The following is a 50,538-nucleotide window of genomic DNA, read 5'->3' as shown; positions in this document are numbered from 1 at the left end:
GGTACCTGCCGCCTGCATTTTTTTCGCAGGCGGGCCATGGGTGAGGCCTTCACCCGGCATTCCCTGCGCCCTCTGCACTCTCGAGGGCCACGCGGATCGCAGCACTCGGGCATCCCATGCCGCGAGACTGCGCCGTCATGTCCCGGACCTCTCTTCGGCTGTTTGAATCGTAAATGAGTTCTCCCCTCCGCCGTCGTCCTAGGCAAGCTGCGCCGCGCCCATCCATCGTGAGGAGGCGATGCCGCCTCACCCCATCGCCAGCACCGCGACCGACAGCAGCGCCAGCATCACGGTCGAGCCCAGGAGCTGCAGCGATGCCTCGGGCTGCGTGCGCCAGCGCAGCACCTTGTCGGCGAGGCCCAGCGTCGCGTCGTAGAAATCAGCCGCGTAGGCCTGCTTGAGCACGCGCTGAAAGCGCGGCCCCGCAGCGGAAGTCATCAGCACGTGGATGATGGTCGCGCTCGCGACGAAGCCGATGATGCCGGCCCGCAGCGCCGTGCTGTGCGCCAGCTTGAGGATCAGCGCGGCGCCGGCATAGGTTGGAATGGCCTGGAACAGCGCGGTCAGCGCCATGCCTTCGAAGAGGTTGAGCAGCGGCGCCTTCGGCGCGGAGGTGCTGGGAGAGGCGACGGTGAGCATGGCCCGGACATCCGGTTGCGGCGGTCCTCGGCGAGGACCAGACCGCTCCCGTCTAACCGGCACGCCGGAGGAGGACCGTGAGCCCCGTCACGCGAGGCCATCGCCGCCGGCTGGGATGAGGGCACGCCGAGCACGGTCGACGCGCGGCATCGACTAGGTCCGGCCCTGCCCGTTCACCTGGCCCTGCTGCTGCTGACGCTCCTGCTCCTTGGCGCGGTGACGGCCATAGAGGCAGCCGGCGGCGGCGCCGAGCACGCCGTGATGACCGGCATAGTGGCCGGCCACGCCGCCGACGATGGCGCCCTTGATGCACCCCTTGGCCTCGGCGGCCTGCGTCGACAGCAGCGCCAGCGCTGCGACGGAGGCGGCCAGCATGGTCTTCGTGATCGACATCGTCATGATCGAGCTCCGCAAGAATGGTGCGAGGTAACGGCGACGCGGCGGGGCGGTTCCCGCCTCGCAACCGGCATGACGCATTGCGCGAACCTTATCGCGCGCGGTGATGACCCAAGAGCTGAGAAATGAGCTGAGAGATGAGCCGAGAGTGGGCTGAGACATGATCGTGACGCGATCACTCGCCAAGCTTCCGTTCACCGTACCGGCGCATTGAGCCGGCCGACGGTCACACAGGTGGTTGACGGCCGTCCGCCGGCATCTCCAGAACGAGATCGCCGACGCGGACATTCCCGTCAGTGGAGACAGGATGATCGAGCACATCAACAAGCAGCGCGTGCGCAAGCTGCTCGAGGCCCATGCCGCCGGCGATTTCGACAGCGTGCTGGCGCATTGCACCGACGACCTGGAGCACTTCGCCTCGGCGCCGATCGACATCTTCCCCCATCTCGGCGGCCGCCGGGGCAAGGCCGAGGTGCGGCAGATGTGGGAGACGGCGCGCAGCCGCTATGCCGAGGTCCGGCACGAGATCAAGACCATGATCTGCGAAGGCGACCAGGTCGCCGTGGATCTGCGCATCTTCCTGCGCAAGCGCGACAACGACCGCATCGTGCAATACGACCTCGCCGCCTTCTACACCCTGCGCGACGGCCGCATCGCCCGCATCCGCGAGATCATGGACACCTACGACCTGGTGCAGCAGGTGCTGGAATGCGATCTCAGCCGGCTGCTGATCGCGGGCGCCGCCCGGCCCTGAGGCCGGCACGGCCGTGGCGGACCAGGGCCTGGACCAGCCGATCACGCAAACGTCACCACCGGCGGCCTCGTCGCCTTGAACCTGTGGCCCGGGCTCCGCACCCCATGAGCGGTGGTATACGGGGCATCGGTGACATGAGAATAGCATTCCTGGCGATGGCCGGACTGGTGATGGGCGTCGTCGGCGGCGCGACGATCGGAGTAGGGCTTGGACTGGCCTGGATCGAGCTGTTCAACACCAGCGAATTCGAAGGCTATGCGGGCATGCTGGTGTTCTTCACCTTCATGCCGCTCGGCGCCCTGATCGGCGGCCTCGCCGGCGCCACCCTGTTCGGCATGGCCGCCTTCCGCGACCACGAGGTCGCGATCGCGCAGCAGCGCATGCAGCATGAAGGGCGTTAGGGCGCGGCGACCGGCGGTCGCGCGCATTTGTGCAATGCAAAAACAGCCGTTGCGCGCGCAGGTGGTTGATTTATGTGAGGCTCAAGAGAGATAGATTCGGCGCCCCGGCGCGACGTCCGTTGCGACGTCGCCTTGAGGCCGGCGCGCCCCCTTGCAAGCCAGTTCAGGATCCCGAGCCGATGACGGAGCACAGCCTCTGGCGTCTGTCGCGCGCATTGCATGGCGCGATCAACGACCGCCGTTTCGACGATTTCGCCGAGCTTCTCGATGACGACATCGACTGGGCCATCTACGGCCCGATCGACATGTTTCCCTTCCTCGGCGCGCGGCACGGCCGCGCCGCCGTGCTCGACGCCGTCAGGCAGATCGCGGACAATGTGAGCATCCGCCGGCTGGAGCGCGAGACCTTGATGCTGGACGAGACCAGCGCGGCGACCATGGTCCGCTGCGCGATGACGGCGCAGGATTCCGACAAGCCGATCACGGCGCGGCTCGCGCAATTCATGCAATTCCGCGCCGGCAAGCTCGCGCGGCTGCGGATCCTGATCGATACGTTCGATCTGGTCGAGCAGACGCTCGGCCGCCCCATCGACCTGCCGCGCATCGGCAGCTTCGCCTGAGCCCGCCGGCGTGTTGGATTGTGGTCACACTCACCGGCAACCCAACAGCTCGTGACTGGCGCAGCCATAATTTTGCGCCAAGATTCCACCATATTCCGGCACACAGGTTCGGGCGGCGGGGGTTGCTCTCATGACATCGTATGGTTGCGCGCTGGCGGTTTTCACGGCCGGCTTCGGCCTTCTTGCGTCCGCCGCGCCGGCCCAGACGCTGATGCAGGCGCCGCAGCCGCTGCAGATCACACCCTGGCAGCAGATCGCGCCGGAGCCGGAGGACGAGGACAAGTCCGAGGACCAGGCAGCGGCCGACCCGATGAAGGACATCGACGTCGAGAAGCTCGACTGGAGCCAGCTCGCGATCGACGACACCACCTTCCTCGACCGTCCCGAAGCCGCCGCGGCGGCGAAGCGCAAGGCCGCCGCAGAGAAGGCGGCCGCGCTCGACTGGTCGAACCAGAACAAGGGCAGCCTCGCCTCGGGCGTGTCGGTCAAGCAGTCGGTATCGCCGTTCTGGGACGCCCGCGTCGGCGCCGACATGACGGTCGCGCGGCAGCCGACCACGATGTCGGAATTGCTGGCGGAGAAGGCCGAGAACGGCGGCAATGCTCCGGAATCCGGCGGCTCGGCCTGGGCGGCCGTCACCGCGCCGGGGGCCGGCTCGATCTGGGACAAGACCGCCATCGAGGCCCGCGTCGATCCCGGATCCGATCACAGCCGGCTCGGCACCACCATCACCAAGGCGGTGCCGATCGATCACTACAATCTGACCCTGCAGAACGGCTACAACGTCACCCAGCAGGGCATGGTGCCGATTCCCGGCGCGGCGCCGAAGACCAGCCGCAGCTTCGACACCGAGCAGTCCGCCAAGCTCTCGATCGGCGACACCGGCACCAGCGTCACCGCCGGCCAGACCCTGTCGTCGAGCGACGACAAATGGCTGCGCAAGGTCGGCGCGGAGCAGAAGCTGTCGGATGGTCTCAGCATCTCCGGCTCAGTCAGCGAGACCGCGCAGGGCGGCACCAGCAAGAGCATCTCGGCCGGCTTCAAGCGGAGCTGGTGACGTTCACCATTGCGGCAGCCCGCCACGAATGATCGAACGTTCGCCGCAGCTTCGCCGCGGTGCGGCCCAATTTGGCCGCACTGATAGGCTTTGAGAAGTTCGTCGTGCGGGGACACCGCGCTCGCTTGAACGCGAAATGAGGAATTAGCCGATGAATGTCATTCGTCCGGACAAGATCGATGGAACTGAAGCCGAGCTGGATACGGATCTGGCCGCGGTCTCCGAAGTCGAGGCCGGCATTCGTGATTTCGTCCGTAACGATATCGCCTATCTGCGCCGCCCCAATGCGGCCGCCACGGCCGAGGCCTCGATCGATGCCGATGCAGCAGTGAACAGCGTCACCACGCTGATCCAGCGCGTCGCCGGCACCTCGCTGTCGGAGATCGAGAACCTGATCGGAGAGCTCGAGAGCCTGCGCGAACTGCTGCATGCCGAGGGCCAGCGGGTGCAGCGCGAGATCGCGAGCTATGCACAGCTCAGCCAGGCGGCGATGAAGTCGACCCGGGCGATCGCCGAGAACGTCACGCAGTGGAAGCGCGCCGCCGACGGCCTGCGCAGCAGCTGAACATTCTTTCCGGATCTTGAAGAGGGCCGCCGTGCGAGGCATCGCGCGGCGGTTTTCGTCTTTGCAGCGCCGCGTCCTTGAACGCGCTCCGGCCCTCCCGCGACCAACTTCCGCCGCTCTCGTGGCGGGCAGGTTGCGTCAGGGGGATGTCGCTCTCATGGAAACGATCCGGCCGCACAACACCGATCCGATTCCTCTGCGGCCCAAGCCTCAGCGGATCGGGACCATCATGGTCCGTTTCGTCGGTTTGCTGGTGGTGGCGATGGCGATCATGGTGCTCATCTGGAGCCGCTAGATCGCCTCTACGAACAGGACCGCGTGGTCCGTTCTGGTTAACGAGTAGTTAAACCGTCACTCGTTGATCGTCGCTGACGTCTCGAGCGAATACGATCCGTCCGCGTAGCCCTTCACGACCATTCCCGTCGCGAGCATCACCGCGAGCGTCACGCTGGCAAAGATAAAGCCGAGGAGTTTCAGACCACCGCGATCTGCCATACTCATCCCCCACATCCTGATCCCTGATTGGCTGTCTTATAGAGTCGGAGTTCAGAATGCGTTAGCGCGAAGTTCGTTCCGCGCCGACAATCCTACGAAGCGTGACCTTTTCGCCTCAACCGTTGTTCCGTCGAGGGACGAAGGCCGACGCAAGCACAGAGAACACCAGCTCGTCGCGCTGATTGATGCCGGTATTGCGCGCCTGCAGGATGCCCCACTCCGGGCGCGAGGCCGACTCGCGAAGCGAATCAATCTCGTTCGAGAAGCTGATCGTATCTCCTGCAAGCACCGGCTTGTGCCAGCGCAGATCACGGAAGCCGGGAGAAGGACCTCCGAGAGCGATCGGCTCGCCACGCGTGCGCGCGATCTCCAGCAGTCGCTGATTATCCGCGACGATCAGCTTCATGCAGACCGAGCCGATGTGCCATCCCGATGCCGCGAGCCCGCCGAACAGCGACCGGCGGCCCTCTTCCTCGTCGAGATGAAAGCGCTGCGGATCGAATTGAATGGCAAAGCGCTTAATCTCTTCGGCAGTGAACGTGTAGGAGCCGAGCTCGCGGCGCTGGCCGACCTGAAGATCCTCGAAAAAGCGCATCAGCCCACCTGCCCGCGGCTCTCACGGCGCTCGACGATGATGGGAGAAACCATCTCGCAAAGTCTCATGCCAGCCTTGTTGCGCACGCTGCATTTGAAGGTGACGATCCCGGTCGACGGACGGCTCCGCGACACCCGCGCTTCCAGAACCTCCACATCGAGCATCAGCTCATCGTCAGGACGCAGCGGCGACAGCCACCGGACCTCGTTGACGCCCGGCGAGCCGAGCGAAGCGGTGCGGCCGATGAAGCCGTCGAACATCATGCGCATCATCAGCGAGCAGAGGTGCCAACCCGAGCCGGACAGACCCTTGAGCATCGACTGCGAGGCAGCCAGTTCGTCCAGATGCATCGGCTGCGGATCAAACTCAGACGCGAAGGCGATGATCTCGTCGCGGGTGACGTGTCGCGGGCCGAAGCTGCCGAACGGGCCTTGCGGAAAATCTTCGAAGGTGAGGGTCATGAGGCTGGGAATGGCTGAAAGAAGCCCGATTGTGGCCGCACTTTGCAGCAATCACAACCGGGCCGCTCGCATGGCTGACGCCCGGTCCAGTCGCAAGAGAGTGCCAGAAGGCGCCATATACCGGAACGAATTCGGCTGCCGCCGATGCCGTCTGGCGCGCAATTCGAGCACGACTTAAAGACGGATTTGACGACCGATTCGGACGTGGCCGGGGGATCAGGATGTTGGAATTTCGCGATTTGTTCCAGTGGGACCGCTTCATCACGCCCACCATCATCAAGACGTTCTATTGGCTCGTGATTGCGCTGATCATCCTGTCGGGAATTCGCGGCATTTTCACGGGCCTCTCCGAAATGGCGATCAGCCCGTTCGGCGGTTTCCTGATGCTGTTGTCGTCGCTCGCCGGCATCATCGTCGGCATGGTGTTCTCGCGCATCATCGCCGAGTTCGTGCTGATCGTCTTCCGCATCAACGAGCATCTCGGCGCGATCCGCGAGCAGGGGCGGATGTAGCCGCCCCGCACGGCCTTAGTTGTTGAAGCGGAAGTGCATGACGTCGCCGTCGGCGACGACATACTCCTTACCTTCGAGGCGCAGCTTGCCACCCTCGCGGGCGCCCGCCTCGCCGCCGAGCGCGACATAGTCGGCATAGGCGATGGTTTCGGCGCGGATGAAGCCCTTCTCGAAATCGGTGTGAATGACGCCGGCCGCCGCCGGCGCCTTGGTGCCGCGGTGGATGGTCCAGGCGCGCGCTTCCTTCGGACCGACCGTAAAGTAGGTGATCAGGTCGAGCAGCTGATAGCCGGCGCGGATGAGCCGATCGAGACCTGCCTCTTCGAGCCCGAGCGTCTCCAGGAAATCCACTCGCTCCTCGCGCGACAGCGTCGCAATCTCGGACTCGATCTTGGCCGAGATCACGACGGCGACCGCGCCCTCCTCCTTGGCGCGCGCAAACACCGCCTTTGAGAAGCTGTTGCCGTCCTTGGCCGAGCCTTCCTCGACATTGCAGACGTAGAGCACGGGCTTGGAGGTGAGCAGTCCGAGCATGCCGAAGGCGCGCTCCTCCTCCGGCTTGCGCTCCAGCAGCCGCGCGGGCTTGCCGTCGCGCAGCAGCACCAGAGCACGGGTGACCAGCTCGTACTGCTCCTTGGCATCCTTGTCGCCGCCCTTGGCCTTCTTGGCGAGGTTGTCGACCCGCTTCTCGAGGCTGTCGAGATCGGACAACATCAGCTCCGTCTCGATGGTCTCGATGTCGGCGAGCGGGGCAATCTTGCCCTCGACATGGGTGATGTCGGAATCCTCGAAGCAGCGCACCACATGCGCGATCGCGTCGACCTCACGGATGTTGGCGAGAAACTGGTTGCCGAGGCCTTCACCCTTGGAGGCGCCGCGCACCAGTCCGGCGATGTCGACGAAGGTCAGCCGCGTCGGAATGATCTGGCCCGACTTGGCGATCGCCGCGAGCTTTTCCAGCCGCGGATCGGGAACGGCGACCTCGCCGACATTCGGCTCGATGGTGCAGAACGGATAGTTCGCGGCCTGCGCCGCCGCCGTCTCCGTCAGCGCGTTGAACAGCGTCGACTTGCCGACGTTGGGCAAGCCGACGATCCCGCATTTGAATCCCATGATCCGTCTCGCATCCTCTTGAGGCGAGGGCCCGGGGCGCCTTACGCGGCGCCGGCATCGCCCTTGTCCAGAAAACCTTTGGCCTGCAGCGCCAGATGCACCTTGTTGGCGAAGGTGGAGTCGCGCCGGCCCGTCAACAAACCCGCATTGTCGGCCACCGCCTCGCACAGCGCCTCGACCCAGGGCATCTCGGACTTGGCGAAGTCCGACAGCACATGGCCGTGCACCAATTCCTTGACGCCGGGATGACCGATGCCGAGCCGGACGCGGCGATAGTCGTTGCCGAGATGCGCCGAGATCGAGCGCAACCCGTTATGGCCGGCAATGCCGCCGCCGACCTTCACGCGCAGCTTGCCCGGCGACAATTCCAGCTCATCCTGAAACACCGTGACGTCGCCGACGCCGAGCTTGAAGAAGCTGGCCGCTTCCTGCACGGCGCGGCCGGATTCGTTCATATAGGTCGTGGGCTTGAGCAGGATGACGCGCTCGGAGTCGAGCGTGCCTTCCGAGGTCTCGCCCTGAAACCTGCGTCGCCACGGCGAAAAGCGGTGACGCCGCGCGATCTCGTCAACGGCCATGAAGCCGATATTGTGCCGGTTGCGCGCATATTTCGCGCCAGGATTGCCGAGGCCGACAAACAGCAGCATGACGCGGCATCCGCCCCCGCCGTCGCTTCGAGAAGCACGGGACCCGCCCGTGCTTCCCAGAAGCGGAACGGCTTACTTCTTCTTGTCGCCGCCAGCCGGCGCCTTGGCAGCGGCCGCGGGAGCCTTCGCAGCGGCAGCCGGAGCAGCAGCAGCGGGCGCCGCTGCGGCGCCAGCAGCCGCCTTCTGCTCCTCGCCATAGCCCGACGGCGGCACGATGGTGACGAGCGTCGCGTCGTCGCGCGAGAGCGTCTTCACACCGGTCGGCAGCTTGACATCGGAGATGTGCAGCGAGTGGTTGATCTCGAGCGCGCTGACATCGGCCTCGATGTACTGCGGAATGTTCTCCGCGAGGCACTCGAGCTCGAGCGTGTGGGTCACGATGTTGACCGTGCCGCCGCGCTTGACGCCCGGCGCGCCTTCCGAGCCCACCACATGCAGCGGCACGCTGACGCGAATGGTCGCGCCCTGGCCGAGCCGCATGAAGTCGACGTGGATCGGGAAGTCCTTGACCGGATCGAGGTGGAAGTCGCGCGGGATCACCCGGTGCTTCTTGCCGTCGAGGGTGACGTCGAAGATCGTGGTCAGAAACCGGCCTGCGAGGATGCGCTGGCGCAGCTCGCGGTCTTCCACCGAGATCGGCAGCGGGGGCTGGTTGTCTCCATAAATCACTCCGGGCACTCTCCCGGCGCGACGCTCTGCCCGTGCGGCCCCCTTGCCGACTGACGGACGGGCGGTCGCCTTCAGTTCTCTGACGGTCGCCATCGTGTTAAGTCCTTGTTTTAAAAAGTTAAAGGCCGCAATGCGGCCCGTTGCTGGACGTCCTTCGGCAAGCCTCCAGGGGTGCGGGGGCCGCGGACGTGGCGGCGTTCTAGCGGCAAACCCGGGAAATGACAAGGAAATGAAGGGGCCGCCTGCCCCTCCCGTCCCAGGGCAACCCGGCCGCGGCGTCAGCCATCCGCGCTGCCGGCGCCCGGCGGCGTGCCGGCCGCACCACCCAGCTTGGCTTCCAGCGCCGCGATCCGCGCCTTCAGCGCCTCGTTCTCCTCGCGGGCGAGCCGGGCCATGTCCTTGACCGCCTCGAACTCCTCGCGCTTCACGATGTCCAGGTCGTTCAGGATCTTTTCCGCCTGGTTGCGGATGACGGAATCGACCTCCCGCTTCATGCCCTGGGCGGCACCTGCGGCATCGTTCATCAGGCGGCCGAGTTCGTCGAAAAACCGGTTGTTGGTCTGGGTCATGTGAGAAACTCCGCGTCCCGCGACGAGCACGATGATGGAAGACAGAATGGCGATCCCTGTCGCCGCCCGCAAGATGGGCCGTCTTGTCATGCCTTGGTTTCCTTGTCATCGTACTTGTTGCGCCGGCCCGCGGCGCTGGTATGAGCAGCCCTGAGATCACATCGCGCCGCGCCCGCTCATGTGGCGGGGCTCGTTCGAAGCCCGCATCGCCCGGGGGCTTCCGGAAGCGGGACGCCGTGTCCACGAAAGCCAGTGAATGACGCCTCTCCTCATCGATTTCCCCGTGTTCGATCCGGTTGCGATCGCCATCGGCCCGTTCGCGATCCGCTGGTACGCGCTGGCCTATATCTGCGGCATCGTGATCGGCTGGCTCTACGCTCGCTCGCTGCTCAAGAAGGAGCGGCTGTGGGGCGGCCCGGCGCCGGTGTCGCTGGTCCAGCTCGACGACTTCATCCTGTGGGTCACGGTCGGCATCATCCTCGGCGGCCGCACCGGCTACGTGCTGTTCTACAACCTGCCGTTCTTCATCGATCATCCGCTCGAGATCTTCGAGCTGTGGAACGGCGGCATGTCGTTCCATGGCGGCTTCATGGGCTGCGTGCTCGCCGTGATCTGGTTCGCCCGCCGCAACGGCCTGCCGATCCTCTCGCTCGGCGACGTCACCACCGCGGTCGCGCCCATCGGCCTGCTGCTCGGCCGCATCGCCAATTTCATCAATGGTGAGCTGTGGGGCCGTGCCGCCGATGCAAGCGTGCCCTGGGCGATGATCTTCCCGCGCGATCCGACCCATCTCCCGCGCCATCCGAGCCAGCTCTACGAGGCCGGCCTCGAAGGCATCGTGCTGTTCATCGTGCTGGCGATCATGATCCGGTTCGGCGCGCTGAAACGGCCCGGCCTGATCCTCGGCAGCTTCATCACCCTCTATGGCGTGGCGCGCATCACCAGCGAGCTGTTCCGCGAGCCCGACAAGCAATTGGGCTTTCTCTGGGGTGGCCTGACCATGGGCATGGTGCTGTCGGTGCCGATGCTGATCATCGGCGCCATCCTGGTGGCGCGGGCGCTGCGCAAGCCCGGGACACATCAAGCCACTCCCCCGCTGCAGGCCAATCCGTGATCGAAACCTCTCCGCTCCACACCGAGATCAAGCGGCTGATCAAGGCGTCCGGCCCGATGCCGGTCTGGCGCTACATGGAGCTGTGTCTGATGCATCCGGAGCACGGCTACTACATCTCGCGCGATCCGCTCGGACGCGAGGGCGACTTCACCACCGCCCCCGAAGTGAGCCAGATGTTCGGCGAGTTGCTCGGGCTGTGGGCGGCCTCGATCTGGAAGGCGACAGGATCGCCGCAGCAATTCCGGCTGATCGAGCTGGGACCCGGCCGCGGCACCATGATGTCGGATGCGCTGCGGGCGCTGCGCGTGCTGCCGCCGCTGTACCAGACGATCTCGGTCCACCTGGTCGAGGTCAATCCTGTCCTGCGCGAAAAGCAGAAGGCGACGCTGACCGGCCTGCGCAACGTCAACTGGCACGAGAGCTTCGACGAGGTGCCGGAGGGCCCCAGCGTCATCTTCGCCAACGAGTATTTCGACGTGCTGCCGATCCACCAGATGATCAGGCGCGAGACCGGCTGGCACGAGCGCGTCGTCGAGCTCGACGAGGAGGAGAACTTCGTCTACGGCGCGGCCGCCGATCCGACGCCCGGCTTCGAGCTGCTGCTGCCGCCGCTGGTGCGCGCCGCGCCGGCCGGCGCGATCTTCGAATGGCGGCCGAACATGGAGATGATGGCCATCGCCAAGCGCATCCGCGACCAGCGCGGCGCCGCCGTCATCATCGATTACGGCCATGTGCGCAGCGACGTCGGCGACACCTTCCAGGCCATCGCCCGTCATAGCTTCGCTGATCCCCTCAAGACACCGGGGCTTGCCGACATCACCGCCCATGTCGATTTCGACGCGCTGGCGCGGGCCGCGGAAGCCGTCGGCGCGCGCGTTCACGGCCCGGTCACGCAGGGCGAGTTCCTGCAGCGGCTCGGCATCGAAACCCGCGCGCTGACCCTGATGCAGAAGGCGTCGCCGGAAGTCTCGCAGGACATCGCGAGCGGGCTGAAGCGCCTGACCGGCGGCGGCCGCGGCGGAATGGGGTCGCTGTTCAAGGTGCTCGGCATCTCCGATCCGGCCATTCCGGTGCTGGCGGGCATCAGCGACGAACACACCAACGAGAACACGGGAGGCGCATGATGCTGGTATCATCGGATGTGATGTCCGCGATCCCTGGCCTGCGCCACGCCTTCTTCACCCGCGAGGGCGGCGTTTCCGACGGCATCTATGCCGGCCTCAATGGCGGGCTCGGATCGAATGACGTGCCGGAGAACGTCCGGGAAAACCGCCGCCGCATGGCCGCCCATCTCGGCGTCGCGCCCGACCAGTTCCTCAGCCTGCACCAGATTCATTCGCCCGACGTCGTGGTTGCGACCGGGCCCTGGGACGGCCCCGTCAGGCCGAAGGCCGATGCGCTGGTGACCGCAACGCCGAATCTCGCGATCGGCGTCACCACGGCCGATTGCGGGCCGATCCTGTTCGCCGACCCCGAGAGGCGCGTCATCGGCGCCGCCCATGCCGGCTGGAAAGGCGCGCTCACCGGCGTGCTCGAAGCCACGCTGCAGGCGATGGAGGAGCTTGGCGCCGAGCGCGGGCAGGTCATCGCCGCCGTCGGACCCCTGATCCGCCAGCCGAGCTATGAAGTCGGCGCCGAGTTCGTCACGCGCTTCCTCGACGACGACGCCGAGCACGCGCGCTTCTTCCTGCCCTCGACGCGCGACGGCCACGCAATGTTCGACCTCGCCGGCTTCATCCGGATGCGGCTGGAAAACGCCGGCGTGCTGCTGATCGACGACCTCGGCCTCGACACCTATGCCGATGAGCGCTTCTTCAGTTACCGCCGCTCTGTGCATCGCAGGGAGCCGGACTATGGCCGGCACGTCCATGCCATCATGCTCGAAGGCTGAAGCGGGGCGCCATTGTGGCCGCATGTGGATTGCTTAACCCTTTCTGTACAACTGAGTGCACTCTGTCCCAATCTGTGGCAACCGCGACCTAGACGTTAATCGATTTTAACGATATCGCTCCCGACGATGAGGGGAGCGCCGACACCACTTCGACGGATCAGCCGCGCTGCGCAGCACGCCTGCGTTGCCGTTTTGCTGATGACGTCCGCTGCAACGCTCGGCGGCTGCGCGACCAGCAGCGGTGGCCCGTCCAACGCCTTTGCGATGGCGCCTGCATCGGATAGCGCCACGATCGCCTTCGAGCAGATCGACGGCCCGCCGCCGCAGATCTTCGACCGCATGGTCAGCGTGCTCGACAGCGAGTCCAAGCTGCGTAGCCTCGCCATCGTGTCGCGCGAGGCTCCGGCGGCCTATCGTGTCCGCACCTATCTCTCCGCCCAGGTCGTCAGCGGCAAGAGCGTGATCGCCTGGGTGTTCGACGTCTACGATCGCAATCAGCAGCGCGCGCTGCGGCTGTCGGGCGAAGAGCCGGTCGGACGCGGCGGCCGCGATCCGTGGAACAATGTCGACGACATGGTGCTTCGGAAAATCGCGCAGGCCGGCTTCAGCGGACTTTCGAACATGCTGAACGGCACCGCGCCCGCCGACGGCGCGCCACCGGCGGCGCCGGCCACCCGCGGCCCCGCGGTCGCCGTGGCCGAGCCCGCGTCGCCGGCGTCCGGCGGCACCAGCGTCGCGGCCCTCGGCTACACCGACCATTAGGCAAAGAGGCGCATTTTGCGCCGTTTTTGGCCGGGAAAAACACCCGCGGCGGGTTGCCATGCGCGCGGTGTCCTTGATATCACCTCGCCCGTGCAAAACTGCCGGTTCCATGGATAGCCCGATATGCTGAACAAGGTCTCCAGCGAGACGCGAGGAGAATTCACGATGTCGGCCAAGAACGGCTCCATCAAACTCGTCGCCGGCAACTCCAATCCGGCTCTCGCCGCCGGCATCGCCGCTGAACTTGGGCTGCCGCTGACGAAAGCGGTGGTCCGGCGCTTCGCCGACATGGAGATCTTCGTCGAGATCCAGGAGAACGTCCGCGGCTCCGACGTCTTCATCATTCAATCGACGTCCTATCCGGCGAACGACCTGCTGATGGAGCTCCTGATCATCACCGATGCGCTGCGCCGCGCCTCCGCGCGCCGCATCACCGCCGTGGTGCCCTATTTCGGCTATGCGCGGCAGGATCGCAAATCGAACTCGCGCACGCCGATCTCGGCCAAGCTCGTCGCGAACCTGATCACCCATGCGGGCGTCGACCGCGTCATGACGCTGGATCTGCACGCCGGCCAGATCCAGGGCTTCTTCGACATCCCGACCGATAACCTTTTTGCCTCGCCGCTGATGGTGCGCGACATCAAGGATCGCTTCGATCTCTCCAACCTCATGGTCGTCTCGCCGGACGTCGGCGGCGTGGCGCGCGCCCGAGGCCTGGCCAAGCGCATCAACACGCCGCTCGCCATCGTCGACAAGCGCCGCGAGCGTCCCGGCGAGTCCGAGGTCATGAACGTGATCGGCGACGTCTCCGGCCACACCTGCATCCTGATCGACGACATCGTCGATTCCGGCGGCACCCTGGTGAACGCGGCGGATGCGCTGCTCAAATACGGCGCCAAGGACGTCTACGCCTACATCACGCATGGCGTGCTCTCCGGCGGTGCCGCGTCCCGCATCACCTCGTCGCGGCTGAAGGAGCTCGTCATCACCGACTCCATCATGCCGACCGAAGCGGTCCGCAACGCCCCCAACATCCGCACGCTGGCGATCGCCCCGCTGATCGCCGAGGCGATCGGGCGGACGGCGGCGGAAGAATCGGTGTCGAGCCTGTTCGACTGACCTCGGTTGTCTGCGAACGTCGCCTCATCCTTCTCGCGCTAGAACTCGATTTGGCCCACCCTCCCCTGGAGGGGGAGGGTCGATCGCACGCGAAGCGGGCGAGCGGGGTGGGGTGATCTCTCCGCAGGCTCTGGTGCAAGTGGAGAGATCACCCCACCTCGCCTCACGTCTCGCTTCGCTCGTCGTGAGGCGACCCTCCCCCTCCAGGGGAGGGTGGGCAGCTTGCCCCATACGCCGTCATTGCGAGAAGCGCAGCGACGAAGCAATCCAGGGTGCCTCAACGGAGAGATCCTGGATTGCTTCCGCCGACGCTCTCCGAGTTCCGGCGGACAAGTCGCTGCGCTCGCAACGACGCCCGCGGTGTCTTTCATGGCAACATTGTCTGCCGACATCTGGCGATGCAGCTCCGCGATCTCGCGACGCATTTTGCGTCCGAGCTTTGCTCATCGTGCCGCCCTCACGAGATGAAGGGCGCAGGGAAGGCCGGGCGCTGGCCGCGCCCGTGGCCCGCCTGCTGAAAAAAATGCAGGCGGCAGGTACCACAGGTCTGGCCGAACACACCCGGCCCTCCCTGCGCGACGGTTTTGACGGCTGCTTCGCGTTCTCCCCGGTGCGCCGGCTTGTTGGCCACCGTGCGCGCAACGCGCTTGCGCGCGTTACGCGGGACACCAGCTTCGGGGTGCCAGGACCGCGCGACTTGACCGTGCGGGCCGCATCGTTCGTCGACGCGAACTGAATCACGCTGCGACCCGACCCGCCCATCGCATTCCGCTGCCGACGTCCATGACGACCGCGATACGTCCCCTCCGACGCAACGGAACGAGCGGGACCATAATGCTGATTTTACGAAATCGTCAAGCGATTTATTTTTATCCGAAGGGGTGGACAGGATTTTGCGAGGACAAGACGATTTGCCCGGCGGGCAGTCTGAGCCTGTCAGAATTTGCTGATGAGCTCGAGCTACGCCGGTCCCGCCTCATCCTCGAGCCGCTCTACAGAACCGAACTCCAGGCGCAGCAGCATCTCCAGCGCCGCCCCCATGTTCGGAACGATGGTGCCATAGTCTAAGCGGCTGGTCGACGCGATCACCCCACGCAGATGGTCGCCGAGGTGATACACCGCGCGGACGTTCGGGCCGAGCCGATCGAGCGTTGCCTTGATCGGATCCAAAGGCGTCTTGGTCTCCAACATGAAGACAGCCGACACGAACGAGGACAGGACGTTCTCGACGATCGCGCCCTCGCGCAGGATCAGCTCGATGGCATCGGAGCGATAGGTCGGGATCGTCTCGGCCGTATCGTCGCGAACCTGAAGCAGCACGTGGCACACTCTCGTGCGCTGGAGTGGAGGGATGGATAGGTCGCGCTGACCGAGCGCCTCCAAGGTCTCTTCAGACACAAAGTCTCCAAAGACGGCACGGAGACGTTTTCTCATGAACCAGCTCATGGCCAAAGATAGCCCGGATGAGTCCCAAGCCGTCAATCGAAACCGTTGCCGCCGCGCAGAGCCAGCCGCATGGGCGATGGGCGGGCGCCTTGCACACCTGATGCGGTTGGTTCACAACATCCCACGAGACGCCAAGGACAACAACAAGAACACAGCCGAGCCCTGCCCCGTCATGTTCAGCGCCATCGAACGCCCGGCCGGACCGCCGCCCAGCCTCGGCCAGATCTCCAGTGACTTCGGTCCGCTCTACGCCTCGCACGGCTTCATCGGCTGGCTGTTCGCGATCACCGGACCGGTCGCGATCATTCTCTCGGTCGGTGCCAATGGCGGGCTGTCGCAAGGGGAAATCGCGTCGTGGATCTTCGGCGTGTTCTTCATCAACGGCCTGATCACGCTGGCGCTGTCGTGGCGCTATCGCGAGCCACTGGTGCTGTTCTGGACGATTCCGGGCACCGTCCTGGTCGGCCAGTCGCTGACGCATCTCAGCTTCCCGCAGGTGGTCGGCGCGTTCTACGGTACGGCGCTGTTGATGCTGGTGCTCGGGCTCACCGGCTGGGTCAAGCGCGCGATGCAGCTGGTGCCGATGCCGATCGTGATGGGCATGGTCGCCGGCGTATTCCTGCGCTTCGGCCTCGATCTCGTCCGCGCCGTGTTCGCCGACTTTGCCATCGCCGGGCCGATGGTCGTGCTCTGGCTGCTGCTGACCGCGCTCCCTGCGCTCGGCCGGCGCTGCCCGCCGATCATCGGCGCGCTCGTCATCGGCACGCTCGCGGCTCTCCTGTTCGGCAAGTATGATCAGAATGCGTCGGTGCAGATCGCGCTGATCCATCCGGTGATCCCCACGCCATCCTGGTCGCTCGCGGCCATGATCGAGCTGATCGTGCCGCTCGCGGTCACCGTGCTGGTGGTGCAGAACGGCCAGGGCTTTGCGGTGCTGACCGCCGCCGGGCACAAGCCGCCGGTCAATGTGGTGACCGTCGCCTGCGGCATCGGCTCGGCGCTCGCGGCTGTCGTGGGCGGCGTGTCGACCTGCCTGACCGGACCGACCAACGCGATCGTCGTCTCCGGCGGCGAGCGCAAGCGCCACTATACCGCGGCGATGGTCGTGGGCGTGCTGGCGCTCGGCTTCGGCCTGCTGGCGCCGACCTTCACCACGCTGCTGCTGATCGCGCCGAAATCATTGATCACCGCGCTGGCGGGCCTCGCCATGCTGCGCGTGCTGCAAACGGCGTTCGTGACCGCGTTCAGAACGAACTTCTCGCTCGGCGCCCTGATCGCCTTCCTCGTCACCGTCGCCGACGTGCCCCTGCTCAACATCGGCGCCGCGTTCTGGGGGCTCGTCGCCGGCTTTGCACTGTCGTGGCTGCTGGAGCGGACGGATTTCACAGCCGCATCGGGCGCATAACGGATTGCCGCATCGCACCACGCGCTGTCGTCGCATCCCCAGTCGAACGGGCACCATGCTGTTGCAGCGCCGCTGGATCGCGCTACACTTCACGACCAAACAAGAAGTCTTCTGGGAGGATATGATGACCGCGATCACGCGCCGCAACATGCTTGCGGGTACGGCAGCAGCAGGCGCGCTTGCGCTCACCGGCCAGCCCGCCTGGTCGGAGCCGCAGTGGAAGAAATATGCCGGCACCAAGCTCGAGGTGATCCTGGCCAAGGGCCCGCGCGGCGACAATCTGCAGAAGAACATCAAGGAATTCACCGCGCTGACCGGCATCGAGGTGGAATCCGAGCAGATCCCGGAGCAGCAGCAGCGGCAGAAGGTCGTGATCGAGCTGTCGTCGGGCAAGCCGAGCTTCGACGTCGTCCATCTCAGCTATCACGTGCAGAAGCGGCAGTTCGAGAAGGCCGGCTGGCTCGCCGACATCACCGACTTCATGAAGGATCCTAACCTCACGGCGCCGGACCTCGTGCAGAGCGATTTCTCCGCCGCCGGCCTGACTTACGCCAGCAACGACAAGGGCCGGATGTTCTCGCTGCCATGGTCGGTCGACTACTTCATCCTCTACTACAACAAGGAGCTGTTCGCGAAGAAGGGCGTCGAAGTGCCGAAGACGCTCGACGAGATGGTCACGGCTGCGCAGAAGCTGACCGATGCCAAGGACGGCACGTTCGGATTTGTCGGACGCGGCCTGCGCAACGCCAACATGACCCTGTGGACGAACTTCTTCCTCAACTATGGCGGCGAGTTCCTGGACGCCAAGGGCAACATCCTGACCGACGGCCCCGAGGCAATCGAGGCCACCAAGCTGTATCAGAAGCTGCTGACGACCTGCGCGCCTCCGGGCGTGGCCGGCTTCAACTGGATGGAGTCGATGGCCTCGTTCACGCAAGGCCGCTCGGCGATGTGGATCGACGGCGTCGGCTGGGCGCCGCCGCTGGAGGATCCCAACGCCTCGCGCGTGGTCGGCAAGGTCGGCTACACCGTGGTGCCCGCAGGACCGAGGGGGCAGTACTCGGCGACCTATGGCGACGGCATCGGCATTGCGGCCGCGAGCAAGAACAAGGAAGCCGCTTGGCTGCTGTGCCAGTGGCTGGTGTCGAAGCCGCAGGGCGCCCGCCTGGTGCAGGCCGGCGGCGGCGTGCCGTTCCGCAACTCGGTGCTCAACGACCCCGGGGTCCAGGGCGGCGTGAAGATGCCGAAGGAGTGGCTGCAGTCGGCGATCGACTCCGGCAAGATCTCCAAGCTCGGCCTGCCCGTGATCATCCCGGTCGCCGAATTCCGCGATCTCGTCGGTGCGGCGCTGACCGCGACGCTGTCGGGCGCCGATCCCGCCACCGAGCTGAAGAAGGCGCACGAACAGTTCCGCCCCATCCTGGAGCGCAGCGAGAAAGCGTGAGCACGATCGTCGAACAGGCCGGCGCGGCAGCGGAGGCGGCTGCGCCGGAACGTGCGCTGCGGCCGCCGTCGTACTGGCCGTTCGTCATCCCGGCGCTGGTCACCGTGCTGGCGGTGATCATCTTCCCCTGGCTGTTCACGATCTGGATGAGCTTCCAGGAGTGGAAGGTCGGTTCGCCAACGACTTTCGTCGGGCTGTCGAACTATCTGCGGCTGCCGGCCGATCCCCGCTTCGTCGAGTCGGTCGGGCACACGCTGTCCTATACGGCTCTATCGGTGCTGCTGCCGCTGGTGCTCGGCACCTTCGCGGCGGTGATCTTCCATGCCCGCTTCCCCGGCCGGGGACTGCTGCGGGCGCTGTTCATCATGCCGATGATGGCGACGCCGGTGGCGATCGCCCTGGTGTGGACGATGATGTTCCATCCGCAGCTCGGCATCCTCAACTACCTGCTGTCGCTGGTCGGCCTGCCGCCGCAGCTCTGGGTCTTCCATCCGGGCACGGTGATCCCCTCGCTGGTGCTGGTCGAGACCTGGCAGTGGACGCCGCTGGTGATGCTGATCGTGCTCGGCGGCATCGCCTCGCTGCCGACGGAGCCGTACGAGAGCGCACAGATCGACGGCGCCAGCACCTGGCAGATGTTCCGCTACATCACCCTGCCCTTGATCATGCCGTTCCTGTTCATCGCCGCGATGATCCGCGCCATCGACGCGATCAAGAGCTTCGACATCATCTTCGCGATCACCCAAGGCGGGCCCGGCTCGGCGTCGGAGACCATCAACCTCTATCTCTACAGCGTCGCCTTCGTCTATTACGACCTCGGCTATGCGTCGGCGATCGCGGTGGTGTTCTTCGCGCTGATCATCGCGCTGACTGCGCTCTTGCTGGTGCTGCGCCGCCGCGCGCAGTGGAATGCGCTGGGGAGCGACACATGAGCGCGCAGACCATCCTCGGCCGGCTCGGGCTCGCGCTCGGCGTCTTCCTCATCGTCTCGCCGGCGATCCTGTTCTTCCTCTGGATGATCTCGCTGTCGGTGAAGTACGAGGTCGACAACGCCGCGTATCCGCCGGTGTTCTGGCCGGAGCATTTCGCCTGGAAGAACTATGCCGACGTGCTGTCGTCCAACCGCTTCTTCACCTATTTCAAGAACAGCCTGGTGGTGACCGGCGGCGCGACGGCGCTCGCGATGCTGGTCGGCGTGCCCGCCGGCTACGGCATCGCCCGCATGGCCGCGCACAAGTCCGCGATCGTGATCCTGATCGCGCGCATCACGCCGGGCCTGTCCTATCTGATCCCGCTGTTCCTCTTGTTTCAGTGGCTCGGCCTGCTCGGCACGCTGTGGCCGCAGATCATCATCCATCTCGTCGTCACCGTGCCGATCGTGATCTGGATCATGATCGGCTATTTCGAGACCACGCCGATCGAGCTCGAAGAAGCCGCGCGTATCGATGGCGCGACGCGCTGGCAGGTTTTCCGTCACGTGGCATTGCCGGTGGCGAAGCCCGGCCTCGCCGTCGCCTTCATCCTCGCGGTGATCTTCTCCTGGAATAATTTCGTGTTCGGCATCGTGCTGGCCGGACGCGAGACCCGCACCTTGCCGGTCGCGGTCTACAACATGATCTCGTTCGATCAGCTCTCGTGGGGGCCGCTCGCGGCGGCCGCGCTGATCGTGACCCTGCCGGTGCTGCTGCTGACCGTGTTCGCGCAGCGGCAGATCGTGGCCGGCCTGACGGCGGGTGCGGTCAAGGGGGGCTGACGGGTATAATGCATACCAAAGAGAACCTGCGGCGGAATGCCAAACTTGCCTTGGTCAGGCCATAGTCTGCCACTTGGTTACCTGCGTGGAACCGGGATTCGCCCCGCCCCTGAGGCGCGGCGATGGCCGCGTTGATGGCTTCATCTCGTCTCTGCGCCGGCTTCGTTCCAGCCGAATACCACTGCGCCGCACGATCGACCGGCTCCGGATTTGCGCTCCGTCCGGTCCGTCTTGCAACCTGTCACTGGCTGAACGCCCGACCGACGAAAGCTGCATGACGTCCGATCGCGACGCCTCCGCGCCAGACCGATTGACTGCCCTGTTGCAGACCGAGCTGCTCGACTCGCCGCCGGAGCCGGGCTTCGATCGCGTCACCCGCTTGACCTCGCGGCTGCTGCAGGCTCCGGCGGCGATCATCGCGCTGGTCGATCGCGACCGGCAGTTCTTCAAGAGCTCGGTCGGCCTGTGCGAGCCGTGGGCGTCGCTGCGCGAGACGCCGCTCAGCCACTCCTTCTGCCAGCACGTCGTGACCTCGGCGCAGCCGCTGGTGATCAGCGACGCCAACGAGCATCCGCTGGTGAAGGACAATCTCGCGGTGCCGGTTTTCGGCGTGATCGCCTATCTCGGCGTCCCCCTGCGGCTGCCGAGCGGCGAGGTGATCGGCGCGCTCTGCGCCATCGATCACGAGCCGCGGCCGTGGAGCGACGACGACATCGCCCAGCTCACCGAGCTCAGCGAGATCGTGATGGACGAGATCGCGCTGCGCACCGAGAATGCACGGCGGCGCACGATCGAGCAGCACCATCGCGTGCTCGTCCATGAGCTCAATCACCGTGTCAAGAACACGCTGGCGCTGGTCGACAGCGTGATCGCGCTCAGCATCCGCGCCGATTCGGCGCTGGCCGCGTTCGGCGAGGTGCTGCGCGGCCGCATTGCCGCGCTGACCCGCAGCCACGCGCTGGCGCTGGACCGCGGCCGCGAGGCGATCGCGCTCGATGAGCTGGTCTGCGCCGAACTGGCGCCGCTGCAAGGCGACCGTGTCACGGTCGACGGTCCTGCCGTGCCGCTTCCGCCGGGCGTCGCGCTGTATCTGTCGATGGGGCTGCACGAGCTCGTCACCAACGCGGTGAAATACGGCGCGCTGTCGAACGATGCAGGACGGGTGACGCTGAGCTGGACCCATGCCGACGGACGGCTCAAGCTGTCCTGGGAGGAGAACGGCGGCCCGCAGGTCTCCCCACCTGCGAGCAACGGCTTCGGCTCGCTGCTGTTCGAGCGCATTCTCGGCGCGGCGCTGAAGGGCGAGGTCACGCGCGACTTCGCGCCGGATGGGCTCAGGGTTTCGTTCGACCTGCCGCTCGCGCCATGACGGAATTCAGCCGCGCTGGCCGCGCCGGCGCGTCAGCGTGATCTCGGCCAGAATCGACATCGCGATCTCCTCCGGCGTGATGGCGCCGAGATCGAGGCCAGCCGGTGCCTTGACCTTGTCGAGCAGCGCGGCGTCGATGCCGGCCCTGATCAGCTTGTCGCGCAGGCTGTCCATCTTGCGGCGACTGCCGACGAAGGCATGGTAGGCCGCATCGCAGGCGAGCGCGGCGCGCAAGGCCGCCTCGTCGCCCTTGCCTTGCGTCGACACCACGACGAAGCGGCTGCTCCCGGCCGGTTGATCCAGCGCGAAGCCATCGATCAGCACATCGGCCTCCGGTGTCGTGACGAGATCGGACGCCGGCGCCGCCAGCGTCACGTGATAGCCGAGCGGCCGCGCCTGCGCCGCGAGCGCGATCGCGACCGGGCTCGCGCCGAGGATGACCAGCGCGGGATGCGGCAGCACCGGCTCGACGAAGATGTCCATGGTGCCCTTGCTCGGGCACATGTTGGCGGCGAAGCGCACGCCCTCCCTGGTTTCGCCCGGCTTGACGCCGAGCTCGGCGAGCAGGTTCTCAGGCTGCACCGAGACCATGCGCGGGATGCCGTCGGCGAGCGCCTCGCGCGCCGCCTTCAGCACCGCGCCGCGGGCGCAGCCGCCGCCGATCCAGCCCGCGACGATGCTGCCGTCGGGGCGGATGATCGCCTTGGCGCCGGCCTTCGCGGCGGTCACCGACACCGTACGGACGACGGTGGCGAGCACGAAGCTCTCGTCGTTGGCTTTCAGTTGCGCGGCGAGATCGAGCAGTTCGGGAGCAGCGGTCATGACTGCCTCCTCTGCGGACTGTCGGAAGCACACTGCTTCGACAGAGAAGGTATGTTCCCTCCCCCCTTGTGGGGGAGGGCTAGGGAGGGGGGCGTCTTGCACCGATGTCGGGGTACCCCCCTCCCCAGCCCTCCCCCACAAGGGGGGAGGGAGCGCACCACCGATGCTGCGACAGCGCGCCTTGAGCTCACAACGATGCCGCGCATCCGCATCCTCACAACCTCGCCAAATAAGGCTCCAGCGCCGCGAGCGAGCTCAACGTATGCGCGGGCGCGTAGAGATCGACGAAGGGCAGCGCGGCCTTGATGCCGCGCGCTTCCGGCGCATAGCCGTCCCAGCCGAGCATCGGATTGAGCCAGACGATGCGGCGGCAGCGGCGCGACAGCTGCGCCATCTCGCGGCCGAGCAAGGCTGGGTCACCGGTGTCGTAGCCGTCGGAGACGATCATCACGCAGGTCCGCGAATGAATGACGCGCGGCGCGTGCCAGCGATTGAAGGTCTGCAGGCTCTCGCCGATCCGCGTCCCGCCGCCGGCGCCCTGCGCCATCATCGAGAGACGGTCGAGCGCCCGCGCGGCATCCTTCTCCTTCATCGCATCCGAGACATAGGCAAGCCGGGTGTGAAACAGGAACGCTTCGGCCTCATGAAAGGCGTCGAGCACACCGTGGATGAAGCGCAGGAACACCGCGGTGTAGGGGCTCATCGAGCCGGAGGCGTCGAGCAGCACCACCAGCCGCAGCGGCTTGTGCTTGCGTCGCCGGTGCACCAGCGCAATCGGCACGCCGCCATGGCTGATGTTGCGGTGGATGGTGCGGCGCAGGTCGAGCCGCTCGCCCTTGCGCCGCAACTGATCGCGGCGCGTCAGCCGTGTCCGCATCGCCCGGGCGAGCCGCGCCGCGGCCTCGTGCGCCAGCGCGACCTGGTCGGGATCTGCGAGCTTGCGGAAGTCGGTATCGCTGATGGACTCCACGCGCGATGCCCCTTCGCGCAGGCCCTCGCCGCCCGCGTCGCGTGGGGTTTCGTCAGAGGGAATCTGATCGGTCGCGCCGTGAGGCTCCGGCTGACCGGCATTCGCATCCCGCAGACTCTTCAGCGACGGGCTGTTCGCTCTCGCCGTCGCGCCGGCGACCAGCGAGCGCGAGCGCACGCGCTTGCCGAGCCAGAACGCGTCGAACAGGCCGTCGAAGCGATCCCACTCGCTCTTGCGCGCCGAAAGCAGGTGCTTGAAGGCGGAGCGCAACAGGCCGGGCTTATCGGCATAGCCCGCACTCATCACGGCCGCCGCGTCCTGCCCCTCCGACAGGCCGACCGCAAAGCCGTTGTCGCGCAACGTCTTGAGAAATGCACCGAGGCGTCCCGCGACCAGCCGCGCGACCGCGTTCATGTCCTCGTGGTCGGGTGTGGTGCCACAGCAGCTCATGCGACCTTCCCCAGCAGCCGCGCCGTGACCTCGCGCGTGATCCGCGCGCGGTCCTCATGGGTCTTGAGCAGGCACATCAAGGTGTCATGCACCATCTCCGGCTGGTCCTTGAGATCGCGCACGTCGAGCCCGACCAGTGCCGCCGCCCAGTCCAGCGTCTCGGCGACGCCGGGCACCTTGCGCAGTTCCTCCTTGCGCAAGGAGTCGATGAGGCGCGCGATCTGCAGGGCCAGTTGCGCCGAGGCGCCGTCGATCCGCGCCAGAATGATGCGGGCCTCGCGATCGACGTCGGGATAGTCGACGTAGTGATAGAGGCAGCGCCGGCGCAGCGCGTCGGACAATTCGCGGGTGCCGTTGGAGGTCAGCACCACGTGCGGGATGCTGATTGCTTTGATGGTGCCGAGCTCGGGAATCGAGACCTGGAAGTCCGACAGGAGCTCCAGCAGGAACGCCTCGAATTCGTCGTCGGCGCGGTCGATCTCATCGATCAGCAGCACCGGCGGCGTGGCGCGGCGGATCGCCGCAAGCAGCGGCCGCTCCAGCAGATATTTCTCGGAGAAGATTTGGTCCTCGATGGTGTCCGGCTGGCCGCGATGCGCCTCGATCGCGAGCAGCTGGCGCTGGTAGTTCCACTCGTAGAGCGCGGAGCTCTGATCGAGGCCTTCATAGCATTGCAGACGGATCAGCTCGGTGCCATGCACGCAGGCGAGCGCCTTGGCGACCTCGGTCTTGCCGACCCCGGCCTCGCCTTCCAGCAGCAGCGGCCGCCTGAGGAGCTGCATCAGCGCGATCGCGGTCGCCAGTTCGCCGTCGGCGATATAGCCGCAAGCGGAGAGCGATTGTGCGATGTCGTCGCGGGCTTTCATCAGCGTTTGATTCTCGATCTCACCGCGAAGCCAGTGCGTTCCCTCCCCCCTTGTGGGGGAGGGCTAGGGAGGGGGGTAGCATCAGGCGACACCGCCGCCGGAGACCCCCACCCCCAACCCCTCCCCGCAAGGGGGAGGGGAGCGCACTGCCGATGCCGTTATAGCTCCACTCTCTCCGCGTGATTGCGAACGAAGCGACGTGTCCGCCGAAGCCCGCAGGGCGTAGGCGGAAGCAATCCAGGGTGATGGGCGGGACTCTGGATTGCTTCCGCCGTCGCCCTTCGGGCTATGGCGGACAAGTCGTCGCTTCGCTCCTCGCAATGACGAAGGTGCACTTGGATATAGCCTACGCCACCACGCCCAGGTTCTTCGCCGCCTGCCAGTTGCGCCAGAAGTCGTGGGGCATCTGGATGTGCGTCGCGCCCAGGAACGAGAACGCGTCATTGACCGCATTGGAGAACGCCGGCACGCCGCCGACATTGGGGCTTTCGCCGACGCCCTTGGCGCCGATCGGATGGTGCGGCGAAGGCGTCACCGTGAAGTCGGTCTCCCAATGCGGCGTCTCCACCGCGGTCGGCATGAAGAAGTCCATGAACGAGCCGGTGACGACATTGCCCTCGGCGTCGTAGCGGATCTCCTGGCCCATCGCGATGGCGAAGGCTTCGGTGAGGCCGCCATGGATCTGGCCCTCGATGATCATCGGGTTGATGCGGGTGCCGCAATCATCCAGCGCATAGAAGCGTCGGACCTTGTACACGCCCGTATCCACATCGATGTCCATCACGCAGAGATAGGCGCCGAATGGATAGGTCATGTTGGGCGGATCGTAATAGCTCACCGCCTCCAGCCCCGGCTCCATGCCGGGCGGCACCGAGTTGTAGGCCGCCCAGCAGATATCCTTCATCGACATCACCTTCTCGGGCAGGCCCTTGACCCGGAAGCCGTCGATGTCCCATTCGAGATCGTCTTCATGGACCTCGAGCTTGTAGGCCGCGATCATCTGCGCCTTGGCCTTGATCTTGCGCGCGGCCATCGCGATGGCCGCGCCGGCCACCGGCGTCGAGCGCGAGCCGTAGGTGCCCAAGCCATAAGGCGCGGTGTCGGTGTTGCCCTCCTCGACCATGATGTTGTCGGCGGGAATGCCGATCTCGCTGGCGATGATCTGCGCCCAGGTGGTCTCGTGCCCCTGGCCCTGGCTCTTGGTGCCCATCCGCGCGATGCCGGCGCCGGTCGGGTGCAGCCGGATCTCGCAGGAATCGAACATCGCGATGCCCAGGATGTCGCAGTTCTTCGACGGACCGGCGCCGACGATCTCGGTGAAGAAGGAGACGCCGATGCCCATGATCTCGCGGGTCTCGCCGCGCTTGAACGCCGCGCGCTTCTCGGCCTGCTCCTTGCGCAGGCCTGCGTAGTCCACCGCTTCCATCATCTTGCGCATGGCGGTGTGGTAGTCGCCGGAATCGTACTCCCAGCCGAGCGCCGAGTGATAGGGAAACTGCTCCGGCTTGACGAAATTCTTCAGGCGCAGCTCCGCCGGGTCCATGCCGAGCTTCTGCGCGAGAATGTCCATGCCGCGCTCGATGCAATAGGCCGCCTCGGTGACGCGGAACGAGCAGCGATAGGCGACGCCGCCCGGCGCCTTGTTGGTGTAGACGCCGTCGACGGAGAGATGCGCGACCGGGAAGTCATAGGAGCCGGTGACGATGTTGAAGAAGCCGGCGGGCCATTTCGACGGGTCGGCGCAGGCGTCGAAGCCGCCGTGGTCGGCGAGCACGTGGACGCGCAGGCCGGTGACCTTGCCGTCCTTGGTCGCCGCGATCTCCGTGGTCATGTGGTAGTCGCGGGCGAAGGCAGTCGCGGTCAGGTTCTCGATGCGGTCCTCGACCCATTTCACCGGCTTGCCGGTGACGATCGAGGCCACCGCCGCGCAGATATAGCCGGGATAGGCGCCGACCTTGTTGCCGAAGCCGCCGCCGATGTCCGGCGCGATGACGTGGATCTTCTGCTCCGGGATCTTGGCGATCAGCGACACCACGGTGCGGATGACATGCGGCGCCTGGAAGGTACCCCAGATCGTCAGCTCGCCCTTGATCTTGTCGAACGCGCAGACGCACTGGCAGGTCTCGAGCGGCGACGGATGGGTGCGGTGATACGAGATCATCTCCTTGATGGTGACGTCGGCCTTCTTGAACGCGGCGTCGGTGAGCTCCTTGTCGCCGACACTCCATTCGAAAATGTGGTTGTGATGCTTGCGTGGGCCGTGTGCGCCGGAGGTCTTGCCGGCAAGGTCCTCGCGCAGCACCGGCGCGTCCGGGTCCATCGCCTTGAACGGATCGACCAGCACCGGCAGCGGCTCGTATTCGACGACCACCTTGGAGACGCCGTCATCGGCGGCATAGCGGTCGGTCGCGACGACGAAGGCGACCTCCTGGTTCTGGAACAGCACCTTGCCGTCGGCGAGCACCATCTGCACGTCGCCTGCCAAGGTCGGCATCCAGGCGAGGTTGACGGTCTTCAGCGTCTCGGCGGTGATCACCGCGAGCACGCCGGGCACTTTCAGCGCCTCCTCGGTGTGGATCGCCTTCACCCGCGCATGCGCATGCGGCGAGCGCACGAAGTCGCCATGCAGCATGCCCGGCAGCTTGACGTCGTCGACGTAGTTGCCCTTGCCCTGGGTAAAGCGAATGTCCTCGACGCGCTTGCGCCGGCAGCCCATGCCTTCGAGCGCGGCTTCGCGTTGTTCCCGCGTGGGAGTCAGGTCGTTCATTCCGCGGCCTCCTGGAATTCCACGCCGTTGATCTTGGCGGCGGCGTATTGGATCGCCTTGACGATGTTCTGGTAGCCGGTGCAGCGGCAGATGTTGCCGGAGATGCCGGCGCGGATATCCGCCTCCGTCGGCGACGGATTCTCCTGCAGCAGCCGATGCGCGCGGATGATCATGCCGGGCGTGCAGAAGCCGCATTGCAGGCCGTGCATCATGCGGAAGCCTTCCTGCAGCGGCGACAGCGTGCCGTCGGCGTTGGCCATGCCCTCGATCGTGGTGATCTCGCAGCCGTTGGCCTGCACCGCGAGCATGGTGCAGCTCTTCACGCTCATGCCGTCGATGTCGATGGTGCAGGCCCCGCAATGGCTTGTCTCGCAGCCGATATGGGTGCCGGTGAGCTGCGCCTGCTCGCGCAGGAAATGAACCAGCAAGGTGCGCGGCTCGGCGAGGCCTTCGACCTCGCTGCCGTTCACCTTCATCGTGATATGGGTTTTGGGCATTTGGTTGCTCCCTCGTGGGATTGTGGGATTGGCCTCACTAAGGCCACAGCATCGGTGTGCTCCCCTCCCCCTTGCGGGGAGGGGTCGGGGGTGGGGGTCCACGGCGGCAGTCTCGCTTGGGGCTACCCCCCTCCCCGCCCCTCCCCCACAAAGGGGGGGAGATGAGAGGACGTGCCGGGGGCGAGAAGGCACCGCATGCGGGCCCGCGGTGTCAGCACACCCTGCTACTTCGCCCTCGCCGCCGCGCGCTGCAGGGCGCGCATGACCATGATGCCGCCGACATGGATGCGGTACTCGGCCGGCCCGCGCGCATCGGAGGCCGGCTGCATGATCGCGCGCGCCGCCGTCGCGGCGGCCTTCAGCGCGGCATCGTCCAGCGCCGTGCCGATCACGGCGTTGGCCGCGTCGGTCGCGAGCAGCGGCGTCTCGTGCAGATTGGTGAGCGCGATCACACAGCTCGCCACCTTGCCGCCGGCCATGGTCAGCACGACAGCCGCCGCGGCGGTCGCGTAGTCGCCGACCTTGCGCTTCAGCTTCTCATAGGCGTAGCCGTGTCCCGCAGGCGGAACGGGAATGCTCATCCCGGTGAGGATCTCGCCCGGCTCCAGCGCGGTGAAATAGGCGCCCTGGTAGAATTCCCGCGCCGCGACCTCACGGGCGCCGTTCGGCCCCTCCAGACGGTAGCTTGCATCGAGCGCCAGCATCAGCGCCGGCATGTCGTTGCCGGGATCGCCATTGGCGACGTTGCCGCCGAGCGTGCCGCGGTAGCGCACCTGCGGATCGGCGATCAAAAGCGCCGTTTCGTGCAGGATCGGCAGGCTGGCTCCGATCTCGGTCGAGGCCAGCAGCTCGGCCTGCGTGGTCATCGCGCCGATGAAGATGCGGTCGCCACCGCGGCGGATGCCCTTGAGCCCGGCGATGCCGTGCAGATCGATCAGATGCGCCGGGGTCGCCAGTCGCAGCTTCATCATCGGCAGCAGGCTGTGGCCGCCGGCGAGCGGTCGCGCGTCATCGCCGAGGTCGGCGAGCAGCTTGATCGCATCGCTGACGCTCGCCGGCCGGTGATAGTCGAACGGGCCAGGAATCATGACATTTCCTCTCCTGTGCTGGCCTGCCTTATCGGCAAGGCCGTCGCGTTGTTGCGGCGGGCGTTCGTGCTGCGAGAGCGAAGTGCGAACGCGGACGCATCGCGGATTGGCGCGGAGCGTCGATCGGGATCGCTGGCCGCGCAACGAAGCCGGCACGGAGAGCGACGAAATCGCACGAATTGCGGCTGGTCGCGCACGAATTGCGTCAGCGAGGGCGACCCAATCGCGCGAGTGACGGCGTGAGCGGCCGCGCAAGACGCGCGCGCGGTGTTGCATGCGTTGGGGAGAATGGCGGCGCTCTGTTGCAGCAGCGAAACGAACGCTGAACTCAGGCCGGCCGCCGCAGCCCGAGCCGCGCCTTGACCTCGGCGACCTTGGCGCGGCTCACCGGCACGCGCGGCTTCGAGGGGCCATCGAGCTCGATGATCGCGCCCTCGCCTTCCCGACCGACGTAGATCACGTGCTCGATCGCGACGATGTGGCTGCGGTGCACGCGGATGAAGCGGCCGGGATCGAGCTGCGCCTCAGCCTCGGAGATCGACCATGGGCACATCCGCTCGCGGGTGCCGTCGTGGATCCGCGTGTAGTGCGCATCGGCGCGCACGCTGCGCACGTCCCCGGCATCGATGAAATGGGTGCCGTTGGCGCCCTCCAGCGGCAATCGCGCCGCGGTCGCGCGCGGCGGCTGGCCGATGCCCCCCAGCGGCGCCGCCGTCGACCGGCTCATGGCGGCGACCTCAACCACCGGCTCGGCCGCCGTCGCGGCCGGCTCCGGCGCCAATTGCGGCGCAGCCTCGGCAACGGCTGGCATCGGCGGCGATTGACGGCGCGGGTCCGGCACCAGCGACAGCAAAAATCCGGCGGCGATGACGAAGCACAGCACGGCGACGACGATCGCGAGCGCTTGCGGCGATGCAGCAAGTCCCGGTGCGGCGTGATGGTGTCCCTCGCCCATCGGCACGACATGCATTCCCAGCATCGCCGTGTAATGCATGCCGGACACGGCGATGCCGAACGCAACCGCGCTGATGGCGAGCCGCAGCCCGTCCTGCCGCGCCAGGAAGATGCGCAGGCCGCCATAGGCGGCGCCGATCGCAATCGCCACCGACAGCGCCACCAGCGCCGGATCATGCGTCAACCCGAATGAGCCGGACAGGCCGTGCATGCCGACATAATGCATGCTGGCGATGCCGGCGCCGAGCAGCAGCGCGGAAGGGACGACGCGCCGGGGGGAGGGATCGCCGATGCTGACGAAGAACAGCGAGATGCCGATCACGAGCGCGCAGATCAGGAACGAGATGATGGTCGGCAGCACCAGATAGACGGCATCAGGCGGCAGTGGCGCCGCCATCATGCCCACGAAATGCATGGTCCAGATGCCCACAGCCAGAATGCCGGCGGCGCCGGACAGCAGCACGCGCGCATTCTCTCCCGGCCCGCTGCGGATGCGCGCGGTGAGACTGAAACCGGTATAGCCACCCAGGCTCGCGATCACGACCGAGAGCGCGACGAGATAAGGATCGTATCCTTCGATCATCCTTGTCGGCCGCCCGTCGCCACGGGCCAGCCTCCTCCCAAGGGAGATTTTACAGGGGTGGCGAGGAAATTGACAACACAAGGCGGGGAGCGTGAGGGGGCGTGTTGTCGCTGGGGGACAAGCGAGGGCGGCAAGCTTGATTGGCGTGGCGCCAGACGTTGGATTCGATCTGGAGCGGCGAACGCGGTGAGTTCCCCTCCCCCTTGCGGGGAGGGGAGCAGGCCGCCGTCGCGGTGAGACCTCGGCTCCCGACACTGAAGCATGTGTGGCCGGCCGTGACCGGCCACACACCGTCCGCCTCAGATAATCCCCGCCGCGACCTGGCTGCGCAGCCGCTCCAGGCTCAGCAGCGTCTCGGCGCAGGCAGTCGCCACCTCGATGCCCTTGATCGCAAAATGTTTGCGGAAGAACTCGAAATGCGCCTGCGTCTCGTGGAATTGCTGCGGCGTCAGCACCGCGGAGAACACCGGCACCTCGGTGCGCAATTGCACGTCCATCAGCGCCTTGATGACGGTGTCGGCGACGAACTCGTGGCGGTAGATGCCGCCGTCGACGACGAGCCCGGCCGCGACGATGGCGGTGTAGCGCCGCGTCTTGGCCAGGAGCTGCGCATGCAGCGGGATCTCGAACGAGCCTGGCACCTCGAAGATGTCGACCCGATCGCGCGGGATGTGGCGCGCCTCGATCTCGTCGATGAAGGCGAGACGGCATTCGGCGACGACGTCGCGATGCCAGGCCGATTGCACGAAGGCGACGCGCTGCGGCTTGCTGAAGCGCGGATGCGACGGCGCCGGTGGCGACTCGTCGGGCGGTGACGCGACCGGCGTATCCGCCGGCGGCGACGTTCCTGCGGTGATGGTGTCGGTGGGCGTATCAGTAGGCGCGTCTTGCAACATCTGATTCATGGTTGTCCTCGTCAGAGACCAGAATCAGGGCACACGGAACGACGACGCCCCCACGCTGGATTGCGCGGGGTGCCGGGACCCGTTCTCTTTCATCCGGACTGTGACCGTCGGCTTCGGAATCGCACCGAATCTGCTGACCCTTCTCTGCGCGACACGTTCCGGAGAACAGAATTCTCCAGACCGTGCCTTGCCGAGAAGGCGCTCGCGGGCTCGCGCTCGACCGAGAACGCTTACCGCCGGTGGGGAATTTCGCCCCGCCCTGAGAACATCGGCCGCCCGGATGGACGGCCTGAATGAACTATGCAGGCGGTCGGCGGCTGCGGCAAGGCCTCACGCCCGCGGTCCGCGACGGGCGGCCATGCAGACGCTCACGGCCGTTCCTGCGGCCAAATCACCTCAGACCGAGCGGCTGCGGCGTGTCCGATTCCGTTTTGTTCTCGTTCGCCGATGATTCCACAGGCCGGACAGGAGTTGTGGACGAAGCGGTGTTTGGCTGTGGACGGACTCGCCCCCCCGTTGCGCAGATTCCGCAAATCACATCAGTTTGTCCTCGCACGCCTCGGGGTACCTCCGGGACTGCAAGCCGGGTCGCGAAGCGCCAAGAGGGCGTGGGCCGGGTCGCCGCGTATGTACCAACGAGATCAAGAAGACGAGGTCGAGACGGCATGTCCCTGCTCGAAAGCACTATCGATTCCGCAGATCATCCGCTGAGCGTGGTCGAGACAATTGCGGCCGACAATAATTGGATGTTCGAGCGCTCCGGCGAGGACGAGATCACGATCGCCTCCAAGGGCCAGTGGACCGACTATCAGCTTTCCTTCACCTGGATGGCGGAGATCGAGGCGCTGCATCTGGCCTGTGCCTTCGACATGAAGATTCCCGAGGCGCGCCGCGCCGAGGTGCAGCGGCTGATCGCCGCGATCAACGAGCAGCTCTGGCTCGGCCATTTCGACATCTGGACCCACACCGGCATGGTGATGCACCGCCAGGCCCTGGTGCTGCCCGGCGGGATCACCGCGTCGGGACTGCAATGCGAGAGCATGCTGGCGGGCGCCATCCACGCCTGCGAGCGCTATTTCCCGGCCTTCCAGTTCGTGGTCTGGGCCGGCAAGTCGACCCAGGAGGCCATGGCGGCGGCGCTGTTCGATACAGAGGGCGAGGCGTAAGCCGCCGCCGCTCCATCACACGCGGTGTCGTCCCTGCGCACGCAGGGACCCATACCGCGTGATGTCCGTGTGGCGCACGACGCTTGTCGCTCTGCCCCTGCTCCACTAGAACCGCCGGTGGTTATGGGTCCCTGCTTTCGCAGGGACGACAGCGGAGTGCGTCGTGACATCAGCGGACAACAACCTGCTTCATCAGCTCACCGGCACCATCGTGCTGGCCGGCGCCGGCAAGATGGGCGGGGCGATGCTGACCGGGTGGCTGGCCGGCGGCCTTGATCCCGCGCGCGTGGTCGTGATCGAGCCGATGCCGTCGGCCGAGATCACGGCGCTAAAGGCCCAAGGCGTCCGCCTCAATCCGACGGCGACTGCGCCGGCCGAGGTCGTCATCGTTGCCGTCAAGCCGCAGATGTTCCCCGACGCCGGCCCCGCCTTGAAGCCGTGGGTCGGCGACGCGACGCTGGTGCTGTCGATCATGGCGGGGACGACGATCGCCGGCTTGCAGCAAACGATCGGCGGCGCGGTCGTGCGCGCGATGCCGAATACGCCCGCCGCGATCGGCCGCGGCATCACCGTGGCCGTGCCGGCCGGCAACGTCAGCGCCGCGCAGCGCGGGCTGACGGACGCGCTGCTGCGTGCCACCGGCGCAGTGGAATGGGTCGACGAGGAGGCGCTGATGGACGCGGTGACTGCCGTGTCCGGCTCGGGGCCCGCCTATGTGTTCCTGCTCGCCGAGGAGCTCGCCCGCGCCGGCGTCGCCGCCGGCCTGCCCGAGTCCCTGGCGACGAAGCTCGCGCGCCACACCGTGTCGGGCGCCGGCGAGCTGCTGCGCCAATCGGACCTGCCGTCCGCCACCCTGCGCCAGAACGTCACCTCGCCGGGCGGCACCACCGCCGCGGCGCTGTCGGTGCTGATGGGAGCCGACGGCTTCCAGCCGCTGCTGACCAAGGCGGTCGCCGCGGCCACGGCGCGTTCGAAAGAGCTCGCGAAGTAGACAACCGCGAGCTGACAGCTCAGCGCGACGGCGTCGGCGGCCCGCCATGCTGCTGGCGCCATTGCAGGAACTGGCGGAACAGGGCGCTGCGCTCAGCCGGATCGTTCGACAGCTGTCCCCCGCTCTGGCGCACGAAGCTCTCGAACTGGGTCTGGCGCACGTCGGCGACCTGCGGCCGCGGCACCATGTTGTGCGCCAGCAGCCACTCTTCCGCGGCCTTGAACCGCTTCCAGTTCGGGATGGCGGCGACGATGCTCGACTCCCGCCATTTCGGATGCCGCGGCGGCTTCATGAACTCGTCGTAGTTGGCGAAGAACGCCTCGACGAAGCGCGCCACCTTTCGGTAGCGCTCGGTATTCTCCGGCCAATTGTAGCTGACGAGCAGCATGCCGATCGCCACCGTCTCGATCGTCTCGCCGGGGTTGAGCAGGTTCGGATATTCCTCGGAGGACAATGTCGTCGGCAGATAGAGGTCCTGCAGCCGGCGGTCGTAGGGGATCGTCACCAGGTGCAGCGCGCGGTTGTCGTTCCTGATGTTGCGGGCGAGCTGGAACACCTTGCCGGTGGAGACGATGTAGGCGTCCGCGTCGCCATCGATCAGCTTCTGGATCGATTTGGCGTCATCGGTCGCGTAGTCGAATGACGCCGTCAGGCCCAGCCGGTTGAAGATCACGCGCGCGGAATAGAAGCCGACATCGGTCGGCGCGATGACGCGCTTGCCGTTGAGATCGAAGATCGAGCGGATCGAGGAGCGCGCGATGACATGGATCTCGTTGTGATAGAGCCGCGCGATGTAGCGGAGTTGCGAGGTGATGTCGGGAATGCCGTATTGCAGGCGGTAGAATTCGGGCACGTCGGCGGCGACCGCGCCCATGTCGATGCTCTTCAGGAACAGAATATCCGAGACGTTGCGCACCGGTCCCTTGCCGAGCACCGGCAGCACGCGGACGTTGGTCTGATCATCGAGCACGCGCGCCATGTCCGAGCCGAACACGGAGGTGGCGCCGCCGGCCGGCGCGGTGATGATGGTGACGGTGCCGTCGTTGACGTCGGTCGGGTTGGGCAGCCGCCACACGTCCGGCCCGCTGCCGGGCGCGGGCGACAGCGACGCCGGCAGGCCGGCGGGACGTGGCGGCGCGGGGATCACGGGCGCGCCGTTCGGCCGGACGGCCGGGGCGACGGGCACGATGATGGAGCGGGTCGCTGCCGGGCGCGGCGGCTGCGGCGGTTGTTGTTGCAGCTGCGGCCAAGCCTGCGCCGATGCCTGGCTCAGCATGAGTCCGGCTGCGAGCGCGGCGAGCGCGACTTGCGAAGCTGCCTTCGTGACGATGGACATAGCGCAACGGCCTCCTGCACCATCGCGATGCCGCCGCAGCGTTCTCGACCCGTCCGGAGCATTCACCTCGAGGCCTGCCTGCGTCAGGCATGCGACGGGCGACCGCGGCCTCGGCTGAGACCTCGCGACAACCAACCTCGCGATGCGGAGCGCGCCCGAGGCCAAATGGCCGCGATCGGCTCCGATCGAGTTCCATAGTTGCGTGACGTGATTCGATCGATTTGCGGCGGCCGCCGGGATTTTGTATGACGACGTGCATATAAGCCGGATATTGGGCTCCGGCTGTGGCTCTCGTGCAACGCCTCTTGTTTCAGGCTGCCAGCCGGTGTTGCCGTCGTGCCAGGATCAGCAGCGTCACGACGATGGCCAGGTTCAGACCATTCCACGCGACGCCGTTGGCGAAGGCCGCCGAATAGGACCCCGTGGCGTCGAAGATGACGCCCGAGACCCAGCCGCCGAACGACATGCCGAACACCGAGGCGAAGATGATGATGCCGACCCGGGTGGCGGCCTCGCGCGCCGGCATCGCCTCACGCACGATGATCGCATAGCTCGGTACGATGCCGCCCTGGAACAGGCCGAACATGCCCGAGATCAGATAGAGCGACGTCAGGCCGTCGAAGAACAGATAGAACAGCAGCGCAAAACCCTGCGCCAGCGAGCCGATCAGCAAGGTCCTGACGCCGCCGATGCGATCGGCGAGAAAGCCGGAGCCGATCCGGCTGACGATGCCGAGCGCCATCATCAAGGACAGCATCTGCGCGCCGATGGCGACGCCGTAGCCGAGATCGCCGCAATAGGCGACGATGTGCACCTGCGGCATCGCCATCGCCACGCAGCAGGCGATCGCGGCGACGCTGAGCAGCACCGTCAGCGCATTGGTGGAGATCGGCAGCTCCAGTTGCGGCGGCGCCGCGCTGGCATGATTCTGCGCGCCGGCGCCATCCATGCGGGCGCGCAACACCAGGAGCAGCGCGCTCATCGTCACCGCGCAGAACACACCGAGCGCGACATGGCTGGCGCGCCAGCCGATCTGCTGCACGCCCCAATTCACCAGCGGCGGCCACACCGTGCCGGCGACGTAGTTGCCCGAGGCGACGATGGTGACGGCGAGGCCGCGATAGCGCACGAACCAGTGCGACGCCTCCGCCATCAGCGGCGCGAAGGTGACGGACGAGCCGAGTCCGACGAGGAAATACACCGCCTGAAACTGCCACAGCGTCACCGAGGCGCCGGCGAGCAGATAGGCCGCGGCCGTCGTCGCGATGCTGAGCGCCATTGCGGTGACGATGCCGAAGCGGTCGGTGATCCGGCCGACGATGACGCCGCCGAGGCCGAAGCCGAACATCGTCAGCGTGTAGGCCAGCGAGACCGCGCCGCGGCTGGCAGCGAACTCGGCCTGCACGACCGGCAGAACGACGACGACGGTCCACATCCCGGCGCCGCCGATGGAACCGATGACGAGCGCAAGCGCCAGCCGCGCCCAGGCCTGGCGCGAGTCCGGAATGAAATGAGGCGCTTGCTCGAATCTTGTATTGGGTCCGTGCACGATTTCAGCAACTTCGTTGCCGCACCGCATCAGGTCAAGCCACATTGCTGCGGCAATGGGCATGCAGAAGCAGCGCAACAGGAGGGATCTGCACGATCACGGTTCGGCCCTCTTGGCGGCGCAACGCTTTATCATTAGGTTGCGCGCCGGATTGGAGTGATTGGCCGCGCATGTCGTTGGGACTGACACGAAAGATGCTGATGGTGGCAGGACGGCTGCTCGTCCTTGCTTACCTCGTCTGCGTGGTCAGCCCCGGCGTGGCGCTCGCGCTCGGCGCGGGGGTGGCGCCCTGTCTCGACGAGACCGTCGTTGGCGCTGTGGTCTCGCCTCACGACGCGGCTCGCCACGAGATGGTCATGACTGCGATGCCGCAGACAATTGCGGCGCACGCCCATCATCATGCTCATCCTGTCGCCGACGCCGGAATGCACGCTCCAGCTTCCTCGCCGTCGCACCACGATCATGGCAAGATGCCAGGCCCGTGCTGCGCCATGATGTGCGCCGTGGGCCTGGCCGCCACGCTGCCGGCAGTCGCCCTCCCCGCCCGCCTCGCTGCCATCGGCGTCGTTGCGCGCGACGAAGGCCTGCCCAGCCGCACGCCGCCGCGCCTGTACCGTCCCCCCATCGTCCTGGCCTGAGCGAACGACCCCGGCTTCGCGCGCAAATGACGCGCGGCCGCTCGCGTTTCATCAGACCAAGGATACCTCATGTTGTCGCAATCCAGGGCGACGCCCGCTGCCGCATGTCCGGCGCGGCGCAGCCTGCCATTCTCCGTCGTCGCCGGCGCATTGACGCTGCTTGCCGCGACGAGCCTCGCCGCCTGCCAGCCGCGCACGGTCGCGTTAGCCGGGGCTGATCCGGCCGATCCGGCGGCGAACGCTGCGCCCGTGCGCATGTCGGGCGTCGTCGGACCCTACACGCCACTGCGCCCGGCCGCGCCGGCCGCCTGGGGCCAGCGCACCGACCCCGGCGCACCGCGCCCTGAGCCGAGCCGCTAAGGAGCGCCACATGCAGGGGACCATCAGGCTCGCGGCGCTCGCCGCAGCACTTGCGCTCGCAGGCTGCGCCTCGTTCTCGCCGGACGGCGGCATGAGCGCCGTCGCGGACATCGCCGGCCACACCACCGGCAAGGAGGTCGCCTCGGTGAGAGGCAATGACGACGCCGAACGCGTCCGCGCTGCGACGCGCCGCCTGCTCGCCCGGCCCTTGTCGGCTGATGCCGCCGTGCAGGTCGCGCTGTTCAACAACAAGGGCCTGCAGGCGACCTACAACGCGCTCGCGCTCAGCGAGGCGGACATGGTCGAGGCCAGCCTGCCGCCGAACCCGACCTTCTCCCTGATGCGCATCAGCGGCGACGGCGCGCTGGAGGCCGAGCGTCAGGTCGCCGGCGACATCCTGGCGCTCGCCACCTTGCCGCTGCGCTCGGAGATCGCGCGCGAGCGGTTTCGCCAGGCCCAATTGAAGGCCGCGCTGGCGACGCTGCGGCTCGCCGCGGAAGTGCGCCACGCGCATGTGCGCGTCGTCGCCGCCAACGAGCTGGTGGCCCTGCTGGTCGAGGCGCAATCGGCCGCGGAGGCGACCGCGAAGCTCGCCTCGAAGCTCGGCGAGACCGGCGCGCTCAACCGGCTCGATCAGGCGCGCGAGCAGGTGTTCTATGCCGAGACCACGGCCGAGCTCGCCACCGCCCGCCGTGCCGCCGGAAGCGCCCGCGAGCGGCTGATCCGTCTGATGGGCCTGTGGGGCGACGATCTGAATTTCCGCCTGCCCGATCGGTTGCCGGCGCTGCCGCGCCGCCCGCTGAGCCAGCCCTTCGTCGAGGCCGATGCCGTCGGCCATCGCATCGATCTGCAGGTCGCCCGCCTCGAGCTCACGGCGCTCGCCACCGCGCTGCAGCTCAGCGAGGCGACGCGCTTCGTCACGTTGCTCGATCTCGCCGGTCTCGACCGCAAGACCGTCGAGCCCGACGGCCGCATCATCCGCGAACGCGGCTACGACGTGCAGTTCCAGATCCCGATCTTCGACGGCGGCGAGGTCCGCGTGCGGCAGGCGGCCGAGACCTACAACATCGCCTTCAACCGCCTGACCGAGCGCGCCGTCACCGTCCGCTCCGAGGCGCGCGACGCCTATCGCAGCTACCGCGCGGCCTTCGACATCGCCGGCCATTACGCCCGCGAGGTGCTGCCGCTGCGCCGGATCATCAGCGAGGAGATGCAGCTGCGCTATTCCAGCATGCAGGTCGACATCTTCGCGCTGCTGCTCGAGGCGCGGCAGCGCCTGGCCTCGCGCCGCGCCGCGATCGACGCCGTCAGAGACTTCTTCCTCGCCGAGGCCGAGCTGTCGGCCGCCGTCAACGGCGGAGTCGCGAGCGGCGAAGACAGCGCACAGCAGACCGCGAGCGCGCTCGCGCCAAGCAACGACTGAGAGGAGAGCCAACATGTTGTCCCGCCGAACCCTGCTCGGCTCCGCGGCGCTGGCCGGCGCCTCCGCCGTCTCCGGCCGCGTCCAGGCTGCCTCCATTCCGGAGGCGCCGACCATGGACAAGGCCGTGATGCAGCCGCCGTTGCATCCCAGCGCCGGCCCGGACTATCAGCCCGTGGTCACGCTCAACGGCTGGTCGCTGCCGTTCCGCATGAACGGCGACTGGAAGGAATTCCATCTCGTCGCCGAGCCGGTCACACGCGAGTTCGCGCCCGGCATGACCACGCATCTGTGGGGCTACAACGGCCAATCGCCGGGCCCGACCATCGAGGCGGTCGAGGGCGACAAGCTCCGCATCTTCGTCACCAACAGATTGCCGGAATATACCACCGTACATTGGCATGGCGTGATCCTGCCCTGCGGCATGGACGGCGTCGGCGGCCTGACGCAGCCGCACATCAAGCCCGGCAAGACCTTCGTCTACGAGTTCGAGATGAAGCATGCCGGCACCTTCATGTATCACCCGCACGCCGACGAGATGGTGCAGATGGCGATGGGCATGATGGGCATGATCGTCGTGCATCCGCGCGACAACCTGCCGCCGCCGGTCGACCGCGACTTCGTGTTCGTGATGTCGACCTACCGCATCGAGCCCGGCAGCTATCTGCCGAAGGTCAACGAGATGACCGACTTCAACATGTGGACCTGGAATGCGCGGGTGTTTCCCGGCATCGATTCCTTGCCGGTGCGGCTCGGCGATCGCGTCCGCATCCGCATCGGCAATCTCACCATGACCAACCATCCGATCCACCTCCACGGCCACAAGTTCAAGGTGATCGGCACCGACGGCGGCTGGCTTCCCGAAACGGCGCAATTCCCGGAGACCACGACCGACGTGCCGGTCGGCGCGGTGCGCGTGCTCGACTTCACCGCCGACAACCCCGGCGACTGGGCGTTCCATTGCCACAAGTCGCATCACACGATGAATGCGATGGGCCACGACATGCGCAACCTGATCGGCGTACCGCGCAAGGAGCTGGCCGCCGCCGTCGGCAAGCTCGCGCCCGACGGCATGGTGATGGGCAACACCGGCATGGCGATGGGCAACATGGAGATGCCGGCCCCCGACAACACGCTGCCGATGATGACCGGCAGCGGCCAGTTCGGGCCGATCGAGATGGGCGGCATGTTCACGACCGTGAAGGTGCGCGAGGGCCTCGCCCGCGACGACTACCGCGATCCCGGCCCGTATCAGTTCCCCAAGGGCACCGTGGCCTACGAAGTCGCGAGCGCGCCGGAGCCGGTGCGGCGAAGCGACGGCGCACCGACGCAGGTCCGCACCCAGCGCTGAATTCACCAAACACCGCATCAACCGACGACCACCATCAGGAGATCTCCATGAAGACTGCATTCGCGATCAGCGCAATGGCGGCGGCCGCTCTGATCGTCGCACCGGCCCGTGGCCATGAGCAGCACGGATCGCGCGGCTATTCCGCCGGCGAGCCGGGTGATCCCAAACAGCCGTCACGCACCATCGAGGTGCTGCTGAGCGAGATGGAGTTCACGCCGGCGCGCATCGAGGTGAAGCGCGGCGAGCAGATCCGCTTCGTGCTGCGCAACACCGGCAAGGAGGATCACGAGTTCCTGCTCGCCACCAAGGCCGAGAACCTGAAGCACGCCGCGGTCATGAAGAAGCACCCGCATATGGAGCACGACGAGCCCAACGGCGCCCGGCTCGCGCCGAACAAGACCGCCGAGCTGCTGTGGCGGTTCACCAAGCCCGGCACGTTCGAATACTCCTGCCTGATCCCAGATCATCGCGAGTTCGGCATGACCGGCCACGTTGCCGTGAAGTGACGGATGAAGCCGTCTTGACAACGCGTAGGGCGGATCATCGCCGCGTCATTCGCCCTACGCCTCGCCATGAGTTCACCAGTAGAAGGAAACACATCATGAAGTCGTTCTCTCAGCTCGCGACCGCCGCCGCGTTGGTTCTCGCTCTCGCGACCCCTGCCCTCGCCGCCGAGGCCATCAGCGGCGACGTCAAGAAGGTCGATGAGGCCAACGCCAAGATCACGCTCCACCACGGCCCGGCCAAGAGTCTTGGCATGGACGGGGCCATGACCATGGTCTACCGCGTCAAGGACGCTGCGCTGCTGAGAGGCCTCAAGGCCGGCGACAAGGTGAAGTTCGAGGCGGTCGAGGACGCCTCCGGCTACACGGTGACCAAGATCGAGAAGGGCAAGTAGGCGGCAGCGTTTCGAGCCGTCCCCTTCTCCACCGCCATTCCGGGGCGCGCGCGGCGACGACGTCGCCGGACAGCGCGAGCCCGGAATGACGTGCGGATGGATCAGGCCACGAACCGGTGGCCGGTTTGCTTTCCAAGTTCGGATCGTATGATCGCGGCTCCCTGCGCGGAGCATGCCATGAAAGCCTATCTCGTCCTCGATCTCGCCGTTCACGACTTCGCAGCATTCAAGGTCTACATCGAGGCGATCCCCGCTTTCATCGCCAGGCACGGCGGCCGTTATATCGTGCAAGGTGCGATGCCGACTCCGGTCGAAGGCAACTGGACGCCGGAGCGGATGGTGATCCTCGAATTCCCGTCGCGGCAGAACGCGACCGGCTTTCTCAGCGATCCCGACATCCAGGAGCTGTTCGCGATCCGGCACCGCACCACGACGAGCCGGCTGGTGCTGGTCGACGGCTGCACCGAGTGAGCGTGCGTTGCAATGTTGTGCAGGTGGACAGCGCACAGCTTGGCAAGACCCCTATAGCCCGGCGCGACATCCGCAAGCGGCGGATCACGCTGCGCTGATCCGCCGTACGCGAGCTGCCCCTGTCATTCGGGCGCAAAGACCGTTCGCCATCGTGCCGTTAACCATTTGCTAACCATGGCGCGGGCAAGCTTCGCCGCGTCGCGCTGCGCGTGGCCGGCGACCGGACGACCACAGGACATCCTGGGCTTTGCTGCCGCCGGGCATGGCGGCGGGCCGGTTGCCGGCCGCAGCGCGCCGCTGCGGCGTCCGACGCCATGCCGTCCTGTCTGTCCGGAGACCCAAGTCCTTGAGCACCGTCGGTTCGCGCGCCTTCCAGAAGGCGCGGCAGGAAAAGAAGCAGAAGAAGCTCGTCGAGACGCAGCTGACGACGGCGTACAAGGCCTTCCAGGCTGGACGCCAGGCCGAGACGCAGGCGCTGTGCGCGAAGCTGCTGCAGGAGGTCCCCGGCTGCTTCGATGCCATGCATCTGCTCGGCGTGTCGCTGGTGTCATCGGCGCGCTTCGCCGAGGCCACCGCCTTCCTGACGCAGGCCGTCGCGATGGAGCCGAATTCCGCCGACGCGCAGTCCAATCTCGGCTGGGCGCTGATCAATTGCGAGCGCTACGAGGAGGCGCGCGCCGCGCTGGAGCGATCGCTGGCGCTGCGCCCGAATGCGCCGATCACCTTGCGCAACCTCGCGATCGCGCTGCTGCGGCTCGGACAGGGCGAGGCCTCGCTCGCGGCCGCGACCCGCGCCCTCGAGCTCAAGCCGGACGACGTCGATGCCTGGTGCAATCGCAGCGTCGCCGAGCTGATGCTGCGGCGGTGGGACGCCGCTGCCGCCAGCGCCGAGCGCGCGCTGGCCTTCAACCCGAACCATTTCGAGGCCACGGTCAACAAGGGCCTCGCCCATCTCGAGCTGCACCATTTCGAGCTGGCGGAAGCGACCTTCAATGCGGCGCTGGCGGCACGCCCGGCCCACGCCGAGCTGCGGGCGCATCGCGGCCGGCTCTACATGATCTCCGGACGCACGGCGGAAGCCGAAGCCGATTTCGACGCCGCCGTGACGCTCGATCCCAATCTGCAACTGGGATGGCAGGGCAAGGCGCAGATCTGCATCCTCAACGGCAACGTCGCGCAGGCGATGGCCGCCTGCAAGCGCGTGCTCGACACCAATCCGAAGGCGCAGGTCGCGCTCACTTTGCTCGGCGCCTGTCGCGGCCGGCTCGGCGACGTCGCAGGCGCCATCGCCCAGTTCGACCAGGCGCTCGCGGTGCAGCCGGACTATGACGAGGCGATCACCAAGAAGATCTTCTATCTCGACTTCCTGCCCGGCGCCGACTTCGCGGTCCAGCAGGCGGCGCGGCAATATTGGTGGATGGCGGTCGGCTCCAAATTCCCGCGCCGCAAACTTGCGCCGCGTTCGCTCGATCCCGACCGGCGCATCGTCGTCGGCTACGTCTCGGCCGACTTCCGCATGCATTCGGCGGCCTTCGCCTTCCTGCCCGTGCTGCGCGGCCACGACAAGACGCAGGTCCAGGTCAACTGCTACTCGACCTCGCCGCGGCACGATTCCTACACCGCGACGTTCCAGTCGATCGCCGACGTCTGGGTCGAGGCCTCGAGCCTGTCCGACGACGAGCTCGCCGACCGCATCCAGGCCGACGGCGTCGACATCCTGGTCGATCTCTCCGGCTACACCACGGGCACGCGCATGCCGGTGTTCGCGCGCAAGCCGGCGCCGATCCAGGTCACGGCCTGGGGCAGCGGCACCGGCACGGGCCTTGCCACCATGGACTACTTCTTCGCCGATCCGGTCACGGTGCCCGAGAGCGTCCGGCCGCTGTTCGCCGAGCACGTCCACGACCTGCCCTCGGTGATCACGATCGATCCGGTGCTCGACGTTCCGCCGTCGCCGCTGCCGATGCTGACGAACGGCCACGTCACCTTCGGCGTCTACAACCGCATCGACAAGATCTCCGACGCGGCGATCGCGCTGTGGGCGCGGCTGCTCGCCGAGATCCCCGATGCGAAGCTCGTCGTCAAGCATCTCGCGCTGAACGATCCCGCGGTGCGCGACGGGCTGCTCGCCCGCTTCGTCGCACACGGCGTGCCCGAGGCGCGCATCCTCTGCCTCGGCGCCAGCGAGCGCGTCGAGCATCTCAAGTCCTACGAGCGCATCGACATCTCGCTCGACCCGTTCCCGCAGAACGGCGGCATCTCGACGTTCGAATCGCTCTACATGGGCGTGCCGGTCGTCGCCAAGCTCGGCGCCGGCGCGGCCTCGCGCGCCGCCGGCGCCATCCTGACCGCGGCCGGCCTCGCCGACTGGGTCGCCGGCGATGATGACGGCTACATCCGGATCGCCAAGAGCTTTGCCGCGCAGCCCGAGCTGCTGGTGAAGCTGCGGCCCGAACTACCCGGCCTGGTCGCGCGCTCGGCGGCTGGCGACGTCGCCAACTACACGCGCTGCGTCGAAGCCGGCTATCGGCAGTTCTGGCGGGACTATTGCGCCAAGGGAAGCAAGGCCGGCGCCTGATCGCGCCGTGCCAAGGCCTCGATCTCGCAGCAGCCCTCGACGACCGATCGCACGAACGTCCGGCTTCGACCGCCCCCCTGCAACCGCAAGCTGCATCGATTTCCGCTGTGCCATTTTGGCCGCGTGCGATGAGGCGACGACTCTCGGACTGATACCACGGCGTTTCTCCGTCCAGACCAAGGCGCAATCAAGCCCGTGGCTTTTTGGTGGCGAGGATGCGCCTCGCAGCAGCTCCGGTTGCGCCCAACCGGCGAGTAGTAGACCTCATTCCTCAACCAAGGAGATCATGCGCGAAAATCGGCCGCGCCTCGCGATCGCCGTGTGGCCGGCAACGGAGGAATTTGGGGCATGCGGGTCGCGTTGTTGAGTTGCGTCGTTGCGGCGGGATTGAGTCTGGCGGCACCGTTGCTGCCGGCCATGGCACAGACGGCGCGGACCGGAAGGCCGGCGGCGGCAACGGCCGCTGCGGCCGGCGAAGGCGGCAAGCTGCAGGAGTCCAACGAATGGACGGTCGGCGTCGCCGGCGGCCTGCTCGAAGGCACCAACATCCGTTTTGCCGCCGAGATGGCCAAGGTGCTCGACGACCGCCCGAACCTGCGCGTGCTGCCGATGGTGACCTACGGCGCGCTCGGCAACATCGAGGACCTGCTGTATCTGCGCGGCGTCGACGTCACCATCACCTCGGCCGACGTGCTCGACGAGTTCGTCCGCAACGGCACGCTCGCCAACATCAAGAACCGGATCCGCTACATCTGCTCGTTCTACATCAACGAGATGCATGTCTACGTCCGCCCGGAGATCAGGACGCTGGAGGATCTCGCCGGCAAGAAGGTCTCCTTCAACACCGTGGGCAGCGCCGCCAACCTCACCGGCGGCATCGTGTTCGACCGGCTCAAGATCGGCGCGGAAAAGGTGTTCATCAACAATTCGGTGGCGCTGGAGAAGATGCGCAGTGGCGAGATCGCCGGCGTCGTCCACGTCACGGGCAAGCCGACCGACCTGTTCGCCAAGTTCAAGCCCGAGCCGGGCTTCCACTTCCTGCCGATTCCGTTCGCGCGCAGCCTGCAGGACTACTACGTGCCGACCAAGCTGACCTCGCAGGACTACCCCAATCTGCTCAAGCCCGGCGAGAGCGTCGAGACCATCGGCGTGCCGCAGGTGCTGGCGGTCTACAACTGGCCGCCGGAGACCGAGCGCTACCGCCGCGTCGCGCGCTTCGTCGACTATCTGTTCAAGCGGTTCGACCAGTTCAAGCAGCCGCCGTTCCATCCGAAATGGAACGAGATCAACCTCGCCTCCTCGCTGCCCGGCTGGACCCGCTTCCGCGCCGCGGAGGAGCTGCTGGCCAGCACGCGCCCGCCGCAGGCCGACGGCGCCGCCGTCAAGCAGCAGTTCGACGAGTGGATGAGCACGCGGGCGCCGACCGGCGGCCGGCGGATGAGCGAGGACGAGACCAGGGTCCTGTTCGAGCAGTTCCGCGACTGGATGAAGCGGGACGGCGGCCAGCCGGCGCGATAGCGCCGATGGTCGTGGCGTCGACTACGACACCGCCGGCTTGCGGCGCAGCGCCGCCGGCGTGTCGGGTTGCGCCAGCGGATGGGCGGACGCGAACGCCGGTAGCGCCATCGCGGCCTCGACGACGCGCTGCACCGTCGGCGTCGCGGCGAGGTCGAGGCCTTTATTGCGCGCGAAGACGGCGTGGCCGGCGAGGCAGATGTCGGCCATCGTCGGCGCATCGCCATGGCAGAACCGGCCGGTCGCGACATGGCCTGCAAGCTGGGCCTCGATCGCGACCAGCATCTCCGACGCCCAGTGCCTGAGCCAGGCCGCGCGCGCCGCGTCGTCCACGCGCAGCACCTCGGTGAGATAGCGCTGCACCCGCGGCGTCGTCAGCGGATGCGCATCGCAGGCGATCATCGCCGCCAGCGCCCTCACCCGCGCGCGCCCCTTGGCATCGGCAGGCAGCAGCGCAGCGCCCGGACAGGCTTCGTCGAGATATTCGAGGATCGCCAGCGACTGCGTCAGCACGGTGCCGTCGTCGAGCACCAGCGCCGGCAGCGCCATCTGCGGGTTGAGCGCGGCATAGGCCTCGTCGCGATGCTGCTGCCGGTCGACATCGACCGCGACCTGCTGATAGGCGATGCCCTTGAGGTTGAGCGCGATGCGCACGCGAAAGCTCGCCAGCGACTGCCAGAACGAATAGAGCTTCATGCGGGCCCCCCCTGGGCAGGCGAGTGAATGTCGACGTCTTCGATCGATCCGTCGCCCACGGTCGACATTCGATATCCGGCGATCAGTTCACGCTCGAGATGAAGCCTGCGAGAATCGTCCGGCTCTGGCTGAGTGCCTCGATGCGTTGATCGATGAGGCCGACCTGCTGCGCCAGTATTCTTCGCAAATTGTCGCAAGGCCTGAAATCTGGACGGTTGTTGCGCACGCAGGGGAGCAACTGCTTGATCGTCTCGAGCGTCATGCCGGCGGAGCCGAGCAGTTTGATCCGGCGCACGGCTTCCTCGTCCGCCGGCCCGTAGTCGCGGTAACCGGACGAGGTTCGGTGCGGCGCGAGCAAGCCTTCGTCCTCGTAGTAACGCAGCATCCGGATGCTGACTCCCGTCCTCCGGGAAAGTTCGCCGATCTTCACCTGAAAACCTCTTGACCCTGACAGCGCTGTCAGACCTTACAGATCGTGCTCATCCAAGTGGAGTCCCCTTGTGACGGGAGCAACGATGAAAGCCTATCATTTGAATGGCCATGCGGGCGCGGGTCGCCTGGTGCGCACCGACGTCATCAAACCTGAACCCGCCCCTGGCGAGGTCCGCATTCGGGTCGAGGCGGCAAGTCTCAACTACCGCGACCTCCTGATCCTCGACCGAGCGGGTGAAGGCGGTTTCGACCGCCGCGTCCCGCTCTCCGACGGCGCAGGCATCGTTGATGCCGTAGGCTCCGATGTCGTTCAATGGCGCCCGGGCGACCGTGTGGCCGCATCGTTCTTTCGCGATTGGATTTCCGGGCCGTTCAAGGCGAGCTATGTTCCGTCAGCCCTCGGCGGCAGCACGATGGATGGCATGCTGGCGGAGTACGTGGTGCTGCCGGCGACGGCGCTGGTCCCCGTGCCGGCGCACCTCACGTCGATCGAAGCCGCGACCTTGCCCTGTGCCGGCGTGACGGCCTGGCACGGCCTCATCACCCGTGGCGGAATGGGCAAGGCCGACACGCTGCTGGTCCAGGGAACCGGCGGCGTCGCGCTGTTCGGCCTTCAGTTCGCGGCCGCGCTGAGCGCGCGCGCGATCGTCATCTCGTCCTCGGATGAGAAGCTCGCCCGCGCCCAGGCGCTCGGCGCCTCGATCCTGATCAACTACCGCGACACGCCCGATTGGGATGTGGCCGTGATGAAAGCGACGGACGGCGAAGGCGCCACGCATGTCCTCGAGCTCGGCGGCCCCGGCACCTACGACCGATCGCTGCGGTCGGTCGCTTCGGGTGGCAAGATCGTCCAGATCGGTGTCTTGACGGGGTTCGGCCCCAAGCCCGACCTTGCCCGCCTCCAATGGGAGAATGCCGACATCATCGGCGTCACCGTGGGTTCGGTCGAACATTTCACGGCCATGAATCGCTTCCTGAGCGAACACGCGATTCACCCGATCGTCGATCGCGTCTACGACTTCGACGACGCTCCCGAAGCGTTCGCCCATCTCCGGACCGCCGCGCACTTCGGCAAGATCGTTTTGAAGCTGTAGGTGTGGGGCAATGGCCGGCATGACCATGGGGCGGATCGGCTCATGGCGGCCAGCGCGCCGATGCCGCCATCTCGGGATGGCGTCGCATTTATGCAGCGTCACCGTACCCATCGGAAAATATGAGCGTCTAGTCAAAGGCGCTATCGCGTGCAATGTTGACGAGATCAAGCGCCGTCTCGCGACAGGCGATAAAATTGAGGAAATCCGAAGTCATATAGTTAGGCGACTCGGGGACCAGAAAAATGATTGAATTTTCGACGCTTGGAGCGATTGTCGGCTTCATCAGCGGAGGCGTCGTGCTGTTCGATAGATACTACAAAGGGCGCCCAATAGCCTCCCTCAGCACCATGGACGATGAGGGCACAAAGCGCGTCTGCATCCGCATCAAGAACACGACTGCCTACGACATCGCAATCACAGACCTGGTGGTGAAGCCACCAATCTATCACCTGGCCGAAAATCTCAATACGCGAAACATCATCAAGGGTGCGATGGGTCATAGCCCAAAGCTGCTGCTCCGCCCGGATGAGGAGAAACACCTTATCATCGCGCCGTTGTTTGACGGCGGGTTGGCAAGAGAAGTCTCGCGAGCTGGTCGAGTGAATTTTTACGTCAATTGGCGAAGCGGAAACTCGACATGGTGGTGGCGACGCGGAGTCCCCATCTTCACCCATACCAAGACGATCCGCGCATTCGGTCTACCGGAGCAGAACGAAGGTCTAGAGAGATAGAAGTCCTTTCAATATCGCAGCAAGTATTGCATGTACGAGAACTAAAAGCTCTGCCCGGACCTGCAGCCGCAACCCTCAATTCTAAAGAACCATGACGGACGAGAACCAACATTGGGTCCCGAGACTTCTGCTAAAGAAGTTTGTCGATACAGACGGACGCGTGTATCGGCTGGATATCCAATCAAACGTGATATCGAAGCCTCCGCCGAAGCATGCTGCTTGCGGCCCGAATTTTAATGAATTTGATATTGAAGGGCAGATCGTATCCTTCGAGGATCGCTTAGAGAAAATTGAGACTAGGGCTGCCCCGGTCCTCAAGCGGATCATTGAAGCTCGATCGCTTTCAGGCCTGTCATCGCCAGACCGCAAGAAAGTCGCTGATTTCGTCGCAGCGCAGAGCTTTCGTACTGAAGCTTTCTATAGAGGGCTTGCGAACAATCCTTCGCGAAAGAACTTCGGGTCGATCTTTACCCAACTGTGGGACAGCAGTTTCATCGTGTCGGCGCAAATCGAAAGGAGGCATTGGGTTTTGATGGTCATCGATCACGATGACGTTTTCTACCTCGGGGACCAGCCGGTGGTGTTGCAGCGTTCGCTCGATCCGAAGAACGGTAGCGATCTTGGTTTCGACGTGAAAGGAGTGGAGGCCTTTCTGCCGCTAAGCCCGAACTGCGCTCTTTTCATGCCTTGCCGGTCGGTCAGCGATTCGCTGATCGCGAGATACGAAGCTGCCATGGATCTTCATCGGACCGTATGTTCTGCAGTTATGCAGGGACATCCGGGCGGATCGGTCGAGCTGGCGACGGCCCAGGACACCATTCGACGCGGCGGCCCGCTCTATCAGTCCTACACAGCTGCGGCGCCGCTGACGGCCCAGCCCGAGAACGTCGAAAACCTAAATTATCTGCAATGCAGTTGGGCGCATGCCGGAGTCTTCAGCAATCGTCGCGACTTTACCTTCGCCAGAAGGGTGTTTTCTCAAACGCCACACTACAAGAGCCCGCCTGCGACGCGTCTTGTGTACAAGACTGCGTTTGTGCGCGACATACCCGGCGCTGCGCCAAAAGGCTGAACGGCAGCGCCACGCGCGGAACAATGGCTTTCTCGCAAGAGACGAGAGGCGTCGGGTTATTCAACAGGAACGAGGCCGCCTGAGCGCCATCTTGCTCCCATGCAACTCTTCGGGTTTTCGAGCATGGCTCGAGGAGCAATTGAAGTGGCAGTGCATTCATCCTCCGACGAAAAGCTCGCCCGCACCAGGGCGCTCGGCGCCTCGATCCTCAGCAACTACCGCGACACGCCCGATTGGGATGTCGCCGTGATGACAGCGACGGATGGCGAAGGCGCCAGTCATGTCCTCGAACTCGGCGGCGCCGGCACCTACGACCGGTCGCTAAGGTCGGTCGCTTCGGGTGGCAAGATCATTCAGATCGGTGTCTTGACGGGGTTCGGCCCGAAGCCCGACTTGGCCCGCCTGCAATGGGAGAATGCCGACATCATCGGCGTCACCGTCGGCTCGGTCGACCATTTCACGGCGATGAATCGCTTCCTGAGCGAACACGCGATTCACCCGATCGTCGATCGCGTCTACGACTTCGACGACGCTCCCGAAGC

54 protein-coding genes, 1 pseudogene and 1 riboswitch are annotated in these 50,538 nt (G+C 66.3%); of the genes and pseudogenes, 33 read left to right on the top strand and 22 right to left on the bottom strand.

Annotated elements, in window-relative coordinates; all coding sequences use genetic code 11:
• Positions 1 to 246: 246 nt before the first annotated feature.
• A complete protein-coding gene (locus ACQR1E_RS33010) occupies positions 247 to 639 on the bottom strand; it encodes a hypothetical protein (RefSeq protein ID WP_316203664.1) in 393 nt (130 codons plus the stop codon).
• 153 nt (positions 640 to 792) lie between these two features.
• On the bottom strand, positions 793 to 1,014 hold the full coding sequence (locus ACQR1E_RS33005) for a hypothetical protein (protein ID WP_315714380.1): 222 nt from the start codon (positions 1,012 to 1,014) through the stop codon (positions 793 to 795).
• Between the two features lie 328 nt (positions 1,015 to 1,342).
• Here ACQR1E_RS33005 and ACQR1E_RS33000 point away from each other — a divergent pair, with 328 nt between their 5' ends.
• From ACQR1E_RS33000 to ACQR1E_RS32975, 6 genes are all read left to right on the top strand, one after another.
• Complete coding sequence (locus ACQR1E_RS33000) at positions 1,343 to 1,789, top strand: nuclear transport factor 2 family protein (RefSeq protein ID WP_316169334.1); 447 nt, start codon at positions 1,343 to 1,345, stop codon at positions 1,787 to 1,789.
• Between the two features lie 134 nt (positions 1,790 to 1,923).
• A complete protein-coding gene (locus tag ACQR1E_RS32995; RefSeq protein ID WP_315714089.1) occupies positions 1,924 to 2,190 on the top strand; it encodes a hypothetical protein in 267 nt (88 codons plus the stop codon).
• Positions 2,191 to 2,369: 179 nt separating this feature from the next.
• The gene (locus ACQR1E_RS32990) at positions 2,370 to 2,810 is read left to right on the top strand and encodes a nuclear transport factor 2 family protein (protein WP_315714088.1); all 441 of its coding nucleotides are present in this window, start codon (positions 2,370 to 2,372) and stop codon (positions 2,808 to 2,810) included.
• A gap of 130 nt (positions 2,811 to 2,940) precedes the next feature.
• Complete coding sequence (locus ACQR1E_RS32985) at positions 2,941 to 3,867, top strand: hypothetical protein (protein WP_315752727.1); 927 nt, start codon at positions 2,941 to 2,943, stop codon at positions 3,865 to 3,867.
• Positions 3,868 to 4,018: 151 nt separating this feature from the next.
• A complete protein-coding gene (locus ACQR1E_RS32980) occupies positions 4,019 to 4,432 on the top strand; it encodes a hypothetical protein (RefSeq protein WP_315714086.1) in 414 nt (137 codons plus the stop codon).
• A gap of 157 nt (positions 4,433 to 4,589) precedes the next feature.
• Complete coding sequence (locus tag ACQR1E_RS32975) at positions 4,590 to 4,727, top strand: hypothetical protein (RefSeq protein WP_315752726.1); 138 nt, start codon at positions 4,590 to 4,592, stop codon at positions 4,725 to 4,727.
• A 56-nt stretch (positions 4,728 to 4,783) separates the two neighbouring features.
• Here ACQR1E_RS32975 and ACQR1E_RS32970 read toward each other — a convergent pair whose 3' ends face one another.
• From ACQR1E_RS32970 to ACQR1E_RS32960, 3 genes are all read right to left on the bottom strand, one after another.
• A complete protein-coding gene (locus tag ACQR1E_RS32970) occupies positions 4,784 to 4,933 on the bottom strand; it encodes a hypothetical protein (RefSeq protein ID WP_315714401.1) in 150 nt (49 codons plus the stop codon).
• Between the two features lie 109 nt (positions 4,934 to 5,042).
• Positions 5,043 to 5,522 (bottom strand): MaoC family dehydratase, encoded by a 480-nt coding sequence (locus ACQR1E_RS32965; protein ID WP_434898057.1) that lies wholly within the window; start codon positions 5,520 to 5,522, stop codon positions 5,043 to 5,045.
• Positions 5,522 to 5,983, bottom strand: a complete 462-nt coding sequence (locus ACQR1E_RS32960) for a MaoC family dehydratase (RefSeq protein ID WP_315714379.1) — start codon at positions 5,981 to 5,983, stop codon at positions 5,522 to 5,524. Before ACQR1E_RS32960 ends, ACQR1E_RS32965 begins: the two co-directional genes overlap by 1 nt.
• A 221-nt stretch (positions 5,984 to 6,204) precedes the next feature.
• On the opposite strand from ACQR1E_RS32960, the gene ACQR1E_RS32955 reads away from it, so the two are divergent.
• On the top strand, positions 6,205 to 6,495 hold the full coding sequence (locus ACQR1E_RS32955) for a DUF4282 domain-containing protein (RefSeq protein WP_315714083.1): 291 nt from the start codon (positions 6,205 to 6,207) through the stop codon (positions 6,493 to 6,495).
• A gap of 15 nt (positions 6,496 to 6,510) precedes the next feature.
• On the opposite strand, the gene ychF is transcribed toward ACQR1E_RS32955, so the two are convergent.
• The 4 genes from ychF to ACQR1E_RS32935 form a co-directional block, all read right to left on the bottom strand.
• Positions 6,511 to 7,608, bottom strand: a complete 1,098-nt coding sequence (gene ychF, locus ACQR1E_RS32950) for a redox-regulated ATPase YchF (RefSeq protein WP_316169335.1) — start codon at positions 7,606 to 7,608, stop codon at positions 6,511 to 6,513.
• Between the two features lie 41 nt (positions 7,609 to 7,649).
• Positions 7,650 to 8,255 carry an aminoacyl-tRNA hydrolase gene (gene pth / locus ACQR1E_RS32945; RefSeq protein WP_316191552.1) on the bottom strand — a complete coding sequence of 202 codons (606 nt, stop codon included), beginning with the start codon at positions 8,253 to 8,255 and terminating at the stop codon, positions 7,650 to 7,652.
• 72 nt (positions 8,256 to 8,327) lie between these two features.
• Positions 8,328 to 9,017 carry a 50S ribosomal protein L25/general stress protein Ctc gene (locus tag ACQR1E_RS32940; protein WP_315714080.1) on the bottom strand — a complete coding sequence of 230 codons (690 nt, stop codon included), beginning with the start codon at positions 9,015 to 9,017 and terminating at the stop codon, positions 8,328 to 8,330.
• A 185-nt stretch (positions 9,018 to 9,202) separates the two neighbouring features.
• The gene (locus ACQR1E_RS32935) at positions 9,203 to 9,493 is read right to left on the bottom strand and encodes an accessory factor UbiK family protein (protein WP_315714079.1); all 291 of its coding nucleotides are present in this window, start codon (positions 9,491 to 9,493) and stop codon (positions 9,203 to 9,205) included.
• A 256-nt stretch (positions 9,494 to 9,749) separates the two neighbouring features.
• Here ACQR1E_RS32935 and lgt point away from each other — a divergent pair, with 256 nt between their 5' ends.
• The 6 genes from lgt to ACQR1E_RS32905 all read left to right on the top strand — a co-directional run bounded on the left by lgt (position 9,750) and on the right by ACQR1E_RS32905 (position 15,115).
• A complete protein-coding gene (gene lgt, locus ACQR1E_RS32930; RefSeq protein WP_316186721.1) occupies positions 9,750 to 10,607 on the top strand; it encodes a prolipoprotein diacylglyceryl transferase in 858 nt (285 codons plus the stop codon).
• On the top strand, positions 10,604 to 11,731 hold the full coding sequence (locus ACQR1E_RS32925; protein ID WP_434898056.1) for a class I SAM-dependent methyltransferase: 1,128 nt from the start codon (positions 10,604 to 10,606) through the stop codon (positions 11,729 to 11,731). Before lgt ends, ACQR1E_RS32925 begins: the two co-directional genes overlap by 4 nt.
• 20 nt (positions 11,732 to 11,751) lie before the next feature.
• On the top strand, positions 11,752 to 12,498 hold the full coding sequence (pgeF, locus tag ACQR1E_RS32920; RefSeq protein WP_409998670.1) for a peptidoglycan editing factor PgeF: 747 nt from the start codon (positions 11,752 to 11,754) through the stop codon (positions 12,496 to 12,498).
• A gap of 198 nt (positions 12,499 to 12,696) precedes the next feature.
• Positions 12,697 to 13,260 carry a hypothetical protein gene (locus ACQR1E_RS32915; protein WP_434898055.1) on the top strand — a complete coding sequence of 188 codons (564 nt, stop codon included), beginning with the start codon at positions 12,697 to 12,699 and terminating at the stop codon, positions 13,258 to 13,260.
• 165 nt (positions 13,261 to 13,425) lie between these two features.
• Entirely contained in the window at positions 13,426 to 14,379 is a 954-nt protein-coding gene (locus tag ACQR1E_RS32910; protein ID WP_315714378.1) for a ribose-phosphate pyrophosphokinase, read from the top strand.
• A 502-nt stretch (positions 14,380 to 14,881) separates the two neighbouring features.
• Positions 14,882 to 15,115, top strand: a complete 234-nt coding sequence (locus ACQR1E_RS32905) for a hypothetical protein (protein ID WP_315714074.1) — start codon at positions 14,882 to 14,884, stop codon at positions 15,113 to 15,115.
• A 224-nt stretch (positions 15,116 to 15,339) separates the two neighbouring features.
• Here the strand turns inward: ACQR1E_RS32905 and ACQR1E_RS32900 are convergent, their stop codons facing one another.
• Positions 15,340 to 15,825 (bottom strand): hypothetical protein, encoded by a 486-nt coding sequence (locus tag ACQR1E_RS32900; RefSeq protein WP_434898054.1) that lies wholly within the window; start codon positions 15,823 to 15,825, stop codon positions 15,340 to 15,342.
• Positions 15,826 to 15,997: 172 nt separating this feature from the next.
• On the opposite strand from ACQR1E_RS32900, the gene ACQR1E_RS32895 reads away from it, so the two are divergent.
• The 5 genes from ACQR1E_RS32895 (at position 15,998) to ACQR1E_RS32875 (ending at position 21,796) form a co-directional block, all read left to right on the top strand.
• Complete coding sequence (locus ACQR1E_RS32895) at positions 15,998 to 17,230, top strand: benzoate/H(+) symporter BenE family transporter (RefSeq protein ID WP_316175475.1); 1,233 nt, start codon at positions 15,998 to 16,000, stop codon at positions 17,228 to 17,230.
• Positions 17,231 to 17,354: 124 nt separating this feature from the next.
• A complete protein-coding gene (locus tag ACQR1E_RS32890) occupies positions 17,355 to 18,674 on the top strand; it encodes an ABC transporter substrate-binding protein (protein ID WP_315826175.1) in 1,320 nt (439 codons plus the stop codon).
• On the top strand, positions 18,671 to 19,606 hold the full coding sequence (locus tag ACQR1E_RS32885) for a carbohydrate ABC transporter permease (RefSeq protein WP_315714070.1): 936 nt from the start codon (positions 18,671 to 18,673) through the stop codon (positions 19,604 to 19,606). The genes ACQR1E_RS32890 and ACQR1E_RS32885 overlap by 4 nt, the downstream gene beginning before the upstream one ends.
• Positions 19,603 to 20,427, top strand: coding sequence for a carbohydrate ABC transporter permease (locus ACQR1E_RS32880; RefSeq protein WP_315714069.1), 825 nt, complete (start codon positions 19,603 to 19,605; stop codon positions 20,425 to 20,427). Before ACQR1E_RS32885 ends, ACQR1E_RS32880 begins: the two co-directional genes overlap by 4 nt.
• A gap of 274 nt (positions 20,428 to 20,701) precedes the next feature.
• Positions 20,702 to 21,796, top strand: a complete 1,095-nt coding sequence (locus tag ACQR1E_RS32875) for an HWE histidine kinase domain-containing protein (protein WP_316201336.1) — start codon at positions 20,702 to 20,704, stop codon at positions 21,794 to 21,796.
• A 6-nt stretch (positions 21,797 to 21,802) separates the two neighbouring features.
• Here ACQR1E_RS32875 and ACQR1E_RS32870 read toward each other — a convergent pair whose 3' ends face one another.
• From ACQR1E_RS32870 to ACQR1E_RS32835, 8 genes are all read right to left on the bottom strand, one after another.
• Positions 21,803 to 22,618, bottom strand: coding sequence for an XdhC family protein (locus ACQR1E_RS32870; RefSeq protein WP_316169345.1), 816 nt, complete (start codon positions 22,616 to 22,618; stop codon positions 21,803 to 21,805).
• A gap of 214 nt (positions 22,619 to 22,832) precedes the next feature.
• On the bottom strand, positions 22,833 to 24,038 hold the full coding sequence (locus tag ACQR1E_RS32865) for a vWA domain-containing protein (protein ID WP_315826173.1): 1,206 nt from the start codon (positions 24,036 to 24,038) through the stop codon (positions 22,833 to 22,835).
• Positions 24,035 to 24,904: an AAA family ATPase gene (locus tag ACQR1E_RS32860; RefSeq protein ID WP_316166498.1), complete on the bottom strand. Its 870-nt coding sequence runs from the start codon at positions 24,902 to 24,904 to the stop codon at positions 24,035 to 24,037. The genes ACQR1E_RS32865 and ACQR1E_RS32860 overlap by 4 nt, the downstream gene beginning before the upstream one ends.
• Before the next feature lie 346 nt (positions 24,905 to 25,250).
• A complete protein-coding gene (locus ACQR1E_RS32855) occupies positions 25,251 to 27,671 on the bottom strand; it encodes an aerobic carbon-monoxide dehydrogenase large subunit (protein ID WP_315714064.1) in 2,421 nt (806 codons plus the stop codon).
• A complete protein-coding gene (locus ACQR1E_RS32850) occupies positions 27,668 to 28,168 on the bottom strand; it encodes a (2Fe-2S)-binding protein (protein ID WP_316203672.1) in 501 nt (166 codons plus the stop codon). Before ACQR1E_RS32850 ends, ACQR1E_RS32855 begins: the two co-directional genes overlap by 4 nt.
• A gap of 224 nt (positions 28,169 to 28,392) precedes the next feature.
• On the bottom strand, positions 28,393 to 29,256 hold the full coding sequence (locus ACQR1E_RS32845) for an FAD binding domain-containing protein (RefSeq protein ID WP_316203673.1): 864 nt from the start codon (positions 29,254 to 29,256) through the stop codon (positions 28,393 to 28,395).
• 328 nt (positions 29,257 to 29,584) lie between these two features.
• Positions 29,585 to 30,793, bottom strand: coding sequence for an MHYT domain-containing protein (locus ACQR1E_RS32840; RefSeq protein ID WP_316203674.1), 1,209 nt, complete (start codon positions 30,791 to 30,793; stop codon positions 29,585 to 29,587).
• A gap of 299 nt (positions 30,794 to 31,092) precedes the next feature.
• A complete protein-coding gene (locus ACQR1E_RS32835) occupies positions 31,093 to 31,698 on the bottom strand; it encodes a 6,7-dimethyl-8-ribityllumazine synthase (protein WP_316203675.1) in 606 nt (201 codons plus the stop codon).
• Between the two features lie 77 nt (positions 31,699 to 31,775).
• Positions 31,776 to 31,969: riboswitch (FMN riboswitch) on the bottom strand.
• A gap of 394 nt (positions 31,970 to 32,363) precedes the next feature.
• On the opposite strand from ACQR1E_RS32835, the gene ACQR1E_RS32830 reads away from it, so the two are divergent.
• Entirely contained in the window at positions 32,364 to 32,864 is a 501-nt protein-coding gene (locus tag ACQR1E_RS32830) for a YbjN domain-containing protein (protein ID WP_315714059.1), read from the top strand.
• Between the two features lie 163 nt (positions 32,865 to 33,027).
• Positions 33,028 to 33,855 (top strand): pyrroline-5-carboxylate reductase, encoded by an 828-nt coding sequence (gene proC, locus ACQR1E_RS32825; protein ID WP_315714058.1) that lies wholly within the window; start codon positions 33,028 to 33,030, stop codon positions 33,853 to 33,855.
• Between the two features lie 19 nt (positions 33,856 to 33,874).
• Here proC and ACQR1E_RS32820 read toward each other — a convergent pair whose 3' ends face one another.
• The gene (locus ACQR1E_RS32820; RefSeq protein WP_316166492.1) at positions 33,875 to 35,191 is read right to left on the bottom strand and encodes a TAXI family TRAP transporter solute-binding subunit; all 1,317 of its coding nucleotides are present in this window, start codon (positions 35,189 to 35,191) and stop codon (positions 33,875 to 33,877) included.
• 310 nt (positions 35,192 to 35,501) lie between these two features.
• Positions 35,502 to 36,740 (bottom strand): MFS transporter, encoded by a 1,239-nt coding sequence (locus ACQR1E_RS32815; RefSeq protein ID WP_315752704.1) that lies wholly within the window; start codon positions 36,738 to 36,740, stop codon positions 35,502 to 35,504.
• Positions 36,741 to 36,910: 170 nt separating this feature from the next.
• On the opposite strand from ACQR1E_RS32815, the gene ACQR1E_RS32810 reads away from it, so the two are divergent.
• The 9 genes from ACQR1E_RS32810 to ACQR1E_RS32770 all read left to right on the top strand — a co-directional run bounded on the left by ACQR1E_RS32810 (position 36,911) and on the right by ACQR1E_RS32770 (position 45,974).
• A complete protein-coding gene (locus ACQR1E_RS32810) occupies positions 36,911 to 37,378 on the top strand; it encodes a hypothetical protein (RefSeq protein WP_315752703.1) in 468 nt (155 codons plus the stop codon).
• A 69-nt stretch (positions 37,379 to 37,447) separates the two neighbouring features.
• Positions 37,448 to 37,738 (top strand): hypothetical protein, encoded by a 291-nt coding sequence (locus ACQR1E_RS32805; RefSeq protein ID WP_315714054.1) that lies wholly within the window; start codon positions 37,448 to 37,450, stop codon positions 37,736 to 37,738.
• A gap of 10 nt (positions 37,739 to 37,748) precedes the next feature.
• On the top strand, positions 37,749 to 39,161 hold the full coding sequence (locus ACQR1E_RS32800) for a TolC family protein (RefSeq protein ID WP_316166488.1): 1,413 nt from the start codon (positions 37,749 to 37,751) through the stop codon (positions 39,159 to 39,161).
• Positions 39,162 to 39,174: 13 nt separating this feature from the next.
• On the top strand, positions 39,175 to 40,509 hold the full coding sequence (locus ACQR1E_RS32795) for a multicopper oxidase family protein (protein ID WP_316169350.1): 1,335 nt from the start codon (positions 39,175 to 39,177) through the stop codon (positions 40,507 to 40,509).
• Between the two features lie 47 nt (positions 40,510 to 40,556).
• Entirely contained in the window at positions 40,557 to 41,015 is a 459-nt protein-coding gene (locus tag ACQR1E_RS32790) for a cupredoxin domain-containing protein (RefSeq protein WP_315752700.1), read from the top strand.
• Positions 41,016 to 41,110: 95 nt separating this feature from the next.
• Positions 41,111 to 41,407: a copper-binding protein gene (locus tag ACQR1E_RS32785; RefSeq protein ID WP_316169351.1), complete on the top strand. Its 297-nt coding sequence runs from the start codon at positions 41,111 to 41,113 to the stop codon at positions 41,405 to 41,407.
• 177 nt (positions 41,408 to 41,584) lie between these two features.
• A complete protein-coding gene (locus tag ACQR1E_RS32780; RefSeq protein ID WP_316169352.1) occupies positions 41,585 to 41,878 on the top strand; it encodes a DUF1330 domain-containing protein in 294 nt (97 codons plus the stop codon).
• A gap of 346 nt (positions 41,879 to 42,224) precedes the next feature.
• Positions 42,225 to 44,456 carry a tetratricopeptide repeat protein gene (locus ACQR1E_RS32775; RefSeq protein ID WP_434898053.1) on the top strand — a complete coding sequence of 744 codons (2,232 nt, stop codon included), beginning with the start codon at positions 42,225 to 42,227 and terminating at the stop codon, positions 44,454 to 44,456.
• A gap of 348 nt (positions 44,457 to 44,804) precedes the next feature.
• Complete coding sequence (locus ACQR1E_RS32770; RefSeq protein WP_315752696.1) at positions 44,805 to 45,974, top strand: TAXI family TRAP transporter solute-binding subunit; 1,170 nt, start codon at positions 44,805 to 44,807, stop codon at positions 45,972 to 45,974.
• Positions 45,975 to 45,995: 21 nt separating this feature from the next.
• Here ACQR1E_RS32770 and maiA read toward each other — a convergent pair whose 3' ends face one another.
• Positions 45,996 to 46,667, bottom strand: coding sequence for a maleylacetoacetate isomerase (gene maiA, locus ACQR1E_RS32765; RefSeq protein ID WP_434898052.1), 672 nt, complete (start codon positions 46,665 to 46,667; stop codon positions 45,996 to 45,998).
• 82 nt (positions 46,668 to 46,749) lie between these two features.
• Positions 46,750 to 47,097 (bottom strand): MerR family transcriptional regulator, encoded by a 348-nt coding sequence (locus ACQR1E_RS32760; protein WP_315714045.1) that lies wholly within the window; start codon positions 47,095 to 47,097, stop codon positions 46,750 to 46,752.
• Between the two features lie 85 nt (positions 47,098 to 47,182).
• Between ACQR1E_RS32760 and ACQR1E_RS32755 the strand changes: the two genes are divergently transcribed.
• The 4 genes and pseudogenes from ACQR1E_RS32755 to ACQR1E_RS32740 all read left to right on the top strand — a co-directional run.
• A complete protein-coding gene (locus ACQR1E_RS32755; protein ID WP_434898051.1) occupies positions 47,183 to 48,193 on the top strand; it encodes a zinc-dependent alcohol dehydrogenase family protein in 1,011 nt (336 codons plus the stop codon).
• A 242-nt stretch (positions 48,194 to 48,435) separates the two neighbouring features.
• Positions 48,436 to 48,924, top strand: a complete 489-nt coding sequence (locus ACQR1E_RS32750) for a hypothetical protein (RefSeq protein ID WP_434844219.1) — start codon at positions 48,436 to 48,438, stop codon at positions 48,922 to 48,924.
• A 91-nt stretch (positions 48,925 to 49,015) separates the two neighbouring features.
• Entirely contained in the window at positions 49,016 to 49,996 is a 981-nt protein-coding gene (locus tag ACQR1E_RS32745; protein ID WP_434898050.1) for a DUF4238 domain-containing protein, read from the top strand.
• 150 nt (positions 49,997 to 50,146) lie between these two features.
• Positions 50,147 to 50,538 (top strand): annotated as a pseudogene (locus ACQR1E_RS32740) (zinc-binding dehydrogenase); the annotation flags it as partial.

This window comes from Bradyrhizobium sp. HKCCYLRH1030, assembly GCF_051168395.1.
Classification (GTDB): domain Bacteria; phylum Pseudomonadota; class Alphaproteobacteria; order Rhizobiales; family Xanthobacteraceae; genus Bradyrhizobium.
The sequence above is the reverse complement of the archived record's forward strand: the minus strand, read 5'-3'. Positions and strand labels throughout refer to the sequence as shown.

Bases quoted from the DNA above. Each gene is read 5' to 3' on its own strand.
- ACQR1E_RS32960 (WP_315714379.1), bottom strand. From the start codon at position 5,983: ATGACCCTCACCTTCGAAGATTTTCCGCAAGGCCCGTTCGGCAGCTTC.
- ACQR1E_RS32995 (WP_315714089.1), top strand. From the start codon at position 1,924: ATGAGAATAGCATTCCTGGCGATGGCCGGACTGGTGATGGGCGTCGTC.
- ACQR1E_RS32770 (WP_315752696.1), top strand. From the start codon at position 44,805: ATGCGGGTCGCGTTGTTGAGTTGCGTCGTTGCGGCGGGATTGAGTCTG.
- ACQR1E_RS32790 (WP_315752700.1), top strand. From the start codon at position 40,557: ATGAAGACTGCATTCGCGATCAGCGCAATGGCGGCGGCCGCTCTGATC.
- ACQR1E_RS32915 (WP_434898055.1), top strand. From the start codon at position 12,697: ATGACGTCCGCTGCAACGCTCGGCGGCTGCGCGACCAGCAGCGGTGGC.
- ACQR1E_RS32910 (WP_315714378.1), top strand. From the start codon at position 13,426: ATGTCGGCCAAGAACGGCTCCATCAAACTCGTCGCCGGCAACTCCAAT.
- ACQR1E_RS33005 (WP_315714380.1), bottom strand. From the start codon at position 1,014: ATGCTGGCCGCCTCCGTCGCAGCGCTGGCGCTGCTGTCGACGCAGGCC.
- ACQR1E_RS32900 (WP_434898054.1), bottom strand. From the start codon at position 15,825: ATGAGCTGGTTCATGAGAAAACGTCTCCGTGCCGTCTTTGGAGACTTT.
- ACQR1E_RS32870 (WP_316169345.1), bottom strand. From the start codon at position 22,618: ATGACCGCTGCTCCCGAACTGCTCGATCTCGCCGCGCAACTGAAAGCC.
- ACQR1E_RS32875 (WP_316201336.1), top strand. From the start codon at position 20,702: ATGACGTCCGATCGCGACGCCTCCGCGCCAGACCGATTGACTGCCCTG.
- ACQR1E_RS32745 (WP_434898050.1), top strand. From the start codon at position 49,016: ATGACGGACGAGAACCAACATTGGGTCCCGAGACTTCTGCTAAAGAAG.
- ACQR1E_RS32840 (WP_316203674.1), bottom strand. From the start codon at position 30,793: ATGATCGAAGGATACGATCCTTATCTCGTCGCGCTCTCGGTCGTGATC.
- ACQR1E_RS32890 (WP_315826175.1), top strand. From the start codon at position 17,355: ATGACCGCGATCACGCGCCGCAACATGCTTGCGGGTACGGCAGCAGCA.
- ACQR1E_RS32785 (WP_316169351.1), top strand. From the start codon at position 41,111: ATGAAGTCGTTCTCTCAGCTCGCGACCGCCGCCGCGTTGGTTCTCGCT.
- ychF (WP_316169335.1), bottom strand. From the start codon at position 7,608: ATGGGATTCAAATGCGGGATCGTCGGCTTGCCCAACGTCGGCAAGTCG.
- pgeF (WP_409998670.1), top strand. From the start codon at position 11,752: ATGTCCGCGATCCCTGGCCTGCGCCACGCCTTCTTCACCCGCGAGGGC.
- ACQR1E_RS32805 (WP_315714054.1), top strand. From the start codon at position 37,448: ATGTTGTCGCAATCCAGGGCGACGCCCGCTGCCGCATGTCCGGCGCGG.
- ACQR1E_RS32855 (WP_315714064.1), bottom strand. From the start codon at position 27,671: ATGAACGACCTGACTCCCACGCGGGAACAACGCGAAGCCGCGCTCGAA.
- ACQR1E_RS32750 (WP_434844219.1), top strand. From the start codon at position 48,436: ATGATTGAATTTTCGACGCTTGGAGCGATTGTCGGCTTCATCAGCGGA.
- maiA (WP_434898052.1), bottom strand. From the start codon at position 46,667: ATGAAGCTCTATTCGTTCTGGCAGTCGCTGGCGAGCTTTCGCGTGCGC.
- ACQR1E_RS32970 (WP_315714401.1), bottom strand. From the start codon at position 4,933: ATGAGTATGGCAGATCGCGGTGGTCTGAAACTCCTCGGCTTTATCTTT.
- ACQR1E_RS32965 (WP_434898057.1), bottom strand. From the start codon at position 5,522: ATGCGCTTTTTCGAGGATCTTCAGGTCGGCCAGCGCCGCGAGCTCGGC.
- ACQR1E_RS32850 (WP_316203672.1), bottom strand. From the start codon at position 28,168: ATGCCCAAAACCCATATCACGATGAAGGTGAACGGCAGCGAGGTCGAA.
- pth (WP_316191552.1), bottom strand. From the start codon at position 8,255: ATGCTGCTGTTTGTCGGCCTCGGCAATCCTGGCGCGAAATATGCGCGC.
- ACQR1E_RS32755 (WP_434898051.1), top strand. From the start codon at position 47,183: ATGAAAGCCTATCATTTGAATGGCCATGCGGGCGCGGGTCGCCTGGTG.
- ACQR1E_RS32955 (WP_315714083.1), top strand. From the start codon at position 6,205: ATGTTGGAATTTCGCGATTTGTTCCAGTGGGACCGCTTCATCACGCCC.
- ACQR1E_RS32860 (WP_316166498.1), bottom strand. From the start codon at position 24,904: ATGAAAGCCCGCGACGACATCGCACAATCGCTCTCCGCTTGCGGCTAT.
- ACQR1E_RS32820 (WP_316166492.1), bottom strand. From the start codon at position 35,191: ATGTCCATCGTCACGAAGGCAGCTTCGCAAGTCGCGCTCGCCGCGCTC.
- ACQR1E_RS33000 (WP_316169334.1), top strand. From the start codon at position 1,343: ATGATCGAGCACATCAACAAGCAGCGCGTGCGCAAGCTGCTCGAGGCC.
- ACQR1E_RS32800 (WP_316166488.1), top strand. From the start codon at position 37,749: ATGCAGGGGACCATCAGGCTCGCGGCGCTCGCCGCAGCACTTGCGCTC.
- ACQR1E_RS32935 (WP_315714079.1), bottom strand. From the start codon at position 9,493: ATGACCCAGACCAACAACCGGTTTTTCGACGAACTCGGCCGCCTGATG.
- ACQR1E_RS32810 (WP_315752703.1), top strand. From the start codon at position 36,911: ATGTCGTTGGGACTGACACGAAAGATGCTGATGGTGGCAGGACGGCTG.
- ACQR1E_RS32865 (WP_315826173.1), bottom strand. From the start codon at position 24,038: ATGAGCTGCTGTGGCACCACACCCGACCACGAGGACATGAACGCGGTC.
- ACQR1E_RS32835 (WP_316203675.1), bottom strand. From the start codon at position 31,698: ATGAATCAGATGTTGCAAGACGCGCCTACTGATACGCCCACCGACACC.
- ACQR1E_RS32795 (WP_316169350.1), top strand. From the start codon at position 39,175: ATGTTGTCCCGCCGAACCCTGCTCGGCTCCGCGGCGCTGGCCGGCGCC.
- ACQR1E_RS32985 (WP_315752727.1), top strand. From the start codon at position 2,941: ATGACATCGTATGGTTGCGCGCTGGCGGTTTTCACGGCCGGCTTCGGC.
- ACQR1E_RS32895 (WP_316175475.1), top strand. From the start codon at position 15,998: ATGTTCAGCGCCATCGAACGCCCGGCCGGACCGCCGCCCAGCCTCGGC.
- ACQR1E_RS32845 (WP_316203673.1), bottom strand. From the start codon at position 29,256: ATGATTCCTGGCCCGTTCGACTATCACCGGCCGGCGAGCGTCAGCGAT.
- ACQR1E_RS32975 (WP_315752726.1), top strand. From the start codon at position 4,590: ATGGAAACGATCCGGCCGCACAACACCGATCCGATTCCTCTGCGGCCC.
- ACQR1E_RS32980 (WP_315714086.1), top strand. From the start codon at position 4,019: ATGAATGTCATTCGTCCGGACAAGATCGATGGAACTGAAGCCGAGCTG.
- ACQR1E_RS32780 (WP_316169352.1), top strand. From the start codon at position 41,585: ATGAAAGCCTATCTCGTCCTCGATCTCGCCGTTCACGACTTCGCAGCA.
- ACQR1E_RS32940 (WP_315714080.1), bottom strand. From the start codon at position 9,017: ATGGCGACCGTCAGAGAACTGAAGGCGACCGCCCGTCCGTCAGTCGGC.
- lgt (WP_316186721.1), top strand. From the start codon at position 9,750: ATGACGCCTCTCCTCATCGATTTCCCCGTGTTCGATCCGGTTGCGATC.
- ACQR1E_RS32880 (WP_315714069.1), top strand. From the start codon at position 19,603: ATGAGCGCGCAGACCATCCTCGGCCGGCTCGGGCTCGCGCTCGGCGTC.
- ACQR1E_RS32990 (WP_315714088.1), top strand. From the start codon at position 2,370: ATGACGGAGCACAGCCTCTGGCGTCTGTCGCGCGCATTGCATGGCGCG.
- ACQR1E_RS32830 (WP_315714059.1), top strand. From the start codon at position 32,364: ATGTCCCTGCTCGAAAGCACTATCGATTCCGCAGATCATCCGCTGAGC.
- ACQR1E_RS33010 (WP_316203664.1), bottom strand. From the start codon at position 639: ATGCTCACCGTCGCCTCTCCCAGCACCTCCGCGCCGAAGGCGCCGCTG.